The organism is Micromonospora sp. NPDC051196, assembly GCF_040682415.1.
Classification (GTDB): domain Bacteria; phylum Actinomycetota; class Actinomycetes; order Mycobacteriales; family Micromonosporaceae; genus Micromonospora.
Map to the genome: position 1 here is coordinate 1 of NZ_JBFBAY010000020.1, position 57,671 is coordinate 57,671.

Here is a 57,671-nt window from a genome sequence, read left to right on the forward strand (position 1 = left end):
GAACACACCCTCACCAAAATCTGGACAGACATCCTCGGCACCGACCGAATCGGCATACACGACAACTTCTTCGACCTCGGCGGCCACTCACTGCTACTCCCCCGGCTGCAGGCGCGGATCTCCGAAGAGTTGCACGCGACCGTCCCCATCACCGCCTTCTTCCAGGACACCACGGTGCACGCGCTGGCCCGCCGGCTGACCTCGACGGAGACGTCAGAGGCAGACTCCGGGGCCAGGCAACGTCACAGCGGCGGCGCCCGGCTGGAAGCCCGTCGACGTCGCCAGTCCCCGCCGAGGGGAGCTGACGCATGAACGACGTCCAGCCCACAGACACCGGCACCCGCATCGCGGTGATCGGAATGGCCGGCCGGTTCCCCGACGCGCCGGATCTCGACACCTTCTGGCAGAACCTGGTCCAGGGCCTGGAGTCCGTGCGTCCACAGCCGGTTCCCGAGGGCGCCAACTACGTGCATGCGTTCGCGCCATTGACGGACGCCGACTGCTTTGATTCGGACTACTTCGGCATCTCGCCGCGCGAGGCGATGATCATCGACCCGCAGCATCGGTTGTTCCTCGAGTGCGCGGTGGAGGTGCTGGAGGACGCCGGCGAGGACCCGGAACGCTTCTCGGGACGGATCGGTGTCTACGGTGGCAGCAGTCAGACGGGGCACCAGGAGATCACCCGCCGACTGCGCGCACACCTGAGCAACCCGACGGACCTGCAGCTCGGGCTCGGCGCAGGCATGAGCTTCCTGACGACCCGGGTGGCGTACCACCTGGGACTACGTGGTCCTGCGGTGACGGTACAGACCGCCTGCTCCACATCACTGGTCGCGGTGCACCAGGCCGCCCAGGCACTGCTGGCCGGTGACTGCGACATCGCGCTCGCCGGCGGCGCCAGCGTGCACGTACCTATCCCGGCCGGAGAGTACGTCGAGGACGGCGCGATGGCCGGCGACGGCCACTGCCGTGCCTTCGACGCCGCAGCCACCGGATCGGTCGGTGGCAACGCGGTCGGCCTGGTGGCGCTCAAGCGCCTCGACGACGCGGTGGCCGACGGGAACACCATTCATGCGGTCCTGCTCGCCACCGCTGCCAACAACGACGGCCGCTTGAAGATCGGATTCACGGCGCCGAGCGTGGACGGCCAGGCCGACGTGATGCGCACTGCGCTGGAGCTGGCCGACGTGCCGCCGGAAAGCATCGGGTACGTCGAAACGCATGGCACCGGCACCCGGCTCGGTGACCCGATCGAGGTGGCAGCGCTGTCGGCCGCGTACGCCTCCGCGAGGCCGCGGGCGAAGCCGGGCTGGATCGGCTCGCTGAAGACGAACGTCGGCCACTCGGACGCCGCCGCCGGCGTCGCCGGTCTGATAAAGACGATCCTCGCACTGCGGCACGGCCAGATACCGGCGAGCCTGCACTTCAAGACACCCAACCCACAAATCGACTTCGACAAATCTCCGTTCCTGGTGAACGCTCGGCTGCGCAGGTGGGAACGGACTGACGGTCTACCACGGCGGGCCGGCGTCAACGGGCTCGGCGTCGGAGGCACGAACGCGCACGTTGTCGTGGAGGAGGCGCCGACACAACCGCCGACCGACCCCGGTCGGCCGTACCAGCTCGTGCTCGTCTCGGCCCGCTCGCCACGAGCACTGGCGGCGGCCCGGACCGCGCTCGCCGACCGGCTCCGGACCGCCACCGCGGAGCCGGACCTGGCCGACGTGGCCTGGACCACTCAAGTCGGACGGCGCCCGAACGAGTTCCGGCAAGCGTTCGCCGTGACCGACACCGCGGAACTGATCGCCGCCCTGGACGCACCGAACGCGCGGCCGGTGGAGCGGACGGCCGGAGAACGGCCGGTGGCGATGGTGTTTTCCGGCCATGGCGGCCAGCGCATCGGCATGGCGCGCGAGCTGTACGAACACGAGCCAGCCTTCCGCGACGCGTTCGACGAGTGTGCCGACCTGTTCGCCGTCCGGACCAGCCTGGACTTGCGGGAGCTGCTGTTCAGGTCCGCGTCGGGCGCGGAGGCGGAAGCGCGGTTGCGGCCGGTCACCGCCAGCCACCCGGCGATCTTCACCGTGGAGGTCGCGCTCGCGGCGCTCTGGGGAGCCTGGGGCGTGACGCCCACCATGGTCACCGGGCACAGCCTGGGCAGCTATGCGGCCGCGTACGTGGCAGGGGTTTTCAGCCTCGCGGATGCTGTGGCGGTGGTGGCCGCGCGCAGCAGTCTGCTGTCGCGCCTGGCCCCTGGCGCCATGGTCGCCGTGCCGCTGCCGGAGCAGGAGGTCCGTACGTACCTGCCGGCGAACGTGTCCGTCGCTGCGGTCAACGCGCCGGAGCAGTGCGTGGTCTCCGGCCCGATCAAGGCCATCGACGAGTACGTTGCCCGGCTGGCCCTGCGCGGTGTGGAGGTCCGGCGGCTCCACATTCCGGGCGCAGGCCACTCCGACCTGGTCGAGCCGCTGCTGGCGGAGTTCGGTCAGGTGCTGTCCAGCATCGAGTGTCACGCCCCTCGCATCCCGTTCGTGTCGGACACCACCGGCGCGCTGGCCGGACCCGACGAACTGCGTGACCCCGGCTACTGGACGCGGCACATGCGCGACACCGTGCGGTTCACCACGGCACTGGCCACGGTCCTGGGCGCGGACGACATGACGGTGCTCGAAGCAGGCCCGGGCAGGAGCCTGAGCACGCTGGCCGCTCTGCATCCGAATTTCCGCTCCGGGCAGCTGGCTGTGTCGAGCATGCCGCACCGTAGCGACCTCCGTTCCGACGGCACGCATCTGCTCGCGACCGCCGGCCGGATGTGGGCAGCGGGGCACGAGCTGGACTGGTCCGGGCTGCATTCGGGCACCCGGCGGCGTCGGATTCCACTGCCGACGTACCCGTTCCAGCGAAACCGCTTCCGGCTGGACCCCGACGCGGACCAGCCAGTCACCGTTGAGCCTCTCGCCGAGCCCGACGTTGCCCCGGAGCCGGCCGAGCGGCTCGCCACCCCGACCGAGGTGGCCGTGGCACGCGCGTTCCAGGAAGTACTGGGTGTGCCGTCGGCCGCACGCTCCGATGGATTCTTCGCGCTGGGCGGTGACTCCCTGCTGGCCACCCAGCTCAACACCCGGCTGCGGGCGGCGTACCCGATCCAGATCTCGGTCCGGGAGGTGTTCCAGGCGCCGACCATCGCCGCGCTCGCCGCGCTGATCGACGAGAAGACCGGCACGGCGCCGGCGAGGACGGCCGACGCGGGGCCGGTGCCGGTGGAGCGGGCCGGTGGGGCACCGCTCTCCTTCGGGCAGCAGCGCATGTGGTCGATAGAACAGCTCGGCCTGGCCGGCATCTCCAATGTGATCACCGCAGCGCTGCGGCTACGCGGCGACCTCGACGTACCGGCGCTGGGTACGGCCTTCTCCGGGGTGGTGGCCCGGCACGAGTCGCTGCGCACCCGGCTGCTCGTCGGTGACGGCAGTGAGCCGGTCCAGGTCGTAGACGCCCCACGGCCGGTCCACCTGGATGTCGTGGATCTGCGCACTGTCCCGGTCGGCGAGCGCGAGAAGCGGCTGGACGCCGAGATCGACGCTCTCTCTGCGGTCACTTTCGACCTGGCCGCGGATGCGCTGCTGCGGGTGACGCTGATCCGCCTCGGCGACCGGGAGCACGTGATGGTTCTCCTGGTGCACCACATCGTCTCCGATGGCTGGTCCATGGGGGTGCTGATCCGCGAGATCAGTGAGCTGTACGCAGCCGCCGTCGAACGACGTACGCCACAGTTGGATCCACTGCCGGTGCAGTACGCGGATTTCGCGGTCTGGCAGCGGGCCGCCCTGGACGATGTGCTGGAGCGCCAGCTCGGCTACTGGCGGGAGCGGCTGGCCGGGCTCACGCCGCTGGACGTCCCGGGTGACCGGCGACGGCCTGCGGAGCGTTCCGACGCGGGCGCGGCGTACGACTTCTCCGCCGGGGCGGACCTGGTGTCTGGTCTGCGCGAGTTGGCCACGCGGACCGGCACCTCGCTGTACATGGTGCTGCTTGCCGCGTTTCAGGTGCTGCTGGGCCGGTACGCACGGTGCGACGACGTACCGGTGGGAACGCCGGTCGCGGGTCGCAGCCGGACCGAGGTGGAGGGCCTCATCGGCTTCTTCGTCAACACGCTCGTCATGCGTGGCGACCTCAGGGGCGATCCGACCTTCGTGGAGCTGCTGGACCGGGTGAAGGAGTGCGCACTCGGTGCGTACGAACACCAGGACGTGCCGTTCGAGCGACTGGTCGAGGAGTTGGCCCCGGGCCGGGACCTCTCCCGCACGCCGCTCTTCCAGGCGATGTTCATTCTCCAGAACACTGGCGAGCAGGAGTGGGCCCTGCCTGGCGTGGAGGTCGAAGATCTGCCGGTTGCGCCGGGCGGTTCCCAGTTCGACCTGACGCTGTCGGCGCAGGAGAGCGGCGGCGCGCTGCACATGCAGTTGATCTACAGCACGGACCTCTACGGTCCCGCTACCGCCGCACGCCTGGCAGGCGCCTTCACCACACTGCTCGCCAGCGTCGTGGCCGGGCCGGATCGACGTCTCGGCGACCTGGAGATCCTCACCGGTACGCAGCGACGAGAGTTGCTGGACCGAGCGGTCTGCGTCCCAGAGCTGCCGGCTGCCACCCGGTGTGTACACCACCTGATCGAGGAGCAGGCCGCAGCGCGTCCGGACGCCACTGCACTCGTTTTCGACGGCGAGGAGGTGACCTACGGGGATCTGAATGCCCGCGCGAATCGGCTGGCGCATCATCTGCGTGCCTGCGGGGCGGGCCCGGAACGGGTGGTGGCGATCTGCCTGCCGCGCGGACCGGACTACGTCACCGCCATGTTGGCGGTGCTCAAGGCCGGCGCCGCATATCTGCCGCTCGACCCCAGTCACCCGACCGTTCGACTGGCCGCCGTCGTCGAGGAGGCGCGGGCAGCACTGGTCGTCGCCCAGGCCGGGACCGGAATCGCGGCGGACCGGGTCGTACTTGTCGACGACGAGGCCGCCGAGGTGGCGGCCCGGCCCGACACCGACCCGGGATGCGTCAACGGCGAGCGCGACCTGGCGTACGTGATCTACACCTCCGGTTCCACCGGCAGGCCGAAGGGCGTGATGATCGAGCACAGGTCGCTGGGGTTGCAGGTGGCCGCCATGCGCGAGGTGTACGGGCTGCGGCCGGGCGAGGGGTTGCTGCAGTTCGCGTCGATGGTGTTCGACGTGGCGACGGAGAACGTTCTCGTCACGCTGGCCTCCGGCGGCCGGCTCGTGATCCGCCCGCAGGAGTGGACGCCGAAGTCGCTGGCGGAGCTGGCCGCCGCGCATGACGTGGCGGTCACCAATTTCCCGCCGGCTGTCTGGGCGGAAGTCCTCGCGCACCTCACGCCCGGTGCGCTCCGGTTGCAGATCGTCGGCGGGGAGGCGCTGCCCGCTGCGGCGGTGGCGAGGCACCTGGAGGCGGGCGGGATCCCGGTGTGCAACGCGTACGGCCCGACCGAGGCCACGATTACCGCCACGATCCGGCGGGTGGAGCAACCGCTCGAGAGCAGCGCCCCGTACGTTCCGATCGGCCGCCCGATCGCCGGCACTCGCGTATACGTGGTTGATCCGGCAGGCCACCTGGTCCCGGACGGCGTGCCTGGTGAGCTGCTGATCGGCGGGCGCCGGGTGGCCCGGGGCTATCTGAACCGACCCGCGCTGACCGCCGAGCGTTTCGGGCCCGACCCGTTCTCCGTCGAGCCGGACGCACGTATCTACCGCACCGGTGACCTGGTGCGCTGGCTGCCCGATGGCGAGCTAGAGTTCCTGGGACGCACGGACGACCAGATCAAGGTACGCGGGCTGCGCATCGAGCCGGGAGAGATCGAACCGGTGCTGGCCGCACATCCGGACGTGGAGTCCGCCGTCGTTGCGGCGCACGAAACGCACCTCGTCGCCCATGTACGTGTGCGGCCGGGCGGTTTCCTGGACGTCGCGGCGTTGCGGGCGTATCTGACCGCTCGTCTGCCGGATTACCTCGTGCCGGACCGGTTCGTTGCGTTGGAGTCCATTCCGCTCACCGCCGGCGGCAAGATCGACCGCCGGGCGCTGCCGGCGCCGGACGTCGCCGTCGGCTCGCCCGAGGGGTATCTGGCCCCGCGTACCGCGCTGGAGCGACTGGTCGCCGACATCTGGAGCGAGGTACTCGGTGTTCCGCAGGTGGGGTTGCACGACAACTTCTTCGACCTCGGCGGCCATTCCCTGCTCGCCACGCGGGTTGTATTGGCGTGTCGCGAACGAGGCGTGCATGCGGTACCCCGAGATCTGCTCAAGTTCCCCACCGTCGCCGGGCTGGCCGCCCGGATCACCGCGCCGCAGAGCCGAACCGACGGTCTCCCGGAGCTCATCCCGCTGAATCGGCACACGCCCGGTAATCGCACGTTGTTCTGCCTGCCCGAGATCGGTGGCGGCACGAGCGCCTACGTGCATCTTGCCGGGCGGTTGACCGGCGTGTTCAACGTGACCGGCGTCGACGCCCGTGGCATGGGTGCGACGGGCGGTGACGTGGGCCGGCTCGCGGACCAGCACTGGAACACGATCCGCCGGGCGCAGGTCGGTCCGCTGCTGCTAGCCGGCTGGTCATACGGCGGTCTCCTCGCCGTCGAGGTCGCTCGACGGGCACTCGCCGATGGACGCCGGCCCGACGGGCTGATCGTCATCGACTCGCTGCTGCCCTCCGACGACCTGCGCGACCGGATTCGGGCGGACCTGGCTGTACTGCGTGACGTCGATGGCCGACTCGGCGCCGACGGGCCGGACGACGTCCGCCCGGTCGCGCCGGAGACGGCCGAAGAACTGCGCTCGCTCGGTGTGGCGAACGACGTCCTGCTGCTCGGTGTCGGTGCGGTTACCGGGCATCTGCGGCTACGGATAGCCCACCTGACCGGGATGGGCAATTACCAGCCACGGCCGATCCCCTGCGCCGTGCGCTTCTACGAGGCGACGGAGTGCACCTGGCACACCCCGTCGACGGACGGCTGGCAGGCGGTGACCGACGGGCTGGAGATCGTGCCGGTCCCCGGCGACCACCACTCGATGCTGACCCGGCCACAGGTCGACGCGATCGCCGACGACCTGGTGAAGCTGAGCGAATCCCTGAATCGGAGGTCGTTTTGAGCGCCACTACCAACACACTCTTCGATGTCGGCGACCTGCCGCCGCTCGGCACGGTACCCGCCCGCATGTACGCGTCCGTGCTTCGCCCTGAGCGGTACGGTCCGCCGGCGACCGCGTTTCGGACCGAGGTGGTTGACGTCCCAGAGGTCCCGCCCGGCTTCGTGCTGGTCGCGGTGATGGCCGCCGGAATCAACTACAACAACGTGTGGGCCGCGCTCGGCTCGCCGGTGGACGTCGTAGCGATGCGGGCTCGCCGCGGCGCTCGGGAAGACTTCCACGTCGGCGGTTCGGAGGGGTCCGGGATCGTGTGGAAGGTCGGAGCCGGCGTCCGGCACGTACGGGTCGGCGACGAGGTGGTGCTCTCCGGCTGCCGGTGGGATGAAGACGATCCCGATGTGCGGCTCGGCCTGGACCCGATGCTCGCCGCCTCGCAGCAGGTCTGGGGGTACGAGCTGAACTGGGGCTCGTTCGCGCAGTTCACGCTTGTGGCCGAGTTCCAGTGCCACCCGAAGCCTGCGCGGCTGCGCTGGGACGAGGCGGCCGGCTTCCTGCTGACCGGCGCGACCGCCTACCGGCAGTTGCACGGGTGGCCGCCGAACACTGTCAAACCTGGCGACGGCGTGCTGGTCTGGGGTGGTTCTGGGGGCCTCGGTTCGATGGCGATCTCACTGGTCAACCGCATGGGGGGCAAGGCGGTGGCGGTCGTGTCGTCGCCGGAGAAGGCCAGCTACTGCATGTCGATCGGCGCCGCCGGCACGATCGACCGGACCCGGTTCGATCATTGGGGCCGTTTGCCGGTGGCGGACAGCCGGGAGAACAAGCGGGTCGCCGACGGCATGCGAGCTTTCGGGCGGGCGATCTGGGAGATACTCGGCGAGAACATCGCCCCCAAGATCGTCTTCGAGCATCCCGGTAGTGACACGTTGCCGACCTCGGTGTTCGTCTGTGCGCCGGGCGGGATGGTGGTGATCTGCGGTGCTACCTCCGGTTACCAGGCCGATGTGGATCTGCGCTATCTGTGGATGCGCCAGAAGCGCCTACAGGGCTCGCACTTCGCCAACCCGGCCGAGTGTCGGGCGACGACTGAACTGGTGGGGGCAGGGCTGATCGGACCGTGTCTGGGCCACACGTACTCATTTGAGGAGATCGGCCAAGCGCATCAGGACATGCACGACGGTACCCAGGCGCCCGGTAACCTCGTCGCGCTGGTGGGTGCCCGCCCCGGAGAGGCGGCCGGATGCTGAGCGACGCGCAACGGCACCAGATTCTCGTCGAGTGGAACGCCACCACGGCGGACGTGCCGGCCGGCCGGTGTGTGCACGAACTGGTGGCGGAACAGGCCCGGCAGCGGCCGGACGACACCGCCGTGATCGGCGACGGTGTCCGACTGTCCTACGGCGCCCTGGAGGCGCGGGCCAACCGGCTGGCCCATTACCTGCGGGAGTTGGGCGTACGGCCAGAGGCGCCCATCGGTGTCTGTCTGGAGCGCGGTCCGGATCTGGTGGTCGCACTGCTCGGCGTCCTCAAGGCAGGTGCGGCCTACCTTCCGATGGTGCCGGCGTATCCGCTGGAGCGGCTCGGCTTCATGCTGCGCGACAGTGGCGCGAGGGTGGTGCTGACCCGACCCGGACCGTTGGCCGACCTCTGCGGTGAGACAGAGGTGACGTGTGTTGACATGGCGGGTGATGAGGTGGCGCGGCGGCCGACGACGGCTCCGGAGACGAATACCGGACCGGACTCGCTGGCCTACATCATCTACACCTCTGGATCGACGGGCCGGCCGAAGGGGACCCTGATCGAACACCGGTCGATCATCCGCCTGGTGTGTAACGCCGGTTACGTCGAGCTGCGGCCGGACGACGTCGTGGCGCAGGCCGCGGACGCAAGCTTCGACGCCGCCACGTTCGAGATCTGGGCACCGTTGGTCGCGGGTGCGTCGCTGGTCGTGTTGGACAAGGCGACGATGCTGGATCCGCACGCGCTCACGGCGGCGTTACGGCGTGACGGGATCACCACTATGTTCCTCACGACGGCGCTGTTCAATCAGGTCGCGACCGTGAATCCGGGTGGGTTCGGCGGACTGCGGCACCTGTTGTTCGGTGGCGAGGCCGTCAATCCGATGCGTGTCGCGCAGGTGCTGGCCGCAACACCGCCGGACCGGCTGCTGCACGTCTACGGGCCGACGGAGACCACCACCTTCGCCACCTGGCACCTTGTTCGTACGGTGGACGTGCAGGGCACTGTGCCGATCGGCCGGCCGATCGGCAACACCACGGCTTACGTCCTCGACGAAAGTCGTGAGCCGGTTCCGCCCGGTACCGCCGGCGAGTTGTTCATCGGCGGCCCGGGTGTGGCCCGCGGCTATCTCAACCGCCCGGAGCTGACCGAGGCCCGGTTCGTCGCCAACCCGTTCGGGCCAGGCCTCCTGTACCGGACCGGCGACTGGGTGCGCTGTACGCCGGACGGCGAGTTGGAGTTCCTCGGCCGCCTCGACCAGCAGGTGAAGCTGCGTGGCTTCCGCATCGAGTTGGGCGAGATCGAAGCCTTGCTGTCGATGCATGACGACGTGACCGCCGCAGTAGCCGTGCTGCGCGAGGACGTACCAGACGACAAGCGGATCGTCGCCTATCTGTCCCGGCGGCCAGGGTCCACGTTCGACGCCGACACGGCCGCCGCGTTCCTGCGTGAGCGGGTGCCCGACTACCTGGTCCCGGCCGCGTTCGTCGTACTCGACACGCTGCCGCTGTCGGCGCACGGAAAGATCGACCGTTCTGCGTTGCCACCTCCGCCTGCACAGCGTCCCGCCCTCGAAGTGGCGTACGAGGCACCGCAGAGCGGCGTCGAACGTTTGGTCGCCGGCATCTGGGCAGAGGTGCTCGGCATCGACCGGGTCGGGCTGAACGACGACTTCCTGGCGCTCGGCGGCGACTCGTTGCGGACCTCACGGATACGGAACCGTCTGGAGGCCGCGACCGGTCTCCGGATCCGTGCCCGGGACCTGTTTGCGGCGCCGACTGTGCGTCACCAGACGGATCTGGTGCTGCGGTACTTTCAGGCGTCGGAGTAGTCCACGCGGGAATCTAAACTGGAGCCTACGTGCTTAAAGCCGATAGACCGTCTCCACAAACCCGGGGCAGGGTCTCCCGATCGCCTCGTCTCGGCCTGTTCCGTGAGGCCGATTTCCGTCGCTTTTTCGGCGCGACTCTGGCCGGTCAGCTCGCCGATCGGTTCGTGTTCCTCGCGCTGCCGCTGGTGGCGATCGTCTGGCTGGACGCCGACGAGTTCGAAGTCGGCGTCCTGACCGCGATGACGACAGCCGGTTCGCTGTTGATCGGGCTACCGGCGGGTGCGTGGGTCGACCGCTGGCGCAAGCGCCCGATCATGGTCTCCACGGACGTGGTACGGGCGGTGCTGCTGCTGCTCGTGCCTCTGGCCTGGTGGGCGGACGCGCTGACGATGTGGCTGCTGTTCGCGGTCGCGCTCGCCCACGGTCTGATGACGGTGCTGTTCGAAGTCGGCTACACCAGCTATGTGCCCGCGCTGGTCGGCCGCGAGCACCTCGTCGAAGGTAACGCGAAGATCGCTGCGGCACGCTCCGCCGTGAGCATCAGCGGCCCCGGCGTGGCCGGACCGCTGGTCGCCTGGCTCGGCGCGCCGCTGACGCTGGTCGCCAGTTCCGTCGGGATGCTGCTGTCCGCGCTCGGCGTGCTCCGAATCCGCAAGCCGGAGCCTCAGCCGCAGAGCGCCGCCACCCGACACCTGGCCCGCGAAGTGACGGAAGGGCTACGGTTCGTGCTGGGCCACCGACTCCTGCGCCCGATACTGTTCACCGACGGCATTTTCAGCCTCTCCCTGGTCACCTACCAGACGATGCTGCTCGTGTTTCTCTCCCGACATCTGGGCCTCAGCTCACTCGGAATCGGTCTGGTGCTCTCCGTCATGGCCTCCGGCGGGTTCACCGGCGCTCTACTGGCCCGCCGCATGATTACCCGGATCGGCCCCGGCCCAGCCGTCTGGTCGGCGACACTCTGCACCGCGCCAGCTGCCGCGCTGCTGCCCATAGCCCGGCCCGGCTGGCCGCTCTGGCTCGCCGTAGCCGGACTAGCCCTGGTCTCCGCCGGCGGCGTGGTCCGCCTGATCGCCCAAGTAGGCATCCAACAAGCCACCACACCCGACCGGCTACTTGGCCGGATGAGCGCCACCGTCCGCTTCGTTCAATGGGGCAGCATGCCGATCGCCGGTCTGCTCGGCGGCCTGCTCGGTGGCCTGCTCGGCGCACCAACCGTGCTGTTCATCGGGGCAGCAGGGATGACTGCCGCCTTCCTACCCGCGCTTCTGTCACCACTACGAACAACACGCGAGCTACCGGCAACGGCGACAGCATGACCAGGACCGATCCTGCGTCCGCGGACGTTGCGCAGACGCGGCGCGCGGTCGAGCAGCTGGCCGAGCGCTTCTGGGCCTGGCGCGCCCGACGCCAGCCGCGCACGCTCGACGACATTCCCCGGCTCGACCGCCCGGACGGCTGGGTTCCGAGCTTCACCGCAGCTGCGGTGGCCCGCGACCGCGAAGACCTGATTCGCTTCCGCGACGAGTGCCGAGCACTGGCGGACGCTCCCGCCTCGGTACCGACGCAGGTCGACCGGCGGCTCCTCGCCACCGCGATCGACAGAGTGCACTGGGAGCTGGAACTGGTGCAGTCCTGGTGCAGAGACCCGGGCTTCTACGTGGACCAGTCCCTCGGAGTGGTCTTCGATCTGCTGCTCCGCCCACCTCCCTTCGACCGGCGTCGGTGCGAGGCACTGCTGGGACAGCTGACCGCCATCCCAGAAATCCTCGAACAGGGCCGGACCAACCTGCGCGGCAATGCCGTCGGCGAGTTCACGACGTTGACGGCCAACCGCCTGACGGCCGCTGACGAGCAGCTGCTCGACGCGATCAACGCACTGCGTACGTACGTGCCCGATGACATCGCCCGGCAACTCACCGAGCCGGCGCGCGCTGCCGCACGCGCGGTTGCCGCGTTCCGCGACGAGTGTGGCGCACTCGCCTCGGACCTACAGCCCACGCGGGCCATCGGGGCGGAGGCGTTTCAGTTCTACCTGAGCCGGGTCGCGCTGCTGCCGCTCGCCGCCAGGGATGTGATCGACCTCGGTCGCCGCGAGTTCGACCGGGCGGTCACGCTGGAGGCGCTGGTTCGACTGCGCAACCGTGACCGGCCGCGGCCGAAGCCGTTCACGGACATCGACAGTCAGATCGCCGCGCAGGCCCGCGCCGAGCTGGACGAGCGCAGGTTCTACCACGATCGAGGGCTGCTGTCCGTACCCAGCGACCTGCCCCGATATCTGACCGCGCCGTGCCCCCCATATCTGGAACCGCTGTCCTGGCTCGGCGTCCGCGACGAACTCGGCTCTCTGGCCCGCCCGGACGACGACGCGGTGAGCTACACGCCGGACCCGGCCGGCGACCTCGGCTACTTCGACCGGGCCAACACTGTCGACCCCCGGCTCGGCATCATCCACGAGGGTGCCCATCACCAACAGTTGGCGCTCGCCCGGCGCAACCCGCGGCCGGTACGGCGGCACTACTACGACTCCTGCGCCAACGAAGGGCTCGCCTTCTACAACGAGGAGATGTTACTGACTGCCGGATTGCTCGACGACCATCCGGGGGCACAGGAGTACGTGCTGAACATGATGCGGCTACGCGCGTTACGGGTGGACGTCGATGTTCGCCTCGCGCTCGGTGAGTTGTCCGTGGACGAGGCTGCCCGTCTGCTCGAACAGCGCACCCCGATGGACCGCGCGACCGCCAGGCAGGAAGCCGCGTTCTTCGCGGCCACACCCGGGCAGGGCCTGACCTACCAGGTGGGCAAGTCCCAGGTGCTCAGCTTCGTCGCGGACGCCCTGCTCGACGGGAACGACATGCGGCGGATCAATGACTACCTCTGGAAGAACGGCAACGTTCCGATAGCGCTGCTTCGCTGGGAGTTCCTGGGCGACGCCGGCGCGCTGCGGCAGGCAGAGCTACTGGCGCCTTCCTCAGCGTCCGCCGCTCAAGGACCGGCTGATTAGATCCACGCACAGATGATTCGGCGGTCCCATGTGAATTACCGCCTCCGCGTCCAGGCTCACCCGGGCGATGTCGTGGTGCTGCAGGTAGCCGGCGCTGCCCAGCAGCGTGCGCACCTCCGTGCAGACGGACAGCGCGGACGTGGAGGCGAAGACTTTGACCGCGTACGCCGCGTCCGCGTCCGCGTATGGCGCCTGCGCGCCCAAATCGGCAACCATCGCCCGAGCGGCCCGGGTCGTGACCGCTAGCCGGGCTACCTGGTGCCGGGCCTGCGCCTCGTCGAGCAGGCCACGTCGGTGCTGGTGCTCCAGCAGCAGATCCAGCGCAGCCTGCGCGGTGCCGACACTGACCGCACCGAGTGTGAGACCCAGCCGGTGAGGCAGCCCGATCGCCTGCGGAGTCACCGCACCCTCGCAGAGCAGGTCTCCGGCGTCCACCTTCGTGTCCTCGAAGTAGATCAGGCCCGTGCCGGAGCCGCGCATTCCGATCATCGGCAGCGCGTCGGACGGCGCACGCACGCCGTCCGCATCCGCGGTTATCAGCAGGATCAGCTGGTTGTCGCGCCCGTATCCGGCAGTGGCCGTGGTGCCGGACGATTCCTGCTCCGGCAGCTGAGCCAACACCATGAAGAAGTCAGCCACGGTGGAGCTGGTGGAGAACGTCTTGCCGCCGGTGACCCGCCACGATCCGTCCGGCCAGCGGCGAGCCACCGTGCCAAGGGATCGCTTGTCCGCGTGCCCGCCGGCCTCGCTCCAGGCGGAGGCGGCCAGCCAGCCACCGTCGGTGATCCGGTCGAACCACCGCCGTTTCTGCTCCTCGGTGCCGTACGCGTCGATCCGGGTAACGACCGCGCAGTGCAGATACAGCATGATCGCAACGGATGGGTTGACTGTGGCAACCTCCTCCACCACTCGATTCGCGGTGGCCACGTCGTAGCCACGGCCGCCGTGTTCCGTCGGCACGCAGATAGCCAACAGCCCGGAGGAGCGGAGCGCCTTCAGGCTGTCCTGGCCAACGGTGCCATCGGCGTGGCTGTCCCGCGCGCAGCAACGCAGCACCTCGCGCAGCTCGGCGCTCAAGTACGAGGTGGCATCCTCGCCCATGGTCATCTCCTTGCCCCTATCCGAATACAAGGCCGTAGGACCGCATCCACCGGTCTACCTCCAACAGCGGCTGTACGAGGTGAACGGTGTTGACGTGCGTCATGCTCTGGTGCTCTCCGCGGACGAAATCGATGACGGCCGCCCGGTCCAGCACTGGTGCCAGCGGCGAGGCAGGGTCGCCGAGCATGGCCAACAGCCCGTCGCGGACCTGTGCGTCGTGCGCGGCGGCGCGCAGCGCGGGGTAGGCGTTTTTCGGCCGGTAGAGAATTTCGTCCGGCAGCAAGTCCGCCACCGCCATACGCAGCAGGCTCTTCTCCCTGCCGTCAGCGATCTTCATCCGCCAGGGCACGTTCCAGACGTACTCGAGCAGCTCGTGGTCGCAGAACGGCACCCGGACCTCCAACCCGACCGCCATGCTCATCCGGTCCTTGCGGTCGAGCAATGCCGCCAGCGGACCATGCAGACTGAGGAACAGCACCTCGCGCATCCGCGCGTCCAGGCGATCCTCATCCGGGACTCGGGGGACCTGCGCCCGCAGGGTGACGTACCGGTCATGTTCCTCCGCGGCCGAGTCGAGACGGGCACGCACGTCCGGTGCCAGCAGGTCTGCGAGCCTCGGGGCGTTTCCCAGCCATGGAAATCGATCGCGCCGCACCAGGGCCGGATCGTGGAACCAGGGATAGCCGCCGAACATCTCGTCGGCCGCCTCACCGGACACACCGACCGTGACGTGCGCGCGCATCTCGCGGAAGAGTAGATACATCGACGTGTCGAAGTGGCCGTAGGAGGGCAGGTCCCGCGCACGCAGTGCGGCAGGCCGCACGTCCAGCACGTCAAGCGGGTCGAGCTCGACATGGTGATGCCGGGTGCCCAGATGCGATGCAGCCAGCGCCGCGTAGGGGGCGTCCCGTTCCGGCCGCAGCGCCGTCGGACGAAAGTCGTCCTCGTCCCCCTTGAAACCGACCGCGAACGTGTGCAGCGGCCCCGCCTCCGCCCGGTCGGGATCACTGACGGCGAGCGCGGTGATGGCGCTGGAGTCCAAGCCGCCGGAGAGCATGGTTGCGACCGGTACGTCAGCGACCAACTGCTCCGCGACCACGTCGTTGAGCATCTGGCGGATCGTCGCCACGGTGGTGGGCAGGTCGTCGGTGTGTTCCCGGCCGGACAGGCTCCAGTAGCGCTGCTCGGTCACCCCGGCTCGCCCGATACGCAGGAAGTGCCCGGGTTTGACGGTGTACATGTTGTGGTATGGCGTCTCACCAGGCAGCGCCAGGCGTGGGTCGAGCAGGATCGGCAGGCTCGTCTCCGACACACCGGGCCGGTAGAGCGGATTCGCCAGAATGCCCTTCGGCTCGGAGGAGAAGAGGACACCATTCGCGAGTGGCGCGTAGTAGAGCGGCTTCACACCGAGTCGGTCCCGCACCAGGAGCAGCTCCTGCACTCGCGCGTCCCACACCGCGTAGGCGAACATGCCACGGAGCCGGGAACTGGATTCGGCACCCCACTCCAGATAGGCGCGCAGCACCACTTCCGTGTCGGAGCGGGTGCGGAACTTGTGACCCAGGCCGGCCAGCTCGCCGCGCAACGCCCGGAAGTTGTAGACCTCACCCGTATAGATCATCACTACCGGGCCGCGACCGTCGCCGACATCCGCGATCATGGGTTGCCGTCCGCCCTCGATGTCGATCACCGCAAGCCTACGGTGGCACAAGCCGACCGGTCCCACCGCCCAGATCCCGTCATCGTCGGGGCCTCGACGCCGCATGCTGTCCGACATTGCCGCCAGGACCGTGCGCTCGCCCGCGACGTTCCGAGAGAAGTCCAGCCAGCCCGCGATTCCGCACATCAGTGCATCCCTTCCTGGCGCTGTGCCGCAGCGAGCCTTTCAAGGTGGCGGGGGTCGCCGGCGAAGATGCCATCCCGACGTGGGTAGGCCACGACCGCGTCCGTGAAACCCAGTACCGCGCAGCGGCCCAACGCGTCGGCAAGTCTGTCGGCGGACTCCGCAACAGAGGGCAGGCACCGGCTCAGGTAGACCAACCGCCGTATGCTGCCGGGCGACCGGCCGGCCTCGACACAAGCCTCATCGAGCCGGGCGATTTGCTTACCCAGCAACCTGAACAGGCGCTCCTCGTCGCCTTCGCCCGGGTCCATCGGCCCGTTCGTGACCCACATCTCGGCATGGGCGACCGCCAGACCCAGCCCGGCAGGGCCGGCCGCCGCGATCGCGAACGGCACCCGCGGCTGCTGGCGACAACCGGGGATCATGGGCACGTCCTCAGCCTGGTACCAGGTGCCGCGATGATCGGTACGCGGGTGGCGCAGCAGGTGGTCGGTGAGGTGTACGAACTCCGCGAACCGCGCCGCCCGCTGCCCGACCGACAGCGGTGGCGCCCCCAGCGCCGCGCTGTCCGGGCCGGGTGCGCCGCTGCCGAGGCCGAGCGTCAGTCGCCCGCCGCTAAGCTGATCGATGGTCATGGCGGCCTTGGCCAACAGCACCGGATGGCGGAAATTCGGCGTACAAACGAGCGTGCCGAGCCTGATTCGGCTGGTGACCACGGCGGCGGCGGCGAGCGTGGTCATGGTGTCCAGCCACGGTCCGTCCCGGAGACTGCGCCAGGACAGATGATCGAACAGCCACGCGTGCCGGAAGCCCGATTCCTCCAGCCGACGCCACAGGTCCGTGCCGGCCCGGCCGGTGTGTTCCGGCATCACCAGCGCGCCGAGCCTGATGTGGGCACTCATACGATATCCACCCCGGTCGGCACGTCGGCGAGGAAGTCGTCGAGGTCGACGTCGCGTCGTTCCCGCACGTTGGCGCAGGCGAACGGGATGTCGTGACGAGCCGGCCGCCGCAGGTCGTGGAAGTAGACGGCTCGCAGTGTTCCGGCGCCGGTTCGTTCCAGGACCGGGTTGCGAACCAGGAAGTCACGCACCTGCGGCGTGTCGCGACGTGCATGCCACCACACGGCCAGGTTTGCCCGATGGTCCGGCGGCGGTTCCAGTTGCGGCGAGAACCGGCGCTTGTAGCCGTACAGGCCGCTGGCCACCCATGCCTCGACGCCGCTGAGGTCCACGCGCGCCACACCCTGCCGCTCTGCCCAGTCAAGCAGCAGAAAGTAGAGCAGTCGCAGCATGCCCGCAGAGTGCAGCTGTGCCGAGCCCTCCAACACTCCGCCCAGACGGGGTGTGAGCCTGCGGCCGTCTGCCGAGCAGGAGGCGAGCGCGCCAGCCAGCCGCTGCCGGCCGTTGGTGACGAACAGCAGCGCGCCGGGCCGGAACAAGCCCTCGTAGGCGCGCAGCCGGCTTTCGCTGCGTGCCCGGTCGCCGTGCCGGTTACGCATCGTCGGCAGGTGGACGCGGTCGAAGAAGAAGCCGAATGACGCGTCGTCATAGGCCTGCTCGATGCGTAGGCCCTGGCGGGCGATCCTCGGCTGGGCCCACTGACGCTCACTACGGGAGACCCGGCCGCGCCATGCCGGGTCGCCGGTTTCCACCAGCGCGTGCAGCCGGTACGGCAGGAGCAGCGCCGGCCCAGCGGGCAGCGCCGCGAGTTGGGCGGGCGTGCCGGTGACCGCGACCAGGTCGGCGTCGGGAAGTTCGCGGGCCGCGAAGATCCGGCCCGCACGGACGTCCGCCCGGTCGTGCCGGAGCGTGTCCGCACCCATCCGCTCGCGCTGCCGGTCGATCATCTTCAACAGCTTGGTGATGCCGTCCGGCGGCCCGGCATACCCGAGGCTCGGGCCTGGACCGTCGGTCGTGGAGATCACGCGTGCGACCCGGAGAACCCGCGTGTCGAAGAGCGTGCGGAGGGTGCGGGCCAGCGGGTTCGGTTGGTTGTCCCAGGCGAACGATGCTCGTGCCATCCACCGTCGCCACCGCGGCGGCCGGTCGGTCAACGCGTCCCTTCCCCGACCGCGGCTTCGGCGATCGCAGCGAGCTCGTCAACGTTTGCGACCGGGCGGAGTCGGTCGTCCGGGATGCGTTGGTAGTCGGCCGGCCCGTAGCTGCCGGTCCCGTGCACGATGATGTCGTCTTCCGCGACCAGGCCCCGATCGATCGCGTTGAGCGTGCCGGTCAGCGCCATGACCAGTGACCATTCGCGGAGATCTCGGGGGTCGGCAGGCAGCCGCACGCCGGTCGGGTCCAGCATCGCTCGCAGCGCGCCGTACCGGGCCAGGCACTCGTGTAGTGACACCACGATGCCGCCGCCGCCGCGCTGCCGGATCAATGTGTTCATCTGGTCAGAGGTGACCGGCCTTCGGGTGTAGAACGTCGAGTCGAGCGTCTCGTCGACCGCGAACGTCGTGTGGGGAAAGTTCGGTGCCCCGTCCTGCACGTAGACACCGCGTGTGGGCTCGTACCGGTAAGAAGGCAGTAGCTCACGGTTGCTGGCACCGAAGAGCAGGCTCAGCACCATGTCCGGCGTGCCGAGGTGCTGCACCATCAGATACCGGAAGTCCCTTGCGTTGACCGCGCCGTCCCGCTCCAGCTCTTCGAGGCCGAGGTTGTGGCCGAGCAGCCCGAAGGCACTTGAGACCGCGTGTACGTGCAGCCGGGTCCGGCCCGGCTCCAGCGGAAAGAACTCGTGCTCGGCATACGCTCGGACCACGTCCGCGGCCTTGTAGTTCTCGATATCCATCGTGTGCCACAACCGTGTTCGGTGCGTGGCCCAGATCCCGGCGGCATGCTCGTCGACCAGGCGCCGAGCCAGCAGCTTGACCTCGCCGGGTTCCGGGCCGTTGTAGGTCGCCACCGGGTTACGGAGGGCAAGCTGCGGGTCCGCGTCAAGCGCGGAGGACCAGAGCTTGGGGTGGGCTGCATCGGGCACCACGGAGAGAATGCTCAGCCGGTCTGCGGCGACTAAGTCGAGTTCGATCGCCCGCAACACAGCGTCGCGCAGTGCGGTGGCCTTGTTCGCCGACGACGGGGTCACGATCATCACGGCTTCGCCGGTCTGCCGGATGTGCTGCACGGCGCGCGCGACGATCACCAGCGAGGGGTAGGTCTTGGTGGTGCGGGTGCGGGCGTTGCCCATGAGGTTGAGCAGCGTCAGGCGCCGGCCATCGTAGTCGCCCAGCCTGTGGAAGGACATGGTCGAGGGCGCGAAGAACTCGTCGAGCGTACCGTCATCGGGCAGCTCTGCCGGCGGGGTGAACCGGGCGGGGTCGCCGTTGTCAGCGCGAGGCAGGCGGGACAGGGCGCGACGGACCGGGCCGGCGTATCGCCGCAGCGCGTTTTCCACCTCACCGACAGCCGCACGCTCCAGCGTGTCCACCATCTGTTCCACCTCTCAATCCGGCTCAATGACCAGCAGCCACGACGCTTCACCGACACATTTGGTCAAGCTGATTCGGGGATGCGAATCACGATGCGATCGGCGTTGTAGGAATCGGGGATTCATGAGGTACCAGCAGCACGCCGGAAAAACTGGTCCTGAATCATGGGCTTTACGAAGTGAACGGGAGCACGCTCTCCCTCCACAGACTCCAGCCGACCTCGCTCGCGCATCCGAAACTCGCGAGACCTAAAAATATATATCGGAACCCATTACTTGATGTCAATGCCATGAGAGAATTCTCGCCCGACTCTCCTGTCGAAGCTCATCGCCGTGCCATCGTTGGCCCTACCTCAACACAACGGACTCCGAGGGCGCCCGCACTTCGGCCGTGTAGCCCTCTCTGATCAGCCGGGTCACCGGGCCGATCGGGAAGTCGACACCGTCCACAGCGGTCACCGGCTGGATCTCGTAAGCCGTCCCGGTCAGAAAGACCTCGGCGGCGCGGGCGAGGTCCGTCGGAGGGATATGTCGCTCGATGACGGTCAGCCCTGCCCTGCGAGCTAGCCGGGCCGCCACGCGCCGGGTGATTCCGTCGAGGAAGCCGTCACAGATCGGTGTGTGCAGCGCCCCGTCCATGACGAGCACGAGGTTGGCCCCGGTCGCCTCAGCCAGGTGACCGGTGTGGCTGAGCAGCAGCGCATCGTCGTAGCCGGCCCGCTTGGCAGCGGCGTGGGCAAGGCTGGAGACGGAATAGTGTGCCGCAGCCTTGGCCGCGACCGGCGCACAGGCCGGGGACGGTCGACGCCAGGCACTCGTCCCCAGCCGGATCCCGACCTCCCCGGCCCTCGGACCGAACACGTTCGGCCAGGGCCAGCCCGCGATCGCGACGTGCACATGGTTGCCCTCGTCGCCGAGGCTCATGGTGTCACTGCCGCACCAGGCAACCGGGCGCAGGTAACCATCGTCGATCCGGTTGGCCGCCACCACCTCCCGGGCTGCCGCGTCCAGCTCTGACACAGAGAAAGGCAACGCGAAGCCGAGGTGCCCGGCGGAGGAGTGCAACCGGCGGTGGTGTTCGGTGAGCAGGAAGGGCTCTCCCCCGTACACCCGAATCCCCTCGAAGACACTGGAGGCGTAGTGCAGCCCGTGGCTGAGCACATGCAGCCGTGCCTGTCGCCAGGGCACCAGGCCACCGTCTTGCCATATCCAACCGTCCCGGTCGGCGAACGTCTCGCTCACCGCAGCATGCGCCGCTGCGCCGGCGACGGAAGGTGGACAGTGAAGCCCATCGGCACCGGGCCAAAGTCCGTGATCACCCGCAGATCATGGATCCGGGCAGCTGGCAGGGTAGTGACACACCCGTCCACCTCACCTGCGGCGCACTCCTGTGCAGCCCGAGCGTTGCTCGTGGTCAGAACCCGGGTCAACCGCTCCGGCACCAGACTCTGCGGAGCCGGGTGGGTGGCCACGGTGATCGGCTCCCGACCGTCCCGGGCGGCCAGCACCATCCGGTGCGTCGGGACAACGAACGTCTCGGCCAGGGTGAGCCGGTGCAGGTTCTGGAACACCAGATGGTGCAGGTCAGGATAGACGACGCAGCCGAGGAGCGCGGCGGTTCCGTCGTACGGCAACTGCTCAACCGCAGTTTCTAGAGTGGGGCACAAATGCACCCTCCCCTGCCGGCCGCGGCGCTCGAACCAGGTGTTCGCCGCGTACTCGCAGTTGGTCCCGGTCGGCCCCAGCGTGTAAAGGGCGGTCACCGCATCCAATGCCTCTTCGATCGATTCCACGCTTTCGATCCTTCCGAATTCACAGCCTCACCAGGATTACGATGATGGCGTCAGCGGAAGATTGTGGAGTTGCGATCAACCCACCATCCGCGCGCCGTATCCGAAGTGACGCTAACCCCCGACACGACAGAGTCCTGGCGGCTTATTTCAGCCGGCGCCCCTGCCCGATCCAGTATGTCACAACCATCGTTTAATGACACCCCCTCGTAACGACCGACACCTATACGTCGGGCTGTTGGGCCATTCCGCGCAAGGCGGCAGTGACGTTGGGTGATGCCCGGTTTCGGGCGATTGGTCGCTGGCCGATGTAGTGGATGACCAGGGCCGCGGCGACGATGTCGCCGATCGTCCGTGGGCACAGGCTGACGTTGCGTAGTGCCTTGACGATGGTCTTGAGGAGACCGCTTCGCCTTCGTGGCCGAGGGCCAGCCCGGGGAGACACCACCTGCCTACGCACCCCGACCTGCTCGGCACCCTGACCGCCGCCCGTCCCGACCCACGTACTCTCGCGACCTGCCGGACCTCGCCACCCACCTGCGCGGCATGGACGACCCCGACGCTAAATGCCTGTTGTCCGGTGGGCGACGGTGATGAGATCGGGCGGCATCGCATCGCTTACCGTCGGGCAGGGGAGACAGATGCTCGTACGCCTTCTCGGACCGGTCGACGTCACCGTCGACGGTGAGGTGCGGCCGGTGTCCGGGCTGCGGCGCAAGGCGGTGCTCGCCACCCTCGGGCTGCACGCCGGCACGATCGTCAGCGTGGATCGGTTGATCGACCTGGTCTGGGGCGAGAAGGCTCCGGCCACCGGCCTCAACACCCTGCAACGCCACATCTCCTTCCTGCGCGGCGTCCTCGGCTCCGGTTCGGCGATCGTGGCCCGTCCGCCCGGCTATCTGCTGTCCGCCGGGACCGATGTCGCCCTTGCCGACGAGCATGTGAAGCGAGGTAGGCAGGCCGACGATCCGCTGCGCGGCGCGATGCATTTCCGGGCTGCACTCGACCTGTGGCGTGGGCCTTCCCTGATCGACGTGGCGGACCTGACCTGGCTCCAGCAGCAGGGTGAACGCCTGGACAACCTACGACTCGACGCCGTTCAGGGCCTGGTCGATGCCCGGTTGCGGCTTGGCGAACATGCCCAGTTGGTGCCCGAGTTGGAGGCGTTGGCGAAGCGGCATCCGTTCCATGAGCGGGTGCACGGCCAACTGATGCTCGCGCTGTACCGGGCCGGGCGGCAGGCCGACGCGCTGGCCGTCTACGGGCGGCTGCGCCGCACTCTCGACGAGGAACTCGGTATCGGCCCCGGCCGGCAGCTACGGGACCTGCAAGCTGCGGTCCTGCGCCAGGACGCCGACCTCGACCCGCCCACCCGCCCGGTGACGGCGCAGGGCATCCCTCTCGCCCGGCCGGCGCAGCTTCCCGCGGCGTTGAGCACCTTCGCCGGTCGTACGGAAGAACTCGCGCAGCTCGATCTCCTGCCCGGCGTGGCCGACGACGCGCCGTCGACGGTGGTGATCTCCGCGGTGTCCGGAACCGCGGGGGTCGGCAAGACCGCGCTGGCGGTGCACTGGGCACACCAGGTCGCCAGGCGGTTCCCCGACGGCCAGTTGTACGTGAACCTGCGCGGCTTCGACCCGGTCGGCCCGGCCACCGAGCCCGCTGAGGCGCTCAGACGCTTCCTCGACGCGCTCGGCGTTCCCGCCCAGCGCATCCCCGCCGAGCTGAACGCGCGCGCGGCGCTGTATCGCAGCCTGTTGGCCGACAAGCGGATGCTGATCCTGTTGGACAACGCCCGAGACGCCGTACAGGTCCGGCCGCTGCTGCCGGGCGCGGCCGGAAGTCTGGTGATCGTCACCAGTCGCAACCAACTCACCCCGCTGGTGGTGACCGAAGGTGCCCGGCTGCTCCCCCTCGACCTGCCCTCGCCGGATGAGGCGCGGCTACTGCTCCGACGCCGCCTCGGCGACGACCGGTGGGCGGCGGATCCCGAGGTCACAGACGAGATCATTCGCCGCTGCGCCCGGCTGCCGTTGGCGCTGGCGGTCGTGGCCGCGCACGCCGCCGCCCGGCCGGAACTCACCCTGGCGAGGCTCGCCGTCGAACTCGGGGCCGCCGCTGGTGCGCTGGCCACCCTCGACGGTGGTGATCCGGTCAGTGACGTACGGTCCGTCCTGTCCTGGTCGTACCTGGCGCTCAAACCGGACGCCGCCCGGATGTTCCAGCTGCTCGGCGTACACCCGGGGCCCGACATCAGCGCGGCCGCCGCCGCGAGCCTCGCCGGCCTCGCGGACGGCCCGACCGCCGCACTGCTGGACCAACTGTGCCGGGCCAACCTGCTCACCGAGTCTGTTCCGGGGCGCTTCAGCTTCCACGACCTGCTTCGTGAGTACGCACGGGAACTCACCGGCCAACCGGGTGACCCGGAAGTTCGCGGCCGCGTCCTCGACCACTACCTGCATACCGCCGTCGCCGCCAACCGGCTGATCAACCCCTCCTGGGAGCCCATCGAACCGGCAGCAGCCCGGCCAGGAGTGACGCCCGAGCCACTGCCGGACGCCGACGCCGCCCAGCGGTGGTTCGCAACGGAGTTGCCGGTTCTGCTCGCCGCGATCGCACCGGAGCACGCGATCGGGTTCGACGCCCATGCTTGGCAGGTGGCCTGGACCCTGACCGACTTCCTGGAGCGACGGGGCCTGTGGAGCACATGGGAAAGCGTCCATCAGGCCGGGCTGCGTGCAGCGGAACGCCTCAGCGATCTGACCGGCCAAGGGCACCTGCATCGGGGCCTGGGGCGGCTTCGGATGTGGCAGCACCGCTCCGCCGAGGCGACAGCGCACTTCGAGCAGGCCGAACAGATCTTCGCCCGCATCGGCGACATCGGGGGTCAGGCCCGCACCCAGCACAATCTCTGCCAGTTGGCGGACCAGGACGGCCGCCCGGAGGCGGCACTGACGTACGCCGAGCGGTCCCTGGACCTGTGCCGTACCGTCGGCGATCCGCTGGCGATCGCGAAGGAGCTGAACACGGTCGGCTGGTGCCACGGCCAACTCGGCAACCTCGGGCAAGCCCGTAGGTACTGTGAGGAGGCGCTCGCGATCTTCCGGATGTTCGACGACCCCGGCCAGGAGGCCCCGGTCTGGCACAGTCTCGGATCCATCCACCACCGGATGGGCGACGACCGTCGCGCGATCGACTGCTACGAGCGGACGGTGCGGCTGAGCAGAGTCACCGGTGACCAGTTCGCCCACGGCAACGCGCTGGATCACCTCGGCGACTCCCAATTCGCCCTCGGCGACACCCGGGCCGCCCGCCACAACTGGACGCAGGCCATGCGGATCCTGGCCGAACTGGCGCATCCCAGGGCCGATCAGATCTGCACCAAGCTGCACGACCTGCCTGGCCGACAGTGAATGGCCGGGCCAGCCGGCCCGGACCGGATGCGGTCCGGGCCGTCCCTGGCAGGACGGACGACCCGGACCGGACAGCTGCTACTGCTGGTCGTCGCGCTGCACCGAACTGGTCGGGTTGTGGTACGCGTACTTGACCGCCAGTTGGATCTCCGTCAGGTTCGTCAGGTCGAGTCCGGCCGCGGTCGCGGCCTGCGGGGTGATGGTGATCCGCCAGCGTGCGGCGGGGCTGCGCCCCCAGAACACCTGCTTGTCGGACTCGTCGAGGTCATCCGGGTTGATCCCGACGATCTGGGCCGGTGACGCCTCGCTGCGCAACGGCGCGTCGACGGTGACGAGGGTGCCGTCGCGTCGCTGGTTCGTGGCGGCGCCGCAGTGTTCCAGCTCCACCTGCACCCACGGGTGGGTCGGCTTGGTGGTCGCGCCGATCAGCGCCACCTCGGCGCGGCCGATCTTCAGCTCGGTGTGCGGCAGGAACTCCGCCAGGTCCACGATGAAGGAGGTGCTCCCGGATCCCTTCAAGCTCTGTAGCGTATCGGGGTCGGTGATCGAGACCGCCACGTTGCCGTCGAAGCTGAGCGTGGTCCAGTAGTCGTCGTACTCCTCTCGCAGCTGGGCCGGCTCGAACTGGGCCAGCGAGGTGACGTACTTCTCCAGGAGTTCGAGGCCCTGGCCGGCATCGCCGTTGCTGAGCGCCCGGTAGGCGTACTCCTCCTCGTCCGGGTGCAGGTATCCGTAGTCGAACGGGAACCGGGGCGCCTGGGGTGGCGAGCTGAGGGTGTAGAGGTCGAACGCGCGGTCCCGGCGGTACCCGTAGGCGATGAAGTGGTCCACGTAGGTCTGGAATTGCCGGAGCACCGCGCGGGCGACCCGGGTCAGCACCTCCAGGTCGTCCTCGAACCCGCTCTGCAGGTTCTGCAACGTCAGGGCGTCAGCCTTGTAGACCTCCCACTTCAGGCGCGCGCTCTCCGCGGCGAGGGCGGCGTGCTCGACGTCGATGATGCGCATGTTGACGTCGAAGGTCGCGTCGAACGCCTTGATCAACAGTTGTCGTTCCTTGGCGCGGAACTCGTCGTCGCCGTCGGCCGCGAACAACTCGGCCAGGGCCTTGCCCTTGTCGACCAGCTTGACGGTGCCCGTGAAGACGTCCTTGAGTCCGCCGGAGTTGTCCTTGGCCTCCGCTGTGGGCTTGGGGCTCGCCGGGTCCGTCACGTCGACGTAGATGCCGCTCGCGGCCTCCCCGGCGACGCTCGCCGTGCTTGCCGCCAGACCGATCACGGCGAGGTACGCGGCCACGCTCGATCCGCCGCTCGCGACCGCCGTGACGATCGAGACGACCGCGCCGACCACCCCGACCACGCCCTTGACGAAGTCGCCGAAGTCGATCTCGGCCTGGTCCCGACGGTGATCGTCGATGATCTTCCGCAGCTCCGCCTGGATCGTTGCCAGCTTGCTGCGTGCCTGGTCGAGGACCAGATTCGCCTGGTTCAGCTTGCTGGCGGCCAGTTCGTAGTCCTTCTGCGCGGCCGCTGCCATCCCCGCCGCATGGGCCCGCAGCGCCGCCGCCAGCTGGCTCTTGTCGGCCGTGCTGTTGACGTTGAGCAGCAGTGCGAGCGTGTTCTGGAACAGCGCGTCGCGACGCCCCTGGTAGGCGGTGATGAAGTTTTCGAAGAAGTCGAAGTCCGGTCTCAGGTCTTGCTGGTAGCTCAGACCGATCGGAGTGAGTGCGTTGTCCAGGTATCCGGAGAGGGTCCGGGCCCGGCTGGCCGTGAACTTCGCCGGAGCCGCCAGCGCGTAGATCGCGAGCGCGGAGCCCACCTCGGTGCGGGCGATCTCACGAACCGAGGGCGCGTCGCCGGGCAGGTACGTCCGGAAACGGTACTCGCCGACCCGGGTACGGTAATCGCCCCACTGCTCGGCGACGGCTGCGCCGAGGGTGACCCACACCTGCCGCCACCAGTCGGCCTCGTTCAGCACGGTCTGGCTGACCGCGCCGGCAACGCCGGACGGCCCGGTGGGGCCCTGCATGCCGGGCGTACCGGCCCGGCCCGGCCGGCACCCGCCCCCGCCCGCGCCCCCGGCTCCCCCTGGACCACCGACACCACCGACGCCACCAGGGCCAGGTCCGTTGACGATCTGCACCGCCCCCTGCACGCCGATGGTGTACGTCGCGATCGCACCACCGTTGCCGCCGGGCTCGCCCGGCGCGCCATTGCCGCCCCGGCCACCGTTGCCCCCGTGGCTGTAACAGACCGGCCTGCCGTTCTCGAACCCGCTCTCGGACGGCTCGCCATCCTCGCCCGGCGCACCCGACTCGCCGGTCCCGCCGATCTGCCCGGCCGCGACCAACCTGGCGCGGACAACCTGCTTGGCCAGAAGCGTGATCGGCGCCGCGGTGGCCCCGGCCGTGTCGTACTCGGTCGTGTCGAGCGCACCGCCCCGACCGTCGTAGCTGTCCGCGACGACGACCAGCGGATACCTCGCCAGTTTCAGCGTGTAGTTCGGCGCGTGCACGATCTTGCGGGCGACCAGGCACACCGTCGTCCCCGGCGCCACCTGCCGCTCGGCGAGCTCCGCCCGGAACTCGTCCGCCCATTCCTGGTTGATCTCGATCCGGTCCCGGACCAACGGGAGCACTCCGGTGCCCACCAACGCATCCGACGCCGCGGCAACAGCCGGCGTCCGGTGTGTGATCTCGGTCCGGGCCAGGGTCGCCAGGGCACCCAACCCGGCGACCGCCAGCACCTGACGGCGTGAAAGGTCCATCTGCCTACTCCTCGATCTGTCGCGAAGAAATTCGGCTCAACGAGCTGGTGCTCAGCGTGCGTACCGGGGCTGAAACCGCGCTGACGTGGACCTGAAGCGGCCGCGGTCGGGAACCGCCTCAAGGAGCCGACGGTTTCAATGGCGCTTCAGCACGCGCCGTTAGCGTCGCCGCACACACGATTCACCGAGCGGGTAGGAGTTCGGTGAATAGCCGATCGTCGCGGGCAGTTCGTCCACGACGACCCGCCCACGTCCGGCCACCCTGACAGCACTGCATTGACCTGAGGTGCCCGGACAACAATCCGGGCACCTCACATGCGTTCGGCGGGGCTCATGAGGCCCGCTGGGCGACATGGTTTACCGGCCCGTTGACGGCCGCGTCGGTACGAACGGGTCACCCACCCATCGGATAGCTTGCCCTATGCCCGTCATCGATCTGAGTGCGCCAGCTCGCCTCCCGTCGCCTCGCAGGACGACAAACCCGCGGCTCGTGGCAGCGCTGACAGTCCTGGGGCTCGGGTGCCTCAGCGGGGAGCCGGTGAACCCGCCGCGGCTCGCCCCTGAGGTGCGGTGCGAGTCATGGCAGGATTCCGTCGCGAGTGAGGTGCATCCAGCCACCGCCCCGGCAGGAGGTGCCCCACCGGGGGTAACCGCGAGAGTGCGCGTGGTGGCCGTTGTGGATGGTCAAACCGGCTGTGCCGTTTCGGTGCACCGGTGGCGTGAATCGCCGTTGGTGCTCCCGTCCGGGGATCGCGACTTGCTCGCCGTCGTCAGGATGGACGGCGATCGCGAACGAGAGCGCTGGACGGTGCTGGTGTCGGGCAAGCCGCTGGGCGAGAAACTCGTGCGGTGGGAAGGCGACGACCTGGACGCCGGGCTGTCGCGGGTGATGGCCATGCTTCGGGAGCAGGTTCCGGGACTGCTCGACTGAGCTACGGCCTGGGGGTTTGAAGAAGCGCGAGTATGAGCAGGGTCAGGCCATTAGGCGGATGCGGCGCGGGTCACGAATATCGAGCGCATCCGAGCGTTACGGGATCAGCCTGTCGGCATTCCGACCGTCGTTCCGGCGCTGATGTGTGCGGCCGCCGCGTTGTCGCAGCTCCCGAGACGGTGTGGCGCGCCGACCCCAGTATCGACGGGACCATCTCCATCGATCGGCGATAAAGCGCGGTGGCAGGCCTTACCGTGCGACGGGTACGGTGATCCGACGCTATCGGCCCTGACACGACGCACATTCGACACGCCGATGGTGGAGGATCGGGAGTGCTATGTACCTCACCCTTTCTGCCGACGAGAACACGCATGAAAGCGGCGTCGAGCCCCTTTACGAGGATCTGTGCGACTGGCTCGTGACAGAGCCCGATCTGCGGCCGCTGGTCTCTTTGCACAAGCGCACGCCACGCCAGGGCGAGCTGGGTGGACTGGTCGAGGCGTTGACGATCGCGGTCGGCTCCGGAGGGGCGATCACCGTGCTGGCCGGCGCGCTCGGCGTCTGGCTCTCCCGGGCCCGCAACCGGGCGGTACGCATTGAGATCCGCCAACAGCGCGGCGGAGGGCGGACCATCGTGCTGGACGCCCGCAACACCCGCACCGACGCCATCGAGCGGATGCTGCGTGAGCTGACCGCCGGGGAGCACAGTGACCAGCCCGCCGGATCCTGACCGTTCGTCGATCGTGCTGCTCGGCTCGTCCCGCTACCACGACGCCGACCGGCTGCCCGACATTCCCCATGTCACGCGCAACATTACCGATCTCGAAACGGCCCTGACCGACCCGGACTTCGGCATCGTGCCGAGGTCGCGCTGTGCCGTGCTGCTGGACGAGATGAGCCTGCCCGCCCTCGGCCGGCAGCTGCGGACGTCGGCCGAGCAGGCCAAGGATCTGCTGCTCGTGTACTTCGCCGGCCACGGCATCAAGGCCGGCCCCCGGCACGAGCTGTATCTGGCGATGTACGAGACCGATCCCGACGAGCCGGATTTCGCGTCCCTGAAGTACGAGACTCTTCGCAAGATCGTGCTGGACAGCCCAGCCCAGGCGAAGGTCATCATCCTGGACTGCTGCTTCTCCGGACGGGCGTTCGGCGACGAACTCGCCGCTCCGACCGAGGCACTGCTGGGTCAGCTCGAAATCGAGGGCTGTTGCCTGTTGACCTCGGCGCAGGCGAACAATGTCGCGCTGTTCCTGCCGGGCGAGGAGCACACCGCCTTCACCGGGCGGCTGCTCAGTGTGCTGAACGAGGGCATCGACAGCGAGTCCGAATTCGTCACGTTCGAGAACCTCTACCATGGTCTGCGGGAGCGGTTGAGTCGGCAGAGCCTGCCCACCCCGCTGAGCCGCAGCTCCCGTACCGCCGGGAGCCTGGTGCTGTCGCGCAACCGTGCCTTCGCGACAGTGGCCGCTGCGGCGTTGCGCCGGCGGTTCGACGAGGCCGCGGCCCTGGCCTCGGCCGGGCAGTGGCCGGCGGCGCTGGCGGATCTCCAAGCCGTGGCCGCCGAGCAGACGCGCATCCTCGGCCCCGACGAGCCGGACACGCAACGCACCCGTCGGCTGGCCGCCCATGCGATCGGCGCAGCCGGCAACCCGCGCGAGGCAGCACATCTGCTGCGTGAGCTACTGGAGGAACAGTCCGGCGCCTACGGCGGCGACCACGAGGAGACGATGCGCACCCGCCAGTTTCTCGCGGTGAATCTGGGCGAAGCCGGGTCTCGCACCGAGGCCGCCGCGATGCTACGCATCCTGCTACCGGACCGCCGTCGGGTGCTCGGCCCGACCCACCCCGACACCCTGCGTACGCAGCACATGCTCGCCCGCAACCTGGCGTGCCTCGGTGCGCGGGCGGAGGCGGTCGCGTTGCTGCGCGAGTTGATCCACGCCGGCCGTCTTCTGGACAGTGACGTGCCGACCGTGGCGTGGGCCGAGCGGGACCTCGCCGCGTTGACCGGCGAAAGCTGATCGCATCTCCTCCAGCGAAGGAGTCCCGATGTTCGAACGGTTCTTCGAACGGTCCTTCGAACGGTTCACCGACCGGGCACGGGTGGCCGTGGTCCGAGCCCAGGAAGAGGCCCGGGCGCTCAACCACAACTACATCGGTACGGAACACCTCCTGCTGGGTCTGATCCATGAGGGTGAGGGCGTGGCGGCAACGGCGCTGGGCAACTTCGGCGTATCCCTGGAAGGCGTCCGCCAGCAGGTCGAGGGAATTATCGGCCGGGGTGAGCAGGTGCCGGAGGGACACATCCCCTTCACGCCACAGGCCAAGAAGGTGCTGGAGCTGTCGCTGCGGCAGGCGCTGCAACTCGGCCACAACTACCTCGGTACGGCACACATCCTGCTCGGGCTGCTTCACGAGGGTCAGGGGGTCGGTGCCCAAGTGCTCATCAATCTCGGCGCTGACCTCGGCTCCGTTCGCCAGCAGGTGCTCAAGCTACTTTCCGGCAATCCGGGCGGTGACCCGGCACCCGGCGGCAAGGAGTCGGCCACGCCGAGCTTCACTGCGACCGTGCCGGCCACGCCGAGCGACCCGGTGCTCGACCAGTTCGGGCGAAATCTGACCCGGGCTGCCCGCGAGGGCAGGCTCGATCCGGTGATCGGCCGGGACAAGGAGGTCGAGCGAGTGGTGCAGGTGCTGTCGCGCCGCGCCAAGAACAATCCGGTGCTGATCGGCGAGCCAGGTGTCGGCAAGACGGCCGTTGTCGAAGGGCTCGCTCAGAAGATTGTCAAGGGCGAGGTGCTCGCCACCCTGAGAGACAAACAGCTCTACGCCCTCGACCTGGCCGCGCTCGCCGCAGGCTCGCGCTCGCACGGAGAGATGGAGGAACGGCTCAAAGATGTCCACCTGGCGCTGCGCGGCAACGGCGGAAACATCTTGCTGTTCGTGGAGGACATCGAGCTCATCTTCGGTACGCCGCGCGGCGACGCGGCGACCGTCTGGGGAACGATCCGCGCGCTGCTGGCCAGCCGAGAGATGCAGCTCATCTCCACCGGGTCGGCCGACGCGGTCCGGCGGATCATGCGCAACGACCCTCGCCTGATCAGCCTCCTCCAGGAGATCACCGTCACGCCACCGAGCCCACGGGCCGCCTACGACATGCTCGTCGCGCTGCGCGACCGCTACGAGGCGCACCACGGGGTCAGCATCACGGACTCGGCGCTGTCCGAGGCGGTGCGGTTGGCCGACCGGTACTTCCACGAGCGGCGCCTGCCTGCCAACGCTGTCGACCTCATCGACGAGGCCTGCGCCCAGGTACGGATCGGGCGGATGGCACGGCCGTCCGATCTGATCGAACTCGACGAACGCTGCGCTCAGGTACGCCGGGAGAAGGAGGCGATGATCGATGCGCAGGACTTCGAGCGCGCGAGTCAGTTCCGCGGCAAGGAGAAGCAGCTGCTCGGGCGGATCGCGCAACGGGAGAAGGAGTGGCAGGCCGGCGACGTCGTTCCCGAGGTCGACGAAGACAGCGTCCGACTCGTTGTCGAGCAGGCGTTGCGGGATCGTGTCGACGAGGAGTCAGCCGCGCCGACGTCGTCCGACTTTCCGAGCAGCTCGGCTGCCGCTAACGTCTTCCCAGACGATGACGACGTCTGGGCCATGAGCTGATCGCCTCTGCGCTGATCGACGGGTACGCACCTGTACCGACCGGTGCGGGACGGTTGTCACCCGGCCCTGGCTCCGGAGTCCTTGTCACGTGGCGGGTCGCACGGTCGGGTCCGCTGCTCGACAGCGGCGAGGTCGGTTGCCGTCTGGGCGGCTTCTGGGGCGCCTAGTTCTCGGTACAGGTGCAAGGCCTGCTGGAGGTGAGTGGCGGCGGCGGTGGGGTCGCCCAGGTCGGCGGTGGCACGGCCGATGCCTTCGAGGGCGCGTGCCTCTTCACGGCGGTAACCGTGGTGGCGGGCGACGGTGAGGGCTTGATGGTGCAGGGCGCGGGCGTGGTCGGGGTGTCCGGCGAGTCGGCGCAGGACGCCGAGGTGGTTGAGCGCTTCGACCTCGTCGTCGAGTGCGCCGACGTCGCGCAGGGCGGTGAGTGCCGGCGTGAGGAGATGTTCGCCGGCGACGTAGTCCCCGGTGAGGTACCGCACCACTGCGAGGTGGCCGCGGGTGTACGCCTGACCGTGTGGGTGATCGAGTTCGCGGTAGATGTCCAGGGCCTGGCCCAGCAGGGTGTCCGCGTCCGGGTAGTCCCCTGTCGTCCACCGGACGATTCCCAGGTCGGTGAGGGCGCTGGCTTCGCCGAGCCGGTCGCCGAGTTCGCGGTAGATGTTCAGGGCCTGGCGCAGGAGGGTGTCCGCGCCCGGGTAGTCGCCGACCAGCCGCCGTACGCTGCCCAGTCGGTGAACGGTGTTGACCTGGCCGAGTTGATTACCGAGTGCGCGGTGCAGGTCGAGGGCTTGGCTCAGCAGGTGTTCCGCGCCCGGGTAGTCCCCCATGAGCCGCCGCACGGCTCCCAGCCCGTAGAGGGCGTTGGCCTGGCCGAGTCGGTGGTCGAGCCCGCGGTAGATATCGAGGGCTTGTTCCAGCACGTCGGTTGCGCCTGGGTAGTTTCCGGTCCGCCACCGCAGGATCCCGAGCTGGGTGAGGGCGTAGGCCTGACCCAGCTGGTTGCCGAGTGTGCGGTGCAGGTCCAGGGCTTGGCGGAGCAGGTCGTCTGCGCCCGGATAGTCCGCCGAGGTCAGCCGCCGGACGATTCCCAGCTCGGTGAGGGTGTGGGCTTGGCCGAGCCGGTCGTCGAGCTCGCGGTAGATGCCCAGGGACTGGCGGAGCAGGGCATCCGCGGCCGGGTAGTGCCCGGTCAGCCACCGCATGGCCGCCAGGTCGGTGACAGCGTTGGCGTGGCCGAGCCGGTCGCCGACCCGGGCGGCGTGCGCGGCGGCGTGCTGGTGCAGGTCGGCGGCGACGGTCCAGGGACCCTCCGCGCGCAGCAGGTTGGCCAGACCGGCGGTGAGTCCGACCACGCGGTGATGCTGGTGGCGGGTCGTGGTGTGGCGCAGGCAGGCGAGCATGTTCGTGCGTTCGACGCGGAGCCAGTCGGCGGCAGTGTCCCAGCAGGACAGGTCGGGTGAGAAGGCTGGCGCCGGTGTTGTCGTGGCGGCGGGGCGGGTGTGATGGGCGATGAGCCGGTCGGCGTGGCCGGCGGTGTGCTGGTAGTAGTCCAGGAGCCGTTCCACGGCCTCATCGCGTACGTCCGGTGCTTCGATGGTGGTGGCGAGGGTGTGGGTGTAGGCGCGGATGAGGTCGTGCATGCGGTAGCGGCGCTGTACCGGCTCGTCGAGAAGGTGGTCGTCGTACAGTTCGTCGAGGTGTTCGGCGGCGTCGTCGAAGGTGGTGTCGGTGAGCGCGGCGGCGGCGAAGGTGTCGATGTCGACGCCCGGGTGCAGGCCGAGGAGCCTGAAGAACCGCTGCCGGTCCGGCGGTAGATGCCGGTAGGACAGGTCGAACGCGGCGCGCACGGTGGCGTCTTCGCCTCTGACGGTCAGCACTCGCCCGCTGGCGCGCAGCTCGACAAGCAGGTCCGTGATCGTCCAGGTGGGCCGGCCGGTGAATCGGCTCGCGGTGATGGCGATCGCCAGCGGCAGGAACCCGCACACCTCGGCCAGTTCGGCGACTGTGTCGGATTCCGTGGCGGCGCGGGGGGCCAGCCTGAGGAACATCGCCACCGCGTTGTCCGGGGTCAGCAGGTGCAGGTCGAGGTGGGTGGCTTCGCGCAGGTCGGCCAGGCGGACCCGGGAGGTGATGAGCACCAGCGCATCGCCGGTGCCGGGGAGCAGTGGTCGTACCTGTGCTGTTGACCGGGCGTTGTCGAGCACGAGCAGGGTGCGTTTGCCGTGCATCCGGTCGCGCCACAGGGCGGAGCGGGCCTGGAGGCCGTCGGGAAGTTGGCGGGGGTCGAGGCCGTCGGCGCGTAGCAGGGTGGCGAGGGCGTCGGCGGGGTCGGTGGGTTCGTGGCCGGGGGTGTGGCCGTACAGGTCGACGAAGAACCGCCGGTCCGGGAATCGGTCGGCCAGCCGGTGTGCGGCGCGCACCGCGAGGGCGGTCTTGCCGATTCCGGGCATGCCGTCTATGGCGTGGATCGTGACCGCACCGCCCCGTTCGGTGGTGCCGGTGACCGCAGCGGTGATCCGCTCCAGTTCACGGTCCCGGCCGACGAACACGATCTGCTCGGCTGGCAGCGTGTCGCGTGCCGCTGCACCGGCGTTGTTCGGGTCGAGTTCGGTCAGGGCGTGGAACAGTTCGAATCCGAGCCGGTCCACGGTGGAGAATCGGCGCAGGATCAAGCCGGCGTCGCTAAGTCGAGCTCTGAACGCATCGATGCGTGAGCGGTCCGTGTCCATCACGGTGGGTGGCAGGTCGAGGCTCTCGTCGAGGAGGAACACCAGCCGCGTCAGGCCCGCCTCGGTTGCCGTCTGGAATTCCAGCTCGGTGTACGACACCGACGCGTCCGGCACGATCGATCCGTAGCGGAACCCCACCACCGCCACGTACACCTCACACGCCCGGACCTGCTCTTGGCAGAATGCGGCAGGTTGGCTGTCGCGTGCCGCGAAGAAGGCCATATCCACCGGAACGAGCTGCGCCCGGTTCACCGCGTCGATCGCCGCCCGCACGAACGAGGCCTCCCGATCCGGATACGCGGCCATGTCGGACGTGTGACTGATGAATATCCGCACGCCCGCCATGAATCCCCCGCACCACACGGCGACCTCAGCCAGTCAAGGGCTGATTGCTCATCGTAGGGTGCCTAGCAAACCACCCGGGACGCGAAAAGGGCACCCCCGTCCGGGGGCAGCGATGTTTCTCCCGTGGTCGTGCGGCCACCGGCGTGCGCGGGCGGCCTGGCCCGCCTATCTGTCCAACACGGATGTGGCCGCGCCGATCCCCACCGAGGTGGAGCAGGAGGTGGGTGGGGCGCATAGGCCGCCAGGGACTCGCACCCTGAACCTACGGACTCGGGGTTGACATTGTCGCATGTTATGACTCAACCTGTTGATACAAAGCTTGCGACAGTCGGAGGTGGTGACATGCGACAGGCAGATCACACGGAGACCAGGCGGTGGCTGGCCCGGCACGGCCTGGCCGACGTCGAGCCGACTCCGCTGCTCGCGGCACGGCTGGCGGTGCGCCGACGTGCCAGGCTCGCCGACAGTCTCCTGCTGGCCGGGTTTCTGGTCGGCGCGGCACTCACGCACGCGTCTCGACTCACCTACGCCGCGTCCTCCTGGCTGCCCCTGCTGGTGTTGACGGCGCTGGTGGTCGGGTTGCTGGCCGCGCAGTGGCTGCTCGGCTGGTGGGTGCGGCGTGCCGACCAGCGGGCCGGCGGGCAGCTGTCCCGGCGGGTCGCCCATCCGGTCGAGCTCGGCTGGCCAGTGGTGCTCAGTCGACCGTACGCCGTCTTCACCGTCGCCACCTTCACCGGCGCCGCGTTGCTCGCGGTGAGCGTGCTGCCGGTTTCGGACCCCGACCTGCGGTACGGGGCGATCGTCGTGCTGATGGGCCTCGCCGGCACCGGCGTCGGCACTGTCATGCAGCTGCGCCAGGTGCTGGCAAGCCCGGCCGTGGCGGAGGACGAGGCGTCGCTCACCGCCGATGTCATCATGCGGATCGAGGACGCCCGTGCCCTCGTCACACCCAGCCTGACGTGGTCGCTGCCGGCCATCTTCCTGTACGGGGAATCGCTCGGCTGGTGGAACGCCGTCTCGCTGGTGCTCGTGGTGGCGGGCGCCATCGCGTTCGGCCTGATCCAGACCCGGACCCCGGGCGCCGGGACGGCGGCACGGCGCGCCATGGCCGCCCGATGATCGTCATCGACGCGGCCTCGCCGACGCCGCCGTACGAGCAGCTGCGGGCCCAGCTCGCCCGGCAGATCCAGGACCGCTCGCTGGCCGTCGGCACGAGACTGCCGACGATCCGCCGGCTCGCGGCCGATCTCGGCCTCGCCGTGAACACCGTCGGTCGGGCGTACCGGGAACTGGAGGAGGCCGGGTTGATCGAGACCCACGGGCGGGCCGGCTCGTTCGTCTCGGCCGCCGGCGAGCCGGCCCTCGATCGGGCCCGCAGCGCCGCCCGTGACTACGCGGCGGTCATCACCAGTGTCGGTATCGACCCCACCGAGGCCGTCCGGATCGTCGAGGCGGCACTGGGCATGGGTCGGTCTCGTTCCTCGTCACCCAACTAGTTTCATCAGCGAGAACCCTCTTCGGGCGACGGTCTCCGCAGAGCCAACCCGCTCGGCGGACAGGAGATCGCGGGGACTTTGCACTGCCACAGCTACCTTGTTCTGACAAGGTAGCAGCATGCAGACCGATCCGAAGCTCGTGGCGTTGCGGCGCTGCTGAGCCTGGTCACCGGTGGTCTACTCGCCGTGGTGTACCTGGTCCTGCTGCTCGTGCTCCCCGTCGTCCCCACGGTCGCCGACTACGAGCGCCAACGGGACGCGCCCCGCAATGACGTGCGGCTACGCCGATGAGCGGACGGCGACGGTCGCGATGTGGGATCTCACCGGCCGTTGTGCAATGCCCGGGCGATGTCCTGCCGCATGCGTACCGTCTCTTCGTCGCGGTGACCCAGCAGCAGGGTCGTGAACGGAACGACCTTGCCCTCCGGCGGCACGCGGCTGTCCTGACCCGCGGGCCGTGGCCCGCGGTGGGCCCGTGGCATCCGGCGGCGTCAGTGTCCGTACTCAGCGATCACCGATCATTCCGGTCAGGAGGGTCAGGATGTCGTCGGCGTCGGTGTGCCACTTGTCGGCGGTGAGTTGACCGCTGGCCTCCATCCCGATTATCCCGTGCACACTGGTGAGCAGCAGCGCCCCGTAGCGATGGGCCTGGTCCTCGCCCACCAGATCACTCAGGACCGCCACGAACGGGCCCTGGCTTCGCGACGCCGCGCGCAGCACCTCGTCACCGGCGGGCGCCTGGTGCATCAGCCGGTAAAGATGCGGCTGCTCGCGGCCGACGGCAAGTAGCCCGGCGAGCATTTTCCGCAGCTTTTCCTCCGCCGGGGTCAGAGGATCGGCGGCCAATTCGACGGCCCGATCCGCCAACCGATCCCATGCCTCCGCCGCGACCGCGGTCAGCAGGTCGCCCTTATCGACGAAGTGCCGGTAGGGCGCTCCGCGACTCACGCCGGCCCGCGCACCCACTTCCCGCAGCGTCACCGCCTCCGGTCCGCCCTCGTCCAGCAATCCGGCCGCCGCGTCGAGCAGTGAACGACGGGTGGCGGCAGCGGACTCAACGCGACTGATCACCACACCATGCTATCTAGTTGACAATGTCAACCCATCGGTTGACATTGTCAGCTCAACTGCGCACACTCTGTTGAGGTGACAGCGTCAACAGAACGCTTCTCGGTGGTGGAGGGATCTCATGGACGTATTTCTCACGGGCGGCTCGGGCTCTGCCGGCGGTGTGATCATCCGTAGGCTCGTGGCCGACGGGAACACCGTGTACGCGCTCGCGAGGTCGACCTCGGCAGCGAAGGCGGTCGCGGCCGCCGGTGCGCGGCCGGTACGCGGTGACCTGACGGAGGCCATCCGGACCGGCGACGGCGCGCCGGCGTGGCTGAACACCCTCTACGACGTCGACGCTGTGGTCCACGCGGCGGCCTTCATGGAGTTCTGGGGATCCGACGAACTGTTTGTCGAACGCAATCTGCTGCCCACCCGCGCCCTGTACCAGGCCGCAGTAGCCGCAGGGGTGAAACGCTTCGTCCTGCTCTCGGCCGCCAGCGTCTCCACCGGCACCAAACACCTGAACATCGTGAACGAGACCTCCGACACAGGCCGGGCGAACATCGCTTACAGCCGAGTCAAGCTGCGCACCGAGCAGGAGCTTCTTGCGCTCCCGCACGCAGAGACCGCGCTGGTGATCCTCCGACCGCCCTTCCTCTGGGGCCACGGCACGGCTGGCAACCTGCAAGGGTTCGTCGACTCTGTCGAGGCCGGCCGGTTCGCCTGGATCGACGGCGGGCAGCACACGGTCGACTTCTGCCACTTCGACAACCTTGCCCACGCCGTCGCCTTGGCCATGACGCGGGGAGACCACGGCCTTGTCTGCTATGTCACCGACGGCAACCCCCGGCCGGCCCGCAGTTTCTTCACCCCACTGCTTGCCACCCGGGGCCTCGACGTGAGCAGAAGCAGCAGCTACCCACGGGCGATCGCGTCGGCCATCGCCACGATCATGGAAACCGTCGCCAAGGCCCGCCGCAGTGCCACGCCGCCACCGCTCACTCAATGGATCGTCACCTTCATGGGCCGCGACCGCGTCTACGACATCACGCGCGCCCGGACCCACCTGGAATACCAGCCGACGATCACCGTCGACGAGGGCCTTCGCCGGATGGCGGCTCTTGGAAGTTAATTAACGGGGGTCGAGATGCCGCAGGCTGTGCGGGTGGTGGCAATACAGGTCCGTAGTCGCTGTTTGGCAGGGCTGCGAACGATCTCCACGATCCCAACGAGGTCGTCGACGGGTTGACCGAGTGGCAGAAACCTTCCCTCGGCCCGGCCGTCCGTCCACCCGGGGCCCGGCGGGGTGAGCCGCCGGGCCCCGGGTGGTGGGGATGTTGTCACACAGCACGGTGCCGGGGATCGAGTTGCGTTCGTGGTCGGCGTCCGCGGTGGTGAAACCGACCACCCGCACGTCGAGGAGCTGCCCGGTCAAGAATCCACCTCGGTTTCGTTAGTGTCATGGCCATCGGGCCGCCGCGGTGTGGTCCGCAGGCGTACGCGGGTGATGGCCTGGCCTGTCACCTCGACCACCTCGGCGGTCAGACCCGGCAGCTCGACCACTTCGCCGGGCGTCTTGGGGATGTGACCGAGGTGTGCCAGGACAAGGCCCGCCACTGTGGTGCAGTCGCCGGACTCGAGTGTGTCCTCGTCCAGGTCGACGCCCACGTCCGGTAGGTCGTGCAGCGGGAAACCACCCGACATCAGCAGCGACCCGTCCGCCTCCCGCACCACAGCCTGCACATCCCGGTCGGTTTCGTCGTAGATCTCCCCGACGATCTCCTCGACCAGGTCCTCCATCGTCACGATGCCGTCGATGGCGCCACGCTCGTCCACCACGAGGGCGAACTGCTGCCGCTGCGACCGCATCTCCCGAATCGCCTCGGTGACCTTCAACGTCTCCGGTAGATACAGCGGCGGGCTGACGTGCTCGGCGACCGAGCCCTCCTGGTCGAGCAGGTCACGCATGTGCACCACGCCGACGGTGTCGTCGAGGCCGGCGCGGCCCACGACCGGCGCGCGGGTCTGCCCCGATCGGCCCAACTCGCGCAGCGCCTGCGGCGCGGTCAGCGACTCGGACAGGGTGACCACCTCGCGGCGCGGGACGAGGATCTCCCGCAGGATCCGCTCGGCCACCTCGAACGCCCCCGAGATGATCATGCGGTGCTCGGGGGTGAGGTTACGCTGCGCGGCGACGATGTCCCGCAGTTCCTCGGTGGTGACCTCCTGACGGCGGGCCCGTGGGTCTCCGCCCGTCAGCCGCACCACCGCATCGCTGGCCTTGCCCAACAGCCACACCACCGGACGGGAGAACGCCGACAACGCGTCCAGCGGGCGGGCGACAAGCAGAGCCCACCCTTCCGCCCGCTGCATCGCGATCCGCTTCGGCGCCAGCTCACCCAGCACCAAGGTGACGAAGGTCAGCACGATGGTGACCAGCACGATCGCGACCGGCTCCGCCGCCGATCCCAGGAACCCCAGCGGCCCCACCAGCGGCGCCGCCAGTGACACCGCCGCAGCCGCCGAGGCCAGGAACCCGGCCAGGGTGATGCCGATCTGAATGGTGGCGAGGAAACGGTTCGGGTCCCGCGCCAGCCTCGCCAACACCCGTCCCGCCCGGGAGGTGCGCTCCAAGCGCTGCAGCTGGCTCTCCCGCAGCGACACCAACGCCATCTCGCTGCCCGCGAACACCGCGTTCACCAAGACCAACAGCAACACCAACGTGACCTGTACGCCATAGCCATCCACGGCCTGTTCGACGCCTCCTCGACCGGACACCGTCCGGAGCCTCGACCGTTAGCGGGGATGCCGACCCGACACCACACATCCCCAACAACCAACGACGCACACCGATGACAAACTCGGTTGCCGCACTCGGATGTCGTGTTGTGGTAGAGGTGAGCGATGGAGCGAACCTTCGTACTGCTATCGAGCCCGTTTCTCGGTCCCGTGGCGTGGGCTCCAGTCGCCTCCGCACTCACGGCGCGCGGGTATGCCGTCATCGTTCCTTCGCTCCCACGGGACCCGCTGTTCTCTCCTCAAGAGGTGCTACGCGCACTGGAGAACTCCATACCTAGTCTCGGCGAGCTGGTCCTGGTTCCGCATAGCAACGCCGGCCTGTACGTACCCGCGCTCGTGGCTTCGCGCCCGGTACGGGCAACCGTATTTCTTGATGCCGTGCTGCCGCCGGAGAACGGGCGCATACCGGTCGCACCAGCGGCGTCGATCGCGATGCTCCAGGATCGGGTCGGCGCCGATGGCCTTCTACCGTTGTGGAGCGAGTGGTGGCCGGAAGAGGATGTCGCCGCCCTGTTTCCCGACCCGCAAACCCGGCGGCGAGTCGAGGCTGATCAGCGCCGAGTGCCCTGGGATTACCTCACTGCGGAGGTGGACATCCCTGCCGGTTGGGCAACGAACCAAGCCGGCTACGTAGCCTTCGGGGCCACGTACGCCGATGAGCTTCGGGAGGCAAGAAACCGGGAATGGCCAGTTCGGGTCTTGGACGGCCACCATCTTCACATGTTGTGGGACCCTGCGGGTGTCGCGTCGACGTTGGTCGAGATCACTGCCGAGTTGAAGCAACGGTGGGCGGAACGGGCGTTGGATTCTGAGCGGATCTCCTCGTCGGGGCAGTCATAGAAGCAGCTTTCCCGGACGGGGACAAGGTGGAGCGCCTACGAGCTAAGGCGTGACCCCTTCTCCATCACGCGGTCAGCAGCCGCGCCGCCGGCTGGCTGCTAGCCTGCTGGGCTGATGACACGACGTTTCGGTAATCGGAGCACCTTCTCCGTCGAGGTCGGCGAGACCCTGTCTCCCAAACTCTCGACGATGACCTGGTGATCCGAAGCGTGAAGAGGCTGGTCGAAGCGGCCCAGGCCGGTGACCGGGCGGCGCTCGCCGAACTGGCGACGAGGTCGCTGCCGTCGGTCTACCACCTGGTCCGGAGCGTCCTGGGTGACCGCGCGGACGTGGACGACGTCGCTCAGGAATGCATGATCCGCGTAATCCGGGGCCTGCCGGAGCTGCGTGATCCCGACCGGTTCCGTTCCTGGCTCGCCACGATCACCTACCGGCAGGTCAGCGATCACCTGCGGCGGCAGCCACCGATTCCGGTCGAGCCGCTCGCCGAACCGGACGAGCTTGCGCACGCCGGCGACGTGGCCGACCGCACCGTGTACGAGATCGTGCTCAGCGGGCAGCGCCGGGAACTGGTCGAGGCGTCCCGCTGGCTGACGTCCGACGACCGGTACCTGCTCGCGTTGTGGTGGCAGGAGACTCTCGGTGACCTGAGCCGCGCGGACCTGGCCGACACGCTCGGACTCGGCGAACCACACCTGGCGGTACGGCTGCAGCGCATGCACAGCCAGCTGGCGACCAGCAGGACGATCGAGGCCGCGCTTCGCGGGCGCGTGGCCTGCCCGGACCTGGCGGCACTGGCGCGGAGGTGGAACGGCGAACGCTCCTCGGTGTGGCGCAAGAGGTTCAGCCGGCACGTCCGTGACTGCGCCGAGTGTGGCGCTCATCGGGGCGAACTGGTCCCGCCGCAGTGGCTGCTCCACGGCTTGGCCGTGGCGCCGGTGCCGGCCGCCCTCGTCGTGGCGGTCCGGGCCGCGGTCGAGGCCACGGCGACGGCGCCCGCCCTACCGGCGCAGGGGCTGGTGCACAAGCTCACCTCCCACAAGCTGGCCGTGTCCGGCGTCGCGGCGACGGTGCTGGCGCTGGGGGCGATCTCGTACGCGGTCTATCTGACGCCCGACCCCGCGCCGGTGCCCGCGGTGGCCGCGCCGGTCGCCGTACCACCGACCTCCGCCCCGCCGTCCCGCGCCTCGGAGAGCCCGTCCCCGACTCCGTCGGCCAGTTCGGCCGCTGCCCGGCCCACGTCGGTGACCGGCGTGACCGGCGCGGACATCTTCGTCGCGCCCGACGGTGACGACGCCGCCGACGGCAGCCGGCAGCGGCCGTTCGCGACACTGAACCGGGCGGTCGAGGTGGTCCGCCCCGGCCAGACCATCGCCCTGCGCGGCGGTGTCTACCAGCTCATCCAGCCGGTGGAGATCGACACCGACGGCACCCGCGATCAGCGGATCGTCCTGAGCGGGTATCGCGGTGAGCGCGCGACCCTGGACGCGTCCAGGGTCGACCCGAGCAAGTATGCGGTGACCCAGCGCACCGCCTTCTGGACGGTCCAGGACCTGGAGGTACGCGGTTCCCGAAGCCATGCCTGGACGTGCAACTCCTGCCGGTTCACCACGTTCCGGCGGTTGTCCGTGCACGACAACTACCGCTCGGGCCTGACGCTGCGGGACCCGGGAACGATCGGCAACCAGGTGCTCGACAGCGACTTCTACCGCAACTACGACCCGCGGGCCGGCGGAAGCGCCGGCATCGGGCTGGGGATCAAGTTCGGTGACGGCGGTGGCAACGTGGTCCGGGGCAACCGGGCCTTCCACAACGCCGACGACGGCTTCGACTTCGGCGCCTTCGACAGCCCGATCACCATCGAGAACAACTGGTCCTACGGTAACGGCCAGAACCGGTGGAACGCCTCCGGCTGGGACAGCAACGGATTCGGCTTCTCCCTGGGCGGCGGCGAGACCACGCCGTCGGCGGCGCACCGGGTACGGAACAACGCCGCCTGGGACAACCGCGGCGACGGGTTCGGCGCCGAGGCAAACACCGGCGAGATGGTCCTGGCCGACAACACCGCCTATCGCAACGGCGGCGACGGGTTCGACCTCAGCGGCGGACGGGGCACGGCACGTGCCAATCTGTCGGTCGGTAACGGGCAACGACCGGCCCTGCTCGGCCCGGATGTCTCCGCCGAGGGCAATTCCTGGGACCGCGGTGCGTGGAACGACTCGTCCTTGCTTTCGGTCGACCCGGCGGTGGCCCAAGGGCGCCGGGCCACAGACGGCACTCTTCCGCGGACCTCTTACCTGGGCACCGAAGAAGGCGTCGGCGCCGACCTGGGCGGCTGACGACGAAGCAGCCTGCCTTCGAATCTGTACGCCGTATCGTGCGGTGCGATTGTCGACCATCTCGGGTAGTCGCGCCATGCCGTGCATTAGCCTGCGACGCATCCGGGAAAGCCGGATAACACAAACCGGCGAAGATTTTCGAGTAGTGCTGTTCACGCATCTCAGGATGCTGATCGACCAGCCCCGATGCTGCCTTTGAACCGGATACCGGCACGAATCCAGGGCTTAACCCAACTGACATATGGTGCCTCTCGGCGGCATGTGCTTAGCTATTCGAGCACGCGCCGGAGCCGGCCGCGTCGCCCATCCGCAGGGATGGGCTCAGGGCAGGGACTCAACCCTGACCGCCATTCGCATGGGCAGCCAATGGCAAAGATCAGGGTAACTGTCCTATCGCCACGCACATCACTGTCCCGCACGCACGGGAAAAGACGCCCCGACCGGGATCTGACGGGGCGATGCCGGCTGCCGTTTCGACGGCATCAACTCAGTTCACATCTATCGCAGAGGAAGAGAATGTTCAGAAAGAGATTCTCCGGGCGGCGTGTCGCCATCGCGTCATCGGCCGTCGTCGCAGCGCTTGCGGTACCGGCGGCGATCGTCGCCGTGGTGGGACCGGCCGGCGCCGCGGTGACGCCGACCAACGGTGGAACGTACACTCTGGCCAGTGGTTCCAGTGGGAAGTGTGTAGTGGTCAGCGGTGCCGCAACAAGCAACGCCGCACTACTCACGCAGGTGGCCTGCGACACCACCGCCACCGCACAACAATTCCGCACCGTATCCCAAAACGGCGCGTACGGCCTGACCAACGTCAACAGCGGCAAATGCATCGACGTACCCAACTACTCCACCAACCCCGGCGAACAACTCTGGCAATGGACCTGCGGAGCCAGCAACAACCAGACCTGGACCATCACCCCATCAACCGTCACCGACCGCTTCCTACTCCGCAGCAACCACAACAACCTCTGCATAGCCAACAAAGACGGCTCCACCGCCGGAAACAACCCGATCATCCAAGAACCCTGCTCCGACATCGCCCGCATGCAATGGCGATTCAACCCAACCAGCACCGCACCGACCACCACTCCACCGGCCCCGGGTGTGCCGTACTCGAACACGCCGGACGGGTTCGCGGGCGCGGCCGGCACCACCGGCGGCGCGGGCGGCACCACCGTCACGGTCAACAACCAGGCGGATCTGGAGCGCTATGTCAGCTCCAACTCCCCGCACATCATCCGGGTGAACAGCGCGATCACCATCTCGCCGTACGGCAAGGAGATCTCGGTCAAGTCCAACAAGACGATCGTCGGCGTCGGAAAGAACGGCCAGATCGTCAACGGCGGCTTCTACCTGGGCGTCGGCACCAGCAACGTCATCATCCGGAACCTGACGATCCGGGACACCCGGGTGGCCTCCGACGACCCGGACGACAAGGACTTCGACTACGACGGCATCCAGATGGACACCGCGAACCGCATCTGGATCGACCACAACCACATCACCCGGATGAACGACGGCCTGATCGACAGCCGTAAGGACACCACCAACCTGACCGTCTCGTGGAACGTGCTCGCCGAGGGCAACAAGACCTTCGGCATCGGCTGGACCACCAACGTCACCAGCCGGATCACCATCCACCACAACTGGTTCCGGGACACCCGGGTCCGGATGCCCAGCACCGACAACGTGGCCTACGCCCACCTCTACAACAACTACCTGCAGAACACCCAGCAGGGGCACTACTCACGGGGCGCCACCAAGATGGTCCTGGAAAACTGCTACTTCGAGAACGTGAAGGACCCGTACTACAAGGACTCCGCCGCCGAGCTGCGGCAGTCCGGCAGCATCGTGGTCAGTTCCAGCGGCAAGCAGCAGACCGGCGGCTCCGCGTTCACCCCGTCCAGCTTCTACTCCTACCGGCTCGACCCGGCCTCCCAGGTCCCGAGCCTGGTGAGGACGTACGCCGGACCGCAGTCGAACATCGGCCAGTAACGGCGACGTCGGCGTGGGGCTGGCAGCAGTTGACGACGCGGCCAGCCCCACGCCTCGACCCCTCAGCCGTACCGTGAGATATCGAGGATCAGAAATGGTGAGAGCACCTTCGGGTCGCCGGCTCGGCGTCCTGTCCACAGTCACTGCCGCGGCCGTGGCCATTCCCGTCACCCTCGTGGCACTCGGCGGCCCGGCGGGCGCCGCCACCCCGGTCGCCGGCGGCGTCTACACGCTGGCCAGTGGTTCCAGTGGGAAGTGTGTAGTGGTCAGCGGTGCCGCAACAAGCAACGCCGCACTACTCACGCAGGTGGCCTGCGACACCACCGCCACCGCACAACAATTCCGCACCGTATCCCAAAACGGCGCGTACGGCCTGACCAACGTCAACAGCGGCAAATGCATCGACGTACCCAACTACTCCACCAACCCCGGCGAACAACTCTGGCAATGGACCTGCGGAGCCAGCAACAACCAGACCTGGACCATCACCCCATCAACCGTCACCGACCGCTTCCTACTCCGCAGCAACCACAACAACCTCTGCATAGCCAACAAAGACGGCTCCACCGCCGGAAACAACCCGATCATCCAAGAACCCTGCTCCGACATCGCCCGCATGCAATGGCGATTCAACCCAACCAGCACCACCACCCCCACCACCGCACCCACCACCACGCCCCCCACCAGCAGGCCGACGGTGGCCGCGGACGGCACCGGCACGTACCGCACGGTGCAGGAGGCGATCGACGCGGTGCCGACGAACAACACCACCCGGCGAGTGATCACCATCAAGGCGGGCACGTACCGGCAGGTGGTGCGGGTGCCGTCGAACAAGCCGCACATCACCCTCCAGGGCCTCGGCTCGTCGCCGTCGAACACCACGATCGTCTACAACAACTCCGCCGGCACCCACGGCACCTCGGGCAGCGCCAGTATGTTCGTCGACGGCGCCAACTTCGTCGCGGAGAACCTGACCATCGCCAACGACTTCGACGAGAGTTCGACGAGCAGCGGGCACCAGGCGGTCGCCCTGCACCTCAACGCGGACCGGGCGGTGCTGCGCAACGTGCGACTCCTCGGCGATCAGGACACCTTCCTGGTCAACGACCGTACCCGCGCCTACGTGGTCAACTCCTACATCGAGGGCACCACCGACTTCATCTTCGGCGGCGGCACCATCGTCTTCAACACCTGCACCATCTACGAAAAGCGCTCCACCGGCGGAACGATCACCGCCGCCAGCACCGACAACGCCAAGACGTACGGCTTCCTGTTCTACCGGTCCACCATCAACGGCGCCGGCAGCAACAACACCAACCTCGGCCGGCCCTGGCGCCAGGGTGCCCAGGTCCTCTACCGGGAGTCCACCCTCAACCGCGCCGTCAAGACCACCGGGCCTTGGACCAACATGGGCGACGCCACCTGGCAGAACGCCCGCTTCTTCGAGTACCGGAACACCGGCCCCGGCGCGGCCGTCAACAGCACCCGTCCCCAGATGAGCGACGCGCAGGCCGCCAACTACACCCCGCAGAAGTACCTGGCCGGCACCGACGGCTGGAACCCGATGTGACACACCGGTCCGGCGCCGCGTACACCGGCGCCGGACCGCACGGCCACCCGCGGGCCTGACCGGCTGAGACCACGTCGGCTGCCAGGTACAGGTAGAAGTCGATGGTTGTGGCGTTACGGTCGGTGCAGCGGCGGATCCTGCCGAAGCCGTTCATCCATGCGTTGGTCCTCTCCACCACCCAGCGTTTGCCGATCTGGACCGAGGCTGGCACGCCCTTGCGGGCGATGTTGGCGTCGAAGCCGATCTCTTCGAGCAGGTCACGGGTTCGGTTGCTGTCGTAGCCGCGGTCCAGGTGTGCGGTGACCCGCTCGGGCCAGTGATGCCGCGGCTGGATGCTGCACGCGGCGAAGGTTTCCCGCAGCAGTGGGGAGTCGTGCCGGTTGGCCGGGGCGCCGATGATCCCGAGCGGGATGCCGTAGCCGTCGACGCCGGTCGAGCGTTTCATGCCACCCTTGCCGCGGTCGACCGGAGACCGGCCGGCCCGCTCACCACCGCACGGTGCCTTGGTGATCGCGCCGTCGGCGCTGACATCGGCCAGGTCCAGGCCAATCATTTCCGAACAGTCAGATGAGTCCCTGAACAAGCATGGCTTCGGCGACCCGGAGGAAGCCGTTGATGTTCGCCCCGGCCATGTAGTTGCCGGGCACCCCGTACTCCTCCGCGGTTTCGAAGCATCGGGCGTGGATGTCCTGCATGATCTGCTGGAGCCGCTGCTCGGAGTAGGTGAACGTCCATGAGTCGCGGCTCGCGTTCTGCTGCATCTCCAAGGCGCTGGCCGCCACGCCGCCGGCATTGGCGGCCTTGCCCGGCGCGAAACGCACACCGGCCTCGGTGAAGACCCGGATGCCGTCGGGCGTCGTCGGCATGTTCGCGCCCTCCACCACCGCGATGCAGCCATTCGCGACAAGGGCTGCGGCGTCCGCGCCACTGACCTCGTTCTGCGTGGCGCAGGGTATGGCGACCTCACAGGGCACCTCCCACACTCTGCGCCCAGGCACGAAGGTCGCGTGTCGTCGGGCCTCGGCGTAGTCCCTGATGGGGCCGCGCTGCACCTCCTTGATCTGCTTGAGCACCTCGACGTCGATGCCCTTCTCGTCCACCACGTAACCGGAGGAGTCCGCGCACGCCACCACCACGCCGCCGAACTGCTGGACCTTCTCAATGGCGTAGATCGCCACATTGCCGGACCCGGAGATCACCACCCGCTTGCCGTCGAGTCCGTCCCCGGCGGCACGCAACATCTCCTCGGCGAAGAACACGCAGCCGTACCCGGTGGCCTCCCGACGCACCTGGGCTCCGCCGTACGCAAGCCCTTTGCCTGTCAGCACCCCGGACTCGTACCGGTTGGTGACGCGCTTGTACTGGCCGAACAGGTAACCGATCTCGCGTGCGCCTACGCCGATGTCACCGGCCGGCACGTCGGTGTACTCGCCGATGTGCCGGTACAACTCGGTCATGAAGCTCTGGCAGAAGCGCATCACCTCGCGATCCGAGCGACCCTTGGGATCGAAATCCGCGCCGCCCTTGCCACCACCGATCGGCATACCGGTCAGGGCGTTCTTGAAGATCTGCTCGAAGCCGAGGAACTTCACGATGCCCAGATACACCGACGGATGAAACCGCAGGCCGCCCTTGTACGGGCCCAGGGCACTGTTGTACTCCACCCGGAAACCGCGGTTGACGTGCACCTCGCCACGGTCGTCCTCCCACGGTACGCGAAAGATCACCTGCCGCTCCGGTTCGCAGATCCGCTCGATGATCTTCGCCTCGTCGTACTCCGGATGCCGGACGAGCGCTGGACGAATGCTGTCCAGCACTTCGCGGACCGCTTGGTGGAACTCCTCCTCGCCGGGGTTACGTCGGATCACACCGGTCAGAACGGCCTCGAACTTCTCATGCGTCCACAAATGGCCCTCCAGGCATGTTTCCTACGCGACCTCGCGCCAAAGACATCGGACGGCCCCGCGCGGCAGTCGTCCCACACCGCCGTAGGCCCTGGTCCAGGTGACAGCATATGGGCGTCGAGATCCACGGCGACGCGCATGCCCCTGCATCTTGGCATGTAGAACAGCAGGTGCCCTTCCCTCGTAGCATGGAGGCAGTTTGAGGGATCAAGGATCATGGCAGAGACAAGACGGCAGTTCGATCCGGATTCCGGGGCGGGCGCGGTGCGCGTCGTGCGGGAGACAGGCGAGTCGGTCGCTCAGGTCGCTTCCCGCGGTTACCCCCGCCAAGCCGACAAGACCTCCGAAGGACCCCACACCACATCCACTTTCGTCGAGTCGACCTGTGGCGACAATCCGCTGAGGGAGACGATCACCAGCCCGCAACGGCCGTGGTCGAAGCCGGGCACCTGTGTCGCGCCCGCCGCCAGGTCGGCGAGGTCGCGCGCGTCGAAAGGACTGCTGAGCCACTTCACGGAACCTGCGAAGTAGACCGTCTGCGCCACCGGTGCCCGATCCGCACCGATGATGTCGATCTCCGGATTGAACTGGCGGTTCCACCAACCCCCCACTGCCTGCACATCTGACCAGGGCAGGCCTCCGGCGATCGCGGCGAGTTCCAGGGACTCTCGGATGAGCGGTTCCACGGCGCGGCCGCGCCATGCCTTCCAGCGCCGCTGGACGAGTTTGAATGCCGCCTCCGGGCGGCCTCGGCGGGCCTGCTCCTGCGCGCTACGAAGAATCGCCAGGTAGAGGCGCAAGTTGCTGTCGGCGACTCGATACAGCGCCGGCCTGCTCGGTTTCGTGGACAGCGGCTCGTCGATGGCCAGCACCCTCTTTTCCTCCACCAGCCTACGCAGGAGCGGGGAGAGCAGACCGGACGCGAGCGGCGATTGAGTGCCACCTGCTGTCGAGGCGATGTTGGCATAGGCCCGATCGCCGCCGCCGATCGCCTCCAGGACTCGGCGCGCTTGGTCCGGTGCGGGGAACTCGGCCAGCAGCGTCGCTTCCGGGATGCTGAAAAGCGCCGAGGCCGGGTCCGCGCACTCCTCTTCGAGGAAGGCCAGCGGCGGCTTGGCCGACGGCCAGGCCCGGACGATCCCCGGGAGACCTCCGCAGATCAGATGCGCGTCAATTGCCTCCGCCCCGCTGAGATCCAGCGCGCGGGCCGTCTCTGCCGGGTTCAGGGGCCCGAGCACAAGCGCGTCGGCGCGGCCGAAGAACGGCCGGTCGTATGCGGTCAGCCGCTCCATCATGTGGACGTCGCTGCCTAGAAGCAGCAGGAGGACCGGCTTGGTGGACAGCAGCCGGTCCCAAGCCGTCTGCAACGCGCCGTCGAAGATCGCATCCTGCTCGGCAAGCCATGGAACCTCGTCGATAACGACAACGGACGGGACGTCGGGCAGGACAGAGGCCAACGACCGGAAGGCGTCTGGCCAACCTCCGGCAGATGTCGGCACCAGATCCGGGTTCGCCGGCAGCGGTGAGTCGCGCAACTCAGCCAGGAAGGTGGAGATCGCCTCGGCGGCGGAGGCGCCCTTGGTTGCGGTGTAGAAAAGGTAGGGCACTTCGGCGCGGTTGCAGAACTCCTGGACGAGGCGCGACTTGCCGACCTGGCGCCGACCCCGGATGGTGACCGCCAGTCCGGCCCTCCCGGTTTCGAGCCGGTCCAACCGCTTCCGCAACAAGGCAAGCTCGGCCGCCCGGCCGACGAAAACCCCCGCCATAAGGTAATCCCAATCTACGTAAACGATGACTACGTAGATTCATTCTACCTTACTTGCCGCCGTTCGGCGGTGACCGGTATAGAGACGGACGCGGCCTTTATTGATCATCCAGGTATCGAATCTGCGGAGATCAAAGAGGACCACGCCCGTTGGAATCATCATCGCTTGATTGATGTCGGCGGCGCGCCTCGTCGGCCCGGCCGCCAGAGGCGCCGCTCCAGCCAGGTCGACACAAAGCCAGGCACCGTGCCAGTGCGGTGGCCGGTGAGGGGGTCCCGGATGTCCGAGCCATCGGTGTGCACCGAGTAGAGTCGCCGGCCCGTCGACGCGTTCTACGAGCAGACCCTCGTCCGGTATCGCAGAAAGTCGTCCCGGGGCATGGTCAACGCAGCCGCCGGTTGCGAAACTGCTTCAATCTGGGCCAGCACGGGCAATCGGGGCTCTCGACACATCGGCGGCTATGTGTACTGATCAGGCGACACCCTGTTCCCGGCCGGTGGGCCTGACCACCAGCCGAGACTGGCTCGGCGTCGGCACGACCCGGACGGAGGAAGCAATGTCCCGCTCACCGCTGTCCCTGCCGCAGCCGCCGGCGCGCGCGTCCGAGTTCGGCCGGGACGCGCTCATCGTCTGCGAGAACCTGGTGCGGATCTACCAGACCGGTTCCATCGAGGTGCAGGCCCTGCAGGGACTGGACCTCACCGTGGACGGCGGGGAGCTGGTCGCCGTCGTCGGTGCCTCCGGGTCGGGCAAGTCGACGCTGCTGTCCATCCTGGCCGGCATCGACGCCCCCACCGCCGGGCGGGTGCGGGTCGACCGGTGGAGCCTGCTGGGGATGTCCCGCGCGGACCGGGTGGACTACCGGCGGCACACCGTCGGGTTCGTACGGCAGCAGACGGCGAGCAATTTGATCCCGTACCTGACCGCACGGGAGATGGTGGACCTGCCCATGACGGCGGCCCGTACCGGGAAGGAGGAGCGTCGAGAGCGTGCGGCCGAACTGTTGGACAGCCTCGGTGTCGCCGACTGCGCCGATCGGCGGCCCGGGCAACTGTCCGGAGGGCAGCAGATGCGGGTTGCGATCGCGGTGGCACTGGCCAACCGGCCGAAAGTTCTGCTCGCCGACGAGCCGACCGGCGAGTTGGACGCCGCCACGTCCGCGGAGGTCTTCGGCGTGCTGCGGGACGTCAACCGGCGCTACGGCGTCACCGTTGTCGTGGTGACCCACGACCCGGAGGTCAGCGGCCAGGTCGAACGGACCGTCGCGATCCGGGATGGGCGTACCAGCAGCGAGGTGCTGCGCCGCACCACCACCGACGCGGTGGGTGACACGCACATGGTCGCCGAGGAGTACGCCGTGATGGACCGTGCCGGGCGGGTGCAGGTGCCCCGCGACTTCCGTCAGGCGCTGGCGCTGACCCGGCGGGTCCGGTTGGCCCTGGAAGCCGACCACATCACGATCCGCCCCTCGGGGAACGGCGAATGAGCAGCGAGCCGCTGCTGCGCGTGCGCGGCGTGCATCGGCGTTTCCGCACCGGGCCGACCGTCGTGCACGCTCTGCGCGGTGTGTCGTTCGACGTGGCCGCCGGTTGCATGGTGGCGCTCGTCGGCCGGTCCGGCTCGGGCAAGACCACCCTGCTCAACGTCATCGGCGGTCTGGATCGCCCGGACGCCGGCACCGTGCACGTCGACGGCGCCGACGTCACCGCGCTCGACGAGGACGGCCTGTCCCGGCTGCGGCGCGAGAAGGTGTCGTACGTCTTCCAGAGCTTCGGGTTGATCCCGGTGCTGTCGGCCGCGGAGAACGTCGCCGCCCCGCTGCGGCTGGCCCGCGTCGCCCCGGCCGAGCGGGAGCGGCGGGTCGAGTTGCTGCTGGAGCTGGTCGGTCTGGCCGACCACGCCCGGCAGCGGCCGGCCGAGCTGTCCGGCGGCCAGCAGCAGCGGGTGGCGATCGCCCGCGCGCTGGCCGCCTCGCCCCGGCTTTTGATCGCCGACGAGCCCACCGGGCAACTGGACGCGGAGACAGGCCTGTCGGTGATGGCCCTGCTGCGTGGGGTGGTCGAGTCCGAAGGTGTCACCGCACTGGTGTCCACCCACGATCCGGTGATGATGGCGTTGGCCGACCGGGTGATCCGTATCCACGACGGGCACCTCCACGACGAGGCAGCCGGGCAGCCGGACGAGCCCGTGCCGGACGCGGGGTGACGCGGGCGATGCTGAGGCTCGTCGGCCGGCGCGCCCGCGCGCAGTGGCCGTTGCTGGCGGCCCTCATCGGGGTCGTCACCGTCGGCGCGACCCTGCTGGGCACCTGCACCCTGCTGAGCACCCGCACCGCCGAGCGGGCGCTGGAGGTCGCCATGGCCCGCGCCGCCCCCGCCGCCGTCGACGTGACCGTCTACACCGGCACCGTCGAGGGCCCGGACGCACAGTCCGTCGCCGCCGACACCCGCACCGTGCTGGCCGCCACGCTCGCACCGTTCCCGGTGACCACCACCGCGCGGGCATCGACAGTGCTGCGGGCGCTGCCGCCCGCACTCGCCCCGGGCACCACCGTCGGGGCCCAGGCGTACCTGTCAGGGCTGGACGACCTGCCGACCCGAGCCGAGCTGGTCACCGGGCGCTGGCCGCGCGAGCGTGGTGACGCGGTGGTGCTGGAGTCCACCGCCCAGCTGATCGGCCTCACCCCCGGTCGCCGGGTGCGCCTCGGCGCCGAGCTGGCCCACGAGCCCGTCCCGGCCATCGACGTGACCGTCGTCGGTGTGGTACGCCCGTTGCCGGGGCGCGGCTGGGACCGCGACCCGCTGGCCGCGGCAGGCTCCGCCACCGGCTTCCACGACGGCCGCTTCCAGCAGCCCGTCAACGCCTACGGCCCGTTCCTCGTCGACCTCGCCGACCTGCTCACCACCGGTGCCACCATCGGCCGGATGGAGGTCACCGCCCATCCGGACCTGTCCCACGCCCACCGCCGCGACCTGCAGACCGTGGCCGGCGCCATCCGCGGCGCCGACCGTCGGCTGGCCGGTACCCTCGGTGACCGCGTCCGGCTCGCACGTGTCGCCTCCGACCTGCCGCTGACCCTGCGCTCCGCCGACGACCAACGGCACGCCACCGCCGCCCTCGTGCTCGCCATCGCCGTCCTCGGCGGTGTCCTGACCGCGACGGCACTCGTCCTCGCCGGCCGACTGACCGCCGACATCCGCGCCGACGAAACCGCCCTACGGACCGCCCTCGGCACCAGCCGCCGCCAACTGGCTGCCACCGCGACACTCGACGGCGGGTTCGTCGCCGCCGTCGCCGTCGTGCTCGCGATACCGGCCTCGTCGGCCCTGCACGCCGGCCTGACCCACCTGCCTCCCCTGGACGACGCCGACCTCACCACCCGGCCGACCATCACCGGCGCCCAGGTCCTCGCGATCGTCGCCGGCGCGCTGATCCTCGCCGCGATCCTGACCATCCTGGCGATCCGACCCGGCCCGGCACCCGGCGACCGCCGCATCCGCCGCGAACTGCTGGCCCGATCCGGCGCCGACCTGATCCTCGCGGTCGTCGCCGCCACCGCATGGTGGCAGCTGTACGCGCAGCCCACCACCGCCAGCCCCCGCGCCGACGCGGTCCGGGTCCTCGCACCGGCGCTGCTGCTCACCACCGGCGCCGCCTTGGCGCTGCGGGTGGTACTGCCCGCCCTACGCGGCACCGACCGGCTGGCATACCGGACCCGTGGGCTGGCGCTGACGCTGGCGGTCTCCGAGGCCGCCCGCCGACCTCAGGCGGTCGCCGCCGGGCTACTCGTCGGGCTGGCCTGCGCGGCCGCAACCTTCGGTCTCGCCTTCGACACCACCTGGCACCAGTCGCAGCGTGACCAGGCCGTGCTCTCCGTCGGCACCGACCTGGCAGTGTCCCTCAGCGCGACACCCGTGCCCGGCGACGGCGCGGACCTCGCCGCAGCCACCGCCGGGGCGGTGAGTCCCGTCCTCGACCGGGGTACCGCCGTCGGTCAGTGGCTCGGCACCGCCGGCGACGCGCCGCGTCTGGTCGCCGTCGACACCACCCGCGCCGACACGCTGCTACGCGGACGCCTCGACCACGACCGCACCTGGACGGACGTCGGCGCACAACTCGCCCCATCCACCCACGTCACCGGCCTGCCCGTGGCAGCCGGTGCCCCACTCGTCCTGAACGGCACCGCGACCGGCGGCACCCCACTCACCGTGACACCTCAGCTGCTGTTGCAGGACGCCACCGGTCTGCGCACACCCTGTACCGGTCCCTCCGTGCCGCTCGACGGCCGCGAGCACCGGCTGCCCGAGTGCGCGACCGCCGACGGACTGCACCTCGTCGCGGTGTCCCTGCCGGTCACCGCCGACCCCGATGCCACGCTCGGCAGGCACATCGGCATAGCCGTCACCCTCACCGTGCCGTCCACCGCATCGGCGGACGGATCGGAATGGACGGCCACGTCCGCGCCGCCGATCCCGACCAAGTTACGCGACTCGAGCGTCGTGCTCACCGCCACGCCCACGGGGACCGCGCTGCGGATGGCGGCGACCGTCGATCTCGGCGACGCGGACGCCGCCCGCACCCTCGTCGCCACCGCCTTCCCCGACCCCGGCCCGGTGCCCGTCGCCGTCTCCGCCCGCTTCGCCAACGCGATCGGCGCCGACATCGGCAGCATGCTCAGCATTACCGTCGGCACCACGCCCGTCCCGATCGTCGTCACCGAGGTCGTGCCGACCGTACCGTCCGCCCCCGGTGCCGCCGCCGTCCTGGCCGACCTGGACACGCTGTCCCGCGCCCGCGCCGTCACCGGCGACCTGACGTTCCCGGTCGACGCCTGGTGGGTCGGCCACCCCGCCGGTCCCGGTGCCGCCGAGCGGGCCACCGCCCTGCACCTGGGCACCGTCACGACCCGCGAAGCGGAGACCGCCCGTCTCACCAGCGGCCCGCTGCACGCCGCGCTGCCCGCCGCACTCCGGCTCGTCGTCCCCGCCTCGGCCCTGCTGCTGCTCGCCGGCATCGTCCTGCACGTGACCTGCGATCTGCAGGTCCGCGCCGTAGAGGTGGCGCGGCTGCGCGGCCTGGGGATGACCCGACGCGGCATCCGGGCCGTACTCCTCGGCCAGCACGCCGTCATCCTGCTGCCCCTGCTCGCCGCCGGCACCGCCGTCGGCGCACTCGCCACCCGCCTCGCTGCTCCCCTGCTCGTACGCTCCGATACCGGCGCCGCGCCCATCCCGGCCGCCCAGCCACACTGGCCGTGGCCGGCCGAGGCCGCGCTGCTCGCCGTCCTGCTGGTCGGCTGCCTGCTGACGGTCGCCGCGGTGGTCAGCGTCCAGGTCCGCCGGGCCGACGCCGCGCACCTGCGGGTGGCGCCGTGAACCGGTGGCTGACCCGCCGGTGGCCGGCGCCGCACTGGCCCAGCGTCCGTGGTCGTGGCCGTAGCGACGCCGCAGCGCTGCTGCTCACCGCCTCCGTCATCGCCGTCGTCGCGCTGCTCGCCGGGGCTGTGCCGGCGTTGCTGCGTGCCGCCGCCGACGACGCCGTCCAGGACACGGTCCGCCGCGCCGGCAACGAGTCGAACGTCCTCGTGCACGCCGACTGGGAACGCGACGACGGCCCGACCGGCGGACGGTTGCGGATATCCCGCCTCGCCGAGGACGTCGACGACTTCCGCGCCCGGGCGACCTACACGCTCGGACCCGACCTGGACGCCGCGCTGCTGCCGTCCATCGCCGTGGTCAACGGCCCGATCCTGCGCATCACCGACGGCAATCTGCCGCGTACCGTCCAGCTCACCTACCTGGCCGATGACCTCGGCGGCCCGGACGTGACCTGGATCGCCGGCAGCGCACCCGGCCCCACGATCCCCGAACGGTCCATCGAGATCCCCTACCACGGGCCGCCCTGGCCGGTGCAGGTCGGCCTCTCCGAGGCCGACGCCGCCGCCCTGCACCTCGGCCCCGGTGATCGCATCCCGGCCGAGGACGGCCAGGGACGCGACAAAGACATCCGGATCAGCGGGATCTACCGACCCGCCGACAGCGCCGACCCCGCCTGGCGACTCGCCCCGGCGCTGCTGCGCCCCGTGCCCGGTGCCGACGGCCCGGGCACCACCCGCTTCGCCGGCCTGCTGTCGCGCGAGTCGCTGCCCGACGCCCGGCTCGCCTTCGACCAGGACCAGCTGCGGCGCACCGTCCACTTCGCCCCCGCACCCGACGCGCTCACCTGGGGCGCCACCGCGACGCTCGCCAACCAGGTGGTCAAGCTCAAGGCATCCTCCGGCTCATCAGCCGTCCGCGACGGCTCCCTGAAGTGGGAATCGCAGCTCGACAGCGTCCTGCGCGACGCCCGTACTCAGATCAGCGCCGCATTCACACAGGCCGCCGTCCTGCTCTCCGCAGTCCTGACCGCCACGGTACTGGTCCTGCTGCTCGCCGCCGACCTGCTGGTCCGCCGCCGTACCCCGGCGCTGAGCGCCGCCCGGCAGCGCGGTGCGGCGCTACCCGACCTCGGCGCGGAACTGATCATCGAGTCCACCGTGGTGTCCCTGTCGGCCGCCGCCGTCGGGCTCGCGATCGCCCATACGACCGCGCCAGGCGTCTCCTGGACCTGGACCATTCCCGTGGTCCTGGCCGGTGCCATCGCCGGGCCGACGTTCG

34 protein-coding genes and 3 pseudogenes (1 of these 37 running past the window's edge) are annotated in these 57,671 nt (G+C 69.1%); 22 read left to right on the forward strand and 15 right to left on the reverse strand.

Annotated features, from left to right (window positions below; translation table 11 throughout):
- The 6 genes from AB0M35_RS26060 to AB0M35_RS26085 all read left to right on the forward strand — a co-directional run.
- Positions 1-312 (forward strand): phosphopantetheine-binding protein (locus tag AB0M35_RS26060; RefSeq protein ID WP_363748579.1); only part of this gene is annotated, 312 nt, incomplete at its 5' end.
- Positions 309-7,163, forward strand: a complete 6,855-nt coding sequence (locus AB0M35_RS26065) for an amino acid adenylation domain-containing protein (RefSeq protein ID WP_363748581.1) — start codon at positions 309-311, stop codon at positions 7,161-7,163. The genes AB0M35_RS26060 and AB0M35_RS26065, both read left to right, overlap by 4 nt.
- Positions 7,160-8,407: a crotonyl-CoA carboxylase/reductase gene (gene ccrA, locus AB0M35_RS26070; RefSeq protein WP_363748583.1), complete on the forward strand. Its 1,248-nt coding sequence runs from the start codon at positions 7,160-7,162 to the stop codon at positions 8,405-8,407. Before AB0M35_RS26065 ends, ccrA begins: the two co-directional genes overlap by 4 nt.
- Positions 8,401-10,230 carry a non-ribosomal peptide synthetase gene (locus tag AB0M35_RS26075; protein ID WP_363748584.1) on the forward strand — a complete coding sequence of 610 codons (1,830 nt, stop codon included), beginning with the start codon at positions 8,401-8,403 and terminating at the stop codon, positions 10,228-10,230. The genes ccrA and AB0M35_RS26075 overlap by 7 nt, the downstream gene beginning before the upstream one ends.
- A 29-nt stretch (positions 10,231-10,259) precedes the next feature.
- Positions 10,260-11,549 (forward strand): MFS transporter, encoded by a 1,290-nt coding sequence (locus AB0M35_RS26080; RefSeq protein WP_363748586.1) that lies wholly within the window; start codon positions 10,260-10,262, stop codon positions 11,547-11,549.
- Positions 11,546-13,237: a DUF885 family protein gene (locus AB0M35_RS26085; protein WP_363748587.1), complete on the forward strand. Its 1,692-nt coding sequence runs from the start codon at positions 11,546-11,548 to the stop codon at positions 13,235-13,237. Before AB0M35_RS26080 ends, AB0M35_RS26085 begins: the two co-directional genes overlap by 4 nt.
- Here AB0M35_RS26085 and AB0M35_RS26090 read toward each other — a convergent pair.
- The 8 genes and pseudogenes from AB0M35_RS26090 to AB0M35_RS26125 form a co-directional block, all read right to left on the reverse strand.
- A complete protein-coding gene (locus AB0M35_RS26090) occupies positions 13,205-14,338 on the reverse strand; it encodes an acyl-CoA dehydrogenase family protein (RefSeq protein ID WP_363748588.1) in 1,134 nt (377 codons plus the stop codon). The genes AB0M35_RS26085 and AB0M35_RS26090 overlap by 33 nt on opposite strands.
- A 16-nt stretch (positions 14,339-14,354) precedes the next feature.
- The gene (gene asnB, locus AB0M35_RS26095) at positions 14,355-16,184 is read right to left on the reverse strand and encodes an asparagine synthase (glutamine-hydrolyzing) (protein ID WP_363748589.1); all 1,830 of its coding nucleotides are present in this window, start codon (positions 16,182-16,184) and stop codon (positions 14,355-14,357) included.
- Positions 16,184-17,083, reverse strand: coding sequence for an LLM class flavin-dependent oxidoreductase (locus tag AB0M35_RS26100; protein ID WP_363748590.1), 900 nt, complete (start codon positions 17,081-17,083; stop codon positions 16,184-16,186). The genes asnB and AB0M35_RS26100 overlap by 1 nt, the downstream gene beginning before the upstream one ends.
- The gene (locus AB0M35_RS26105; protein ID WP_363748591.1) at positions 17,080-18,204 is read right to left on the reverse strand and encodes a hypothetical protein; all 1,125 of its coding nucleotides are present in this window, start codon (positions 18,202-18,204) and stop codon (positions 17,080-17,082) included. The genes AB0M35_RS26100 and AB0M35_RS26105 overlap by 4 nt, the downstream gene beginning before the upstream one ends.
- Positions 18,205-18,233: 29 nt before the next feature.
- On the reverse strand, positions 18,234-19,619 hold the full coding sequence (locus tag AB0M35_RS26110) for a DUF6002 family protein (protein WP_363748592.1): 1,386 nt from the start codon (positions 19,617-19,619) through the stop codon (positions 18,234-18,236).
- Positions 19,620-19,964: 345 nt separating this feature from the next.
- On the reverse strand, positions 19,965-20,858 hold the full coding sequence (locus tag AB0M35_RS26115) for a branched-chain amino acid transaminase (protein ID WP_363748593.1): 894 nt from the start codon (positions 20,856-20,858) through the stop codon (positions 19,965-19,967).
- Positions 20,855-21,409 (reverse strand): hypothetical protein, encoded by a 555-nt coding sequence (locus AB0M35_RS26120; protein WP_363748594.1) that lies wholly within the window; start codon positions 21,407-21,409, stop codon positions 20,855-20,857. The genes AB0M35_RS26115 and AB0M35_RS26120 overlap by 4 nt, the downstream gene beginning before the upstream one ends.
- Positions 21,410-21,698: 289 nt before the next feature.
- A pseudogene (locus tag AB0M35_RS26125) lies at positions 21,699-21,809 on the reverse strand (IS5/IS1182 family transposase); the annotation flags it as partial.
- Between the two features lie 238 nt (positions 21,810-22,047).
- Here AB0M35_RS26125 and AB0M35_RS26130 point away from each other — a divergent pair.
- Positions 22,048-24,819, forward strand: coding sequence for a BTAD domain-containing putative transcriptional regulator (locus AB0M35_RS26130; RefSeq protein ID WP_363748595.1), 2,772 nt, complete (start codon positions 22,048-22,050; stop codon positions 24,817-24,819).
- A 78-nt stretch (positions 24,820-24,897) separates the two neighbouring features.
- Here the strand turns inward: AB0M35_RS26130 and AB0M35_RS26135 are convergent, their stop codons facing one another.
- The gene (locus AB0M35_RS26135) at positions 24,898-27,582 is read right to left on the reverse strand and encodes a hypothetical protein (RefSeq protein ID WP_363748597.1); all 2,685 of its coding nucleotides are present in this window, start codon (positions 27,580-27,582) and stop codon (positions 24,898-24,900) included.
- 667 nt (positions 27,583-28,249) lie between these two features.
- On the opposite strand from AB0M35_RS26135, the gene AB0M35_RS26140 reads away from it, so the two are divergent.
- The 4 genes and pseudogenes from AB0M35_RS26140 to AB0M35_RS26155 all read left to right on the forward strand — a co-directional run.
- On the forward strand, positions 28,250-28,513 hold the full coding sequence (locus AB0M35_RS26140; protein WP_363748598.1) for a hypothetical protein: 264 nt from the start codon (positions 28,250-28,252) through the stop codon (positions 28,511-28,513).
- Positions 28,514-28,850: 337 nt separating this feature from the next.
- A complete protein-coding gene (locus tag AB0M35_RS26145; protein WP_363748599.1) occupies positions 28,851-29,243 on the forward strand; it encodes a hypothetical protein in 393 nt (130 codons plus the stop codon).
- Positions 29,221-30,534, forward strand: coding sequence for a tetratricopeptide repeat protein (locus AB0M35_RS26150; RefSeq protein WP_363748600.1), 1,314 nt, complete (start codon positions 29,221-29,223; stop codon positions 30,532-30,534). Before AB0M35_RS26145 ends, AB0M35_RS26150 begins: the two co-directional genes overlap by 23 nt.
- 28 nt (positions 30,535-30,562) lie before the next feature.
- Positions 30,563-32,044 (forward strand): annotated as a pseudogene (locus AB0M35_RS26155) (Clp protease N-terminal domain-containing protein); the annotation flags it as partial.
- Positions 32,045-32,235: 191 nt separating this feature from the next.
- Here AB0M35_RS26155 and AB0M35_RS26160 read toward each other — a convergent pair.
- A complete protein-coding gene (locus AB0M35_RS26160; RefSeq protein ID WP_363748601.1) occupies positions 32,236-35,253 on the reverse strand; it encodes a tetratricopeptide repeat protein in 3,018 nt (1,005 codons plus the stop codon).
- Between the two features lie 342 nt (positions 35,254-35,595).
- Between AB0M35_RS26160 and AB0M35_RS26165 the strand changes: the two genes are divergently transcribed.
- Positions 35,596-36,372 carry a hypothetical protein gene (locus AB0M35_RS26165; RefSeq protein WP_363748602.1) on the forward strand — a complete coding sequence of 259 codons (777 nt, stop codon included), beginning with the start codon at positions 35,596-35,598 and terminating at the stop codon, positions 36,370-36,372.
- Complete coding sequence (locus AB0M35_RS26170) at positions 36,369-36,749, forward strand: GntR family transcriptional regulator (RefSeq protein WP_363748603.1); 381 nt, start codon at positions 36,369-36,371, stop codon at positions 36,747-36,749. Before AB0M35_RS26165 ends, AB0M35_RS26170 begins: the two co-directional genes overlap by 4 nt.
- Positions 36,750-37,253: 504 nt before the next feature.
- On the opposite strand, the gene AB0M35_RS26175 is transcribed toward AB0M35_RS26170, so the two are convergent.
- A complete protein-coding gene (locus AB0M35_RS26175; RefSeq protein WP_363748605.1) occupies positions 37,254-37,820 on the reverse strand; it encodes a TetR/AcrR family transcriptional regulator in 567 nt (188 codons plus the stop codon).
- A gap of 118 nt (positions 37,821-37,938) precedes the next feature.
- Here AB0M35_RS26175 and AB0M35_RS26180 point away from each other — a divergent pair, with 118 nt between their 5' ends.
- Positions 37,939-38,934: an NAD(P)-dependent oxidoreductase gene (locus AB0M35_RS26180; protein ID WP_363748606.1), complete on the forward strand. Its 996-nt coding sequence runs from the start codon at positions 37,939-37,941 to the stop codon at positions 38,932-38,934.
- A gap of 299 nt (positions 38,935-39,233) precedes the next feature.
- Here the strand turns inward: AB0M35_RS26180 and AB0M35_RS26185 are convergent, their stop codons facing one another.
- The gene (locus tag AB0M35_RS26185) at positions 39,234-40,550 is read right to left on the reverse strand and encodes a hemolysin family protein (protein WP_363748631.1); all 1,317 of its coding nucleotides are present in this window, start codon (positions 40,548-40,550) and stop codon (positions 39,234-39,236) included.
- 156 nt (positions 40,551-40,706) lie between these two features.
- Here AB0M35_RS26185 and AB0M35_RS26190 point away from each other — a divergent pair, with 156 nt between their 5' ends.
- The 4 genes from AB0M35_RS26190 to AB0M35_RS26205 all read left to right on the forward strand — a co-directional run bounded on the left by AB0M35_RS26190 (position 40,707) and on the right by AB0M35_RS26205 (position 47,345).
- The gene (locus AB0M35_RS26190; RefSeq protein WP_363748607.1) at positions 40,707-41,441 is read left to right on the forward strand and encodes a hypothetical protein; all 735 of its coding nucleotides are present in this window, start codon (positions 40,707-40,709) and stop codon (positions 41,439-41,441) included.
- Positions 41,442-41,638: 197 nt separating this feature from the next.
- Entirely contained in the window at positions 41,639-43,780 is a 2,142-nt protein-coding gene (locus AB0M35_RS26195; protein WP_363748608.1) for a sigma-70 family RNA polymerase sigma factor, read from the forward strand.
- Between the two features lie 516 nt (positions 43,781-44,296).
- Positions 44,297-45,775, forward strand: coding sequence for an RICIN domain-containing protein (locus tag AB0M35_RS26200; RefSeq protein ID WP_363748609.1), 1,479 nt, complete (start codon positions 44,297-44,299; stop codon positions 45,773-45,775).
- Positions 45,776-45,869: 94 nt separating this feature from the next.
- Entirely contained in the window at positions 45,870-47,345 is a 1,476-nt protein-coding gene (locus tag AB0M35_RS26205; protein WP_363748610.1) for a pectinesterase family protein, read from the forward strand.
- Positions 47,346-47,421: 76 nt separating this feature from the next.
- Here AB0M35_RS26205 and AB0M35_RS26210 read toward each other — a convergent pair.
- From AB0M35_RS26210 to AB0M35_RS26220, 3 genes and pseudogenes are all read right to left on the reverse strand, one after another.
- Positions 47,422-47,898 (reverse strand): annotated as a pseudogene (locus AB0M35_RS26210) (transposase); the annotation flags it as partial.
- A 10-nt stretch (positions 47,899-47,908) separates the two neighbouring features.
- Positions 47,909-49,252 (reverse strand): NADP-specific glutamate dehydrogenase, encoded by a 1,344-nt coding sequence (gdhA, locus tag AB0M35_RS26215; RefSeq protein WP_363748611.1) that lies wholly within the window; start codon positions 49,250-49,252, stop codon positions 47,909-47,911.
- 314 nt (positions 49,253-49,566) lie between these two features.
- Positions 49,567-51,015, reverse strand: coding sequence for an ATP-binding protein (locus AB0M35_RS26220; protein WP_363748612.1), 1,449 nt, complete (start codon positions 51,013-51,015; stop codon positions 49,567-49,569).
- Positions 51,016-51,571: 556 nt separating this feature from the next.
- Between AB0M35_RS26220 and AB0M35_RS26225 the strand changes: the two genes are divergently transcribed.
- The 4 genes in view from AB0M35_RS26225 to AB0M35_RS26240 are tightly spaced (at most 8 nt apart) and all read left to right on the forward strand, a layout consistent with a single transcriptional unit that may run on beyond the window.
- On the forward strand, positions 51,572-52,501 hold the full coding sequence (locus tag AB0M35_RS26225; RefSeq protein WP_363748613.1) for an ABC transporter ATP-binding protein: 930 nt from the start codon (positions 51,572-51,574) through the stop codon (positions 52,499-52,501).
- Positions 52,498-53,220, forward strand: coding sequence for an ABC transporter ATP-binding protein (locus AB0M35_RS26230; RefSeq protein ID WP_363748614.1), 723 nt, complete (start codon positions 52,498-52,500; stop codon positions 53,218-53,220). Before AB0M35_RS26225 ends, AB0M35_RS26230 begins: the two co-directional genes overlap by 4 nt.
- A gap of 8 nt (positions 53,221-53,228) precedes the next feature.
- Complete coding sequence (locus tag AB0M35_RS26235) at positions 53,229-56,390, forward strand: FtsX-like permease family protein (protein WP_363748615.1); 3,162 nt, start codon at positions 53,229-53,231, stop codon at positions 56,388-56,390.
- On the forward strand, positions 56,387-57,671 hold the beginning of the coding sequence (locus AB0M35_RS26240) for an ABC transporter permease (RefSeq protein WP_363748617.1). Its footprint extends 1,475 nt past the window's final position; 1,285 of the gene's 2,760 nt are visible here — the first part of the coding sequence; it begins with the start codon at positions 56,387-56,389; the stop codon falls past the right edge of the window. The genes AB0M35_RS26235 and AB0M35_RS26240 overlap by 4 nt, the downstream gene beginning before the upstream one ends.

Excerpts from the sequence above, each read along its gene's own strand:
- AB0M35_RS26200 (WP_363748609.1), top strand. The coding sequence starts at position 44,297 with ATGTTCAGAAAGAGATTCTCCGGGCGGCGTGTCGCCATCGCGTCATCG.
- AB0M35_RS26100 (WP_363748590.1), bottom strand. The coding sequence starts at position 17,083 with ATGAGTGCCCACATCAGGCTCGGCGCGCTGGTGATGCCGGAACACACC.
- AB0M35_RS26165 (WP_363748602.1), top strand. The coding sequence starts at position 35,596 with ATGCGACAGGCAGATCACACGGAGACCAGGCGGTGGCTGGCCCGGCAC.
- AB0M35_RS26065 (WP_363748581.1), top strand. The coding sequence starts at position 309 with ATGAACGACGTCCAGCCCACAGACACCGGCACCCGCATCGCGGTGATC.
- AB0M35_RS26190 (WP_363748607.1), top strand. The coding sequence starts at position 40,707 with ATGGAGCGAACCTTCGTACTGCTATCGAGCCCGTTTCTCGGTCCCGTG.
- AB0M35_RS26220 (WP_363748612.1), bottom strand. The coding sequence starts at position 51,015 with ATGGCGGGGGTTTTCGTCGGCCGGGCGGCCGAGCTTGCCTTGTTGCGG.
- AB0M35_RS26135 (WP_363748597.1), bottom strand. The coding sequence starts at position 27,582 with ATGGACCTTTCACGCCGTCAGGTGCTGGCGGTCGCCGGGTTGGGTGCC.
- AB0M35_RS26180 (WP_363748606.1), top strand. The coding sequence starts at position 37,939 with ATGGACGTATTTCTCACGGGCGGCTCGGGCTCTGCCGGCGGTGTGATC.
- AB0M35_RS26230 (WP_363748614.1), top strand. The coding sequence starts at position 52,498 with ATGAGCAGCGAGCCGCTGCTGCGCGTGCGCGGCGTGCATCGGCGTTTC.
- asnB (WP_363748589.1), bottom strand. The coding sequence starts at position 16,184 with ATGTGCGGAATCGCGGGCTGGCTGGACTTCTCTCGGAACGTCGCGGGC.
- AB0M35_RS26090 (WP_363748588.1), bottom strand. The coding sequence starts at position 14,338 with ATGGGCGAGGATGCCACCTCGTACTTGAGCGCCGAGCTGCGCGAGGTG.
- AB0M35_RS26235 (WP_363748615.1), top strand. The coding sequence starts at position 53,229 with ATGCTGAGGCTCGTCGGCCGGCGCGCCCGCGCGCAGTGGCCGTTGCTG.
- AB0M35_RS26110 (WP_363748592.1), bottom strand. The coding sequence starts at position 19,619 with ATGGTGGACACGCTGGAGCGTGCGGCTGTCGGTGAGGTGGAAAACGCG.
- AB0M35_RS26085 (WP_363748587.1), top strand. The coding sequence starts at position 11,546 with ATGACCAGGACCGATCCTGCGTCCGCGGACGTTGCGCAGACGCGGCGC.
- AB0M35_RS26130 (WP_363748595.1), top strand. The coding sequence starts at position 22,048 with ATGCTCGTACGCCTTCTCGGACCGGTCGACGTCACCGTCGACGGTGAG.
- AB0M35_RS26225 (WP_363748613.1), top strand. The coding sequence starts at position 51,572 with ATGTCCCGCTCACCGCTGTCCCTGCCGCAGCCGCCGGCGCGCGCGTCC.
- AB0M35_RS26170 (WP_363748603.1), top strand. The coding sequence starts at position 36,369 with ATGATCGTCATCGACGCGGCCTCGCCGACGCCGCCGTACGAGCAGCTG.
- AB0M35_RS26160 (WP_363748601.1), bottom strand. The coding sequence starts at position 35,253 with ATGGCGGGCGTGCGGATATTCATCAGTCACACGTCCGACATGGCCGCG.
- AB0M35_RS26075 (WP_363748584.1), top strand. The coding sequence starts at position 8,401 with ATGCTGAGCGACGCGCAACGGCACCAGATTCTCGTCGAGTGGAACGCC.
- AB0M35_RS26145 (WP_363748599.1), top strand. The coding sequence starts at position 28,851 with ATGTACCTCACCCTTTCTGCCGACGAGAACACGCATGAAAGCGGCGTC.
- AB0M35_RS26105 (WP_363748591.1), bottom strand. The coding sequence starts at position 18,204 with ATGGCACGAGCATCGTTCGCCTGGGACAACCAACCGAACCCGCTGGCC.
- AB0M35_RS26205 (WP_363748610.1), top strand. The coding sequence starts at position 45,870 with ATGGTGAGAGCACCTTCGGGTCGCCGGCTCGGCGTCCTGTCCACAGTC.